The following is a 53917-nucleotide window of genomic DNA, read 5'->3' as shown; positions in this document are numbered from 1 at the left end:
CCTGCCGCCTGCCGCCTGCCGCCTGCCGCCTGCCGCCTGCCGCCTGCCGCCTGCCCCGTGCCCTCCGCCCCGCCCTTCCCGTTCCGATCGGAGTGTCCCCTCGACATGATCAAGGTCCTGCTGGCGGACGATCAGCGCCTGGTGCGCGCCGGGTTCCGCTCGATCCTGGAGGACGAGGAGGACTTCGACGTGGTGGGCGAGGCGGCCGACGGCGCCGAGGCGGTCGCCCGCTGCCGCGAACTCGCCCCGGACGTGGTGCTGATGGACATCCGGATGCCCGGCACCGACGGCCTGGAGGCCGCCCGGCAGATCGCCGCCGACCCCCGTCTGGACGCCGTCAAGGTCGTCATCCTCACCACCTTCGACCTGGACGACTATGTGTACGGCGCCCTGCGCGCCGGAGCCACCGGCTTCCTCGTCAAGGACACCGAACCCGAGGAACTGATCCAGGCCGTACGGGTGGCCGCCCGCGGGGACGCGCTGATCAGCCCGGGGATCACCCGGCGGCTGATCGCCGAGTTCGCCGGCCGGGTCAAGGTCCCCGACCCCAGCCCCCGGCTGAACGCGCTCACCGACCGGGAGCGCGAGGTGATGCGCCTGGTCGCCCAGGGCCTGACCAACGACGAGATCGCCACCCGGCTGGTACTCAGCCCCGCGACCGCCAAGACCCATGTCAGCCGCATCATGACCAAGCTCGATGTCCGCGACCGCTCCCAACTGGTCGTCCTCGCCTATGAGTCGGGGATGATCACGCCGGGCTGGCTCGGCGGCTGACCATGGGCCACGGGGGTGCCAGGTGAAGCCGAGGGGCCAGGTGGCGCCGGGGTGTCGGGTGACACCGGGTGGGGCGACAACCCCCGTGGTACGCCGCCCAGCCCGCCCGCAACCACAGCGTTAGCCCAGGTGTCCTCCGCAGGCCGACGCGCGCGGGACAGACGGTCGCCGACGCTGACCGCATGAACTCACCCGCACCTTCCGGGACCCCGCGGACCGGGGCCCCGCCCGTTCCGCCGCACGCATCATCGCCGGGCGCTCCGGGCGCCCCGGGCGGCGTACCGGCCCGGCTGGCCGGCTGGTCGCAGCGCCGGCGCTGGACGGCGGTCCTGCTCTGGGTCCTCGTCGTGGCCGCCATCACCGTCGGATCCCAGGCGGTGGGCAGCGCCTACCGGAACGACTTCTCGCTGCCCGGCACGGACTCACAGACCGCCACCGACCTGCTGCGCGAGCACGGCGCCGCCCAGGCCGGGGACAGTGTGCAGATCGTCCTCCAGGACGAGGCCGGGGTGGCCGACGACCGCGCCGCCGTCGAGGCCATGCTGGCGAAGGTGCGCGACCTGCCCGGCGTGGCCGACGTGCGCAGCCCCTACGGCGACGCCTCGGCGGTCTCCCGGGACGGCACCATCGCCTACGCCACCGTCACCCTGACCGGCAAGGCGGAGGAGGTGCCCAAGGAGGACGTCACCCGGATCATCGACACCGCCGCCGCCACCGCCGCTGTCACCGATACCACCGCCGCCACCGATACCACCGCCGCCACCGGCGATCTGCGGGTCGAACTCGGCGGCGACCCGGTGCGCGGCGCACAGGAGAGCGAGGGCGGGGCCGCCGAGGGCGCGGGCATGCTCGCCGCGCTCGTCATCCTCGTCCTGCTGTTCGGCTCACTGCTGGCGGCGGCCGTACCGCTGGTCACCGCGCTGTTCGCGGTCGGCGGCGCGGTCGGCCTGATCGCCCTGGCCTCGCACGTGTTCACCGTCGCCGACTTCACCCCGCCCATCATGATGCTGGTCGGGCTCGGCGTCGGAGTCGACTACGCGCTGCTGATCTTCTACCGCTACCGGCACGAGATCATCGCCGGTGCCGACCGCGCGAGCGCCACCCGCACCGCCCTGGACGCGGCGGGCCGTACGGTCGTCTTCGCGGGCTGCACCGTCATCATCGCCCTGCTCGGACTGGTCGCCCTCGGCCTCGGCTCGCTCCAGGGCGTCGCCCTCGCCGTGGCGCTCACCGTGCTGGTCACCATGGCCGCCTCGCTGACCCTGCTGCCCGCGCTGCTCGCCCTGTTCGGGCGCCGCGTCGAGCGGCACATCCGCACGAAGGACGCCAAGGCGCGGGCCAAGGGCCGCCGCCGCGAGGGCGCCCGGTGGCGGACCTGGGCCTCGGCGGTGCAACGCCGTCCGCTGACCGCGCTGGTCGCCGCCGTCGTGGCGCTGCTCGCCCTGTCCGCCCCCGCGCTCGGCCTGCGCCTGGGCTTCGCCGACGCGGGCAACGACCCGGCGACCAGCACCAGCCGCGCCGCCTACGACCTGCTCGCCGAGGGCTTCGGGCCCGGCTTCAACGGGCCGCTCGTGGTGGTGAGCGAGGGCGACGCCGGGGCCGCCGCCGAACTGCGGACGACGCTGGCGGACACCGAGGGCATCGCCGCGGTCGGCCCGCCGCTGCCCAGCCAGGACGGTGCCCTCTCCACCGTCATCGCCTATCCGGCCACCGCACCTCAGGACGAGGGCACGGCCGACCTGGTGCACCGGCTGCGCGACGACGTCCTGCCAGGACTGGAGGACCGTACCGGCGCCACCTATCTCGTCGGCGGTTCCACGGCGGCCACCCAGGACTTCTCCGACGCCGTGTCCGCCCGGATGCCGCTGTTCGTCGCGATCGTCGTCGGCCTGTCCGCGCTGCTGCTGATGGCCGTCTTCCGCTCGCTGCTCATCCCGCTGAAGGCGGCGCTGCTCAATCTGCTGTCCATCGCCGCCGCCCTGGGCGCGATCACCCTGGTCTTCCAGGAGGGCTGGTTCGGTGTGGAGCCGGGGCCGATCGAGGCGTTCATCCCGGTCATGATCTTCGCGATCGTGTTCGGGCTGTCCATGGACTACGAGGTGTTCCTCGTCTCCCGGATCCACGAGGAGTGGGAGCGCACGAAGGACCACGGCCACGCGGTGCGCGAGGGGCTCGCCGCGACCGGGCGGGTCATCACCGCCGCGGCGGCCATCATGATCGTGGTGTTCGCCGCGTTCGTGCTCAGTCCGAGCCGGATGCTCCAGCAGTTCGGCCTGGGGCTGGCGGTGGCGGTACTGCTGGACGCCGTGATCATCCGCTGTCTGATCGTGCCCGCCGTGATGCAACTGCTCGGCACCCGGGCCTGGTGGCTGCCGGGTCCGCTCGCGCGGCTGCTGCCGAGGGTGGCGCTGGAGCGGCCGGACGGGGACCGGACCCGCACATAGCGGGCACACAGTGGGGCCGCGTCATGCGGTGGAGGCTTCTGTTACGGAAGCATGGCGCGGCCACGAAGCTGTCATTGCAGGGCCCTCTCCCTCAACTCCCGCTCCTTGACCGGAATTTGGCGCCCGGTTAGCTTCGGGAGTATGCGCAAGTCCCGGGAGTTGCGAAAGCGGCGAGCGATCGATCTGATGCGCACCGCCACCGCGGTGTGTCGCTGACCGGCCACCCCCGACTCGCGCACCGGCTCTGATGCCCCCCACCCGCGTTTCCAGAGCGGTGTCTCTCCGTTCCCCGTGAAGGCCCTCATGACGTCTCGCACCCGCCTGCCCGGAGTCGGGCACCTGGCCGTACTGGCCCTGCTGACCGCCTTCCCGCTCACCGTCTCGTGCGTGGACAACGCGCGGTCCACGGCCGGCCCGCGGTCCACGGCCGGCCGCGAGGACGTCCGCGCGCAGCAGATCCCGAAGACCGTGTCCCCCACCTCCCCGAAGGAGTACGCGTGACTCTGCCCGGAGCCCGTCCCGCCCGCCGTGCCGCCCTCGCCCTGGGCGCCGGTGCCGTGTTGGGCGCCCTGACCGGCGCCCCGCGGGCGTTCGCCGCGACCGGTGCCCCCACCCCGGTCCCCGCCGCCCCCGCGTCGTACGACACCACCGTCCTCGCCTGGTACGACGCCACGGCCGTCACCCTCGCCGCGGCCGGAGCGCCGACGCAGGTCACCAACAGCCGTACCTGGGCGATCGGCTGGCTGGCGGCGGCGCGGGCCACGCGGGTGGTGCCGGGCGGCATCACCGACCCCGGCGCGTTCCGCGCGGCGGCGCTCGCCTCGGCCGTGCACCGGGCGCTGGTGACCCTGGTCCCGAGCCGCACCGAACCACTCGACGCCACCCTCGCGGACACACTCGCCGCGATCCCGGCCGGTCCGGCGAAGGACCTGGGGACGGCGGCCGGCCGGCGTGAGGCCGGGCTGGTGCTGGACTCCCGGCAGGGCGACGGCCTCGACCCCGCGTCCGTGAACGCCCCCTACCCGGTGCCCGCCCCCGAGCCCGGCCGCTGGCAGCCGACGCCCCCCGACCACCTGCCCGCCGTCCAGTACGGCAACCGGCTCGCCCGCCCCTTCCTCCTCACCTCGCCCAGCCACTTCCGGCTCGGCCCGCCGCCCGCCCTGGACACCCGGCGCTACGCGGCGGACCTGGCCGAGGTACGGGCGTACGGGGCCCTGCACAGCACGGTCCGCAGCGCCCACCAGACTCAGACCGCCACCTTCTGGTACGGCTCCTCCCTCACCCTCTACATCGAGCCCCTGCGCGTCGCGCTGTCCCGCTCCGGCCACGGCACCGCGGAGCAGGCACTGAGCGTCGCCCTGTTCCATGTGGCCCTGGTCGACACGCAGATCGCCACGTCCGACAGCAAGTACGCCCATGAGCGGTGGCGTCCCGTGACCGCGATCCGTACCGGGGCCATCGACCCGGACCCGGCCTGGACGCCCCTGCACACCACCCCCGCGCACCCCGACCACCCCAGCGGCCACAACACCTACGCGGGTGCCGCCGAGACCGTACTGACCGAGCGCTTCGGGGCGCGCACCGGGCCGTTCCCGCTGACCAGCCCCACCGCACCAGGGGTGACCAGGACGTACACCACGTGGAAGCAGCTCTCGGACGACAATGTCGAGGCGCGGATCCTGTCCGGCATCCACACCCGGTACGCGGACGAGGCGGGCATCCGGCTGGGCAGGCGGGTGGCGCGTCACGCCCTGGACCAGGCGGCGGAACTGCTCACCCGGTGATGTGACGCGGGTCACAATCAGTGCTGTCACAATGGGCCGAGCCGGTGCGTCAGAGCTGTGTATCCAACGGGAAGCACAGAGGGAGCACACCATGGACGCCCGACTGAATCTGATGGCCAACAAGGCTTCCGGCGACTTTCTGCGGCGCGTGAACGGGGCGGGCAAAGCGGTCAGGGACTCGGCTCTGCCGTCCGCGACGCAGGAGCTGGTCATGCTGCGCGCCAGTCAGATCAACGGCTGCGGATTCTGCGTCGACATGCACACCAAGGACTCGCTCGCCGCCGGGGAGACCCAGACCCGGCTCAACCTGGTCGCCGTCTGGCGCGAGGCGACGGTCTTCACCGAGGCCGAGCGGGCCGCCCTGGAGCTGACCGAACAGGGCACCCGGATCGCCGACGCCGCGGGCGGGGTCACGGACGACGCATGGACGGCCGCCGCCAAGCACTACGACGAGGACCAGCTCGCCACGCTGGTGTCACTGATCGCGATCATCAACGCCTACAACCGGCTGAACGTGATCGTCCGGCAGCCCGCCGGGGCGTATGTGCCGGGCATGTTCGACTGAGCGGGGCGCGGCGCGGGCCGGACGCCCGGCCCGCGCCAGGTCCCCGGCCCGCGCCGGAACGCCGGAAAATGCTTTGACGTGGCCCATGAGCGGCGCGCTAGCCTGAACCGTTCTCACGTCCAGTCGATCCGGCCCCATGGCCTTGGTAGGGGTGTTTTATGTTTCGGCCCGCGCCGAGCGCGCCTCGTCGTACCGCGTGATCCTCCGACCGCCCGTGCCCTCGCGCACGCGGCGCCTCTCGTCGAGGCTGCTCGGCCTGCTCTCGCTGTCATGACCCATCTCTCGACAGGGAGCACCCCGGGTGTCCAGCAACATGGGCAACACCTCTCACCACATCCTCAAGATCGACACCTTCACCTGCGCCTGGTGCGGACTGACCGTCTCCGCCGTCGCGGGCGACGGGAAACGACGTAACCACTGCCCGTCGTGCCTGCACTCCCGGCACGTCCTCGACCATGTCGAGGGCGGCGCCGGCGAATGCCACGGCCGGATGGCGCCCATCGCCATCGCCGTGCTGCGCACCGGTGACTGGATGGTCATCCACCGCTGCGTGCGCTGCGACGAGCTGACGTCCAACCCGGTCTGCGGGGACGACAACCAGCTCATCCTGATGCGGATGGCCGTCCGGCCGCTCGCCCAGCCGCCGTTCCCGCTCGAAGCGTTCGGCACCCTCTGACCGTCCCGGAAGGAGGGAACCGACCATGCCCAGACGGAGTAACAGACGCAGTAACAGCCGCAGCAACAGCCGCGGTGACGGTGGTGACCGCCGCCCGCAGCGCCGCAAGGACGTCCTGCACACCCAGGGCGGACACCGGGCGAACGACTTCCGGTGTGTGTCCTGCCGGCTCGACGTCTCCGCCGCCGCCCCCGGCACCGCACATCGCAACCACTGCCCGCACTGCCTGGCCAGTCTGCATGTGGACCGCCGGATCCCCGGTGACCGCGCCGCCGACTGCCGGGGCCGGATGGAGGCACTGGGGATGTCGGTACGGCCCGACGGCGAGTGGATGATCATCCATCAGTGCCGGTCCTGCGGCGAACTCAGCGCCAACCGCATCGCGGGGGACGACAACGCCCTGGCCCTGGTCCGGCTCGTCGTCAGACCACTGACGAACCCGGGCGTCGCCGGCCGGGCGCTGCTGACCCTGTGACCGGCCCTCGCGGGCGGCTCTCGTACCTCGGACCTCATCCGTCGTACGACAGCCGCCCGCGAGGGCGTGCTTCACTGCGGCGCCCGCTCCGGCAGCCGGTACACGGAGACATGGGAGGGGGATTCGGCGGTGAACTCCGCCCCGCTCCAGTCGGCGTGTCTGCTCTCCAGCTCGAACCCCGCCAACTGACCCATGAGATCGAGTTCGGCCGGCCAGATGTACCGGTGCGGACTGCGGTCCAGCCGGGCCCGGCCGGACTCGTCGAAGTGGAAGTGGTACGACTCGGCGCGCTGCCGCAGTACGTCATAGGTGTCCAGCAGGACGTAACCCGGCTCGCAGATCCCCACGGTCGCCTTCTGACCGGGCGGCAGCTTGCGCAGCTCCGGCACCCACAGCTCGATCACGAACCGCCCGCCGGGCCCCAGATGCCGGGCGGCGTTGCGGAAACACTCCACCTGTTCGGCCTGGGTCTGGAGATTGGAGATGGTGTTGAAGACGAGATAGACGAGGCCGTACGTCCCCGGCGCCCGGGTCGTCGCCATGTCGCCGATCACCACCGGCAGCGCCGATTCACCGACCTTGGTGCGCAGCACCTCGACCATCGGCCGCGACAGCTCGATCCCGGTGACCGACACGCCCTTCGCGGCCAGCGGGACCGCCAACCGCCCGGTTCCGACGGCGAATTCGAGAGCGGCCCCGTCACCCGCGAGGGCGGCGAGCCGGTCCACCGCCGGGTTGACCACCTCGGGGGCGAAGTAGCCCTCGCCGGGGGTGTCGTAGCGTCGGGCCACGTCCGCGTTCCAGAGCTGCTCTTGATCCATGCGCGTCACGGTTCCGGGCGGGGTGGGGTGGTGTCCACCGTATTTCGGATGCCGCCGTATTCGGATGCCGCTGTGTTTCGGATGTCGCCGTGTCTCAGATGCCGCAGGTGGGCGCGGACCAGTACGGGGCGGCGCGGTGGTCGAGGTGGGTGTGGTCGTTGTGGCCCGGGTAGCCGGGGCCGAGGATGCCGCGGAAGCCGTGGTTGCGGGCCTGCTGGGCGAGGGTGCACAGGGAGTGCGGGCCGGCGCCGAGGTCTGCGGCGTCACCGTACAGATGGCGGCTGTCGCTCGCGCCGCCGACGGCCGCGTTGCAGGTCTGGGAGCGGAAGCCGCTGGTGACGGTGATCGGCTGGTCACCGAGGGCGTGCCGCAGGGCCTCCAGCTTCCACATGGTGCGCAGGGCGTTGGACTTGGCGGTCGCGGCGGTCACCGCCCCGCCGGCCCAGGTGGTGTTGCAGTCGTTCAGCTCGCTGTAGGAGAAGTGGACGGGCGTGCAGTCGTCGTCCTGGAGGGCGTAGAGCTGGTTGTAGGTGCCGGTTCCGGCGACGCCGTCCGACGTCAGTCCGTACGCCGACTGGAAACGCTTGAGGGCGGCCGTGGTGGCGGGGCCGAACGAGCCGTCGACGGCCAGGACGGCACCGTAGCCGGGGTAGCCGCCCAGGCGGATCTGCAACTCGGTGACATCGGCGCCGGTGGCGCCCTCCGACAGGGTGCGGTTCCAGGTGTAGCAGCCGTCGGCGTGCGCGGTACCGGCGGTGGCGAGGGTGCCCACCGCGATCCCGGACAGGAGCATGACAAGTGTGGCCAGCAATCTCATGGTGCGTCGAAGCATGGGGGTCTCCCTGTCCGGGCGGGGTGGGCCGAGGGGCCGCTGTGTTGGCGGGGGGCTCTGTGCTGGTGAGTGGCGCTGTGTTCGTGTGTGGGGGGACTGTGTGACGCGCGTCAACCATGAAGGGTGCGGCGGCCGGAGACAAGAGGGCGTGGGGTGAACGGTCCCCGTCGCGCGTTCTTCTCCAGCCCGTCTCCACCCGTGGGTTGAGGGAGAGATCAACCCGGTGATCAACTCCTGGGCCGATGTCCCGGGAGACGGGACACGGCACGCTCGTAGCCATGACGACCATCGACTATCTGATCTCCGCGGCACTGATCCTCCTCGTCATCCCGCAGATCCGCGGCACCCGCCAGACACTGCGCAACGCGCTCCTGCCGATCGTGGCGGTCGCCGCCGCTGCCGCCTACTACCTGAAGTCCTTCCCCACGGAGGGACATGACGTCCAGTTGTACGGCGTGACGCTCCTGATCGGGGCGATCCTGGGCGTCGCCTGCGGCGCCACCACCCGGCTGAGCCGCGCCACGGACGGCGTCGCCTTCGCCCAGGCCGGCGCGGTCGCCGCCACCCTGTGGATCGCGGGCATGGCCTCGCGCGCCGGGTTCGAGTACTGGGCCAGCCACAGCGGCGCCACGGACGTAGCCCGCTTCAGCCAGGACCATCTGATCACCGGCGCCGCCGCCTGGACGGCCGCCCTGCTGCTGATGGCCCTGGCACAGGTGCTGTGCCGGCTCGCGGTGGTACGGATCAGGACCCGGCAGCTGACCTCGGGGACACGCGCCTCGGTCCCGGTGTGAGCCCGATGCGGCGCCCTTCGCTTCCCTCCCGGACCGGGACTCCCTCCCGCCCTTCACCGCCCTTCCGGCCGCCGTTTCTCTCCCGTCTCTCCCGGCCGTCCCGTCCCTTTGGCTCCCCTGTGCCGCCGGGGTCTGTGCCGGCGGGGTCGGTGCCGACCGGGTCTGCGTCCACCAGGTCGGTGCCGACCGGACCCGCGTCCACCGGACCCGCGCCCGCCGGACCCGTGCCCGTCCCGTACGCCGTGCCCCTCCCGCGCGCCGCCCCCGTCCTTCCTATCCTTCAGAGCATGAGCGACCTTGCCCACGACCCGTCGGATCCGGCATCCGTGCCGGTCAGCCCCCGGATAGCTGCCGCGCTCGCCGGGGCGAGGGCGCGGCGGGAGCGGCGGGCCCGGCGGTTGCGGCCGGTGCTGTGGTTCATCCTGGTGGCCCTCGCGGTGCAGTCGCTGTTCTCCGATCCGGCCCCCGGATGGCAGGGGACGCATCTCGCCGTCACGCTCCTGCTTCTCGGCACCCTGCTGCCGCTGGCCGCCGTCGCCTCGGGCCTGTGGCATGTGGCCGCACCCGGGGTCTGCCTGCTGTTCTGCCTGCTGATCAGCGGGTTCGGGATCGCATTGGGCGCGGTGCAGCCCGGCTCGGCGTCGGTGCTCCCGCCGTCGGTGGCCGTGCTGACCGCGTTCCTGGTGCTGCGCAGACGCCAGGCCCTCGCCATCGGCGGCATCGTCCTGGGCGGCCTGATCATCGCGGAGGCGGCCGGCGCCGGCGCCGGCGTGGAGAATGTGTTCTCCCAGCTGCTGTTCTGCGCGGTCCTCGCGCTGATGGCGCTGAGCATGCGGCAGGCCGGTGACAGCGAGGAGCGGGCGTCCTTGCTGCTCGCGCAGTTGGAGGACGCGAGGGAGGCGGAGGCCGAGGCGGTGGCCCTGGCCGAGCGCACCCGGATCGCCCAGGATCTGCACGACGTCCTTGCCCAGACCCTGTCGGGACTGGCGGTGCAGGTGCAGGCGGCACGCCGGATGGCCCGGCGCGACGACGCGGGCCAGGACCTCCAGGAACTGCTCGACCGGTCCGGGAAACTCGTGAAGGAAGGGCTGGGCGACGCCCGCCGCGCTGTCGGCGCGCTGCGCGGACAGCGCACCCCGTCGCTGGACCGGCTGCCGGAACTGGTGCAGCGGTACCGGGTGGATCTGGAGATCGACGTCACCCTGTCCGTGACCGGCGCGCGCCGCCCCCTGCCCCCCGACATCGACCTCGCGCTGTACCGCGGCGCCCAGGAGGCACTGACCAACGCCGCCCGGTACGCGCGCGGGGCGCACACCACCGTGACCCTGAGCTACGGCGACGGCGGCACGGTCCTGACGGTCGAGGACCGGCGGACCGCCGGGGACCCGCCCGAGCCGCCGCCGTTCGAGGGCTCGGGGCTGGGGCTGCGAGGTATGCGGGAGCGGCTGAGCGCGGTCGGCGGCAGCGCGAGCGCGGCACCGACGGAGAATGGGTGGAGAGTACGGATGGAGGTCCCGGAATGACGGAAGGGACGCGACCGGACGCGCCGATCAGGGTGCTGGTCGTCGACGACCAGCAGGTCGTACGGGGCGGGCTGGTGCTGCTGATCGGGATGCTGGACGGCATCGAGGTGGTCGGCGCGGCCCGTGACGGGGCCGAGGCGGTACGGCTGGCCGAGAGCCTGCGCCCCGATGTCGTGCTGATGGACCTCAACATGCCGGTGCTCGACGGCATCGGGGCCACCGCGGCGCTGCGGGACACGGTTCCGGAGACGGCGGTTCTCGTCCTGACCACCTACGCCGACGACGACTCGGTCTTCCCGGCGCTGCGGGCGGGCGCCCGCGGCTATCTGACCAAGGACGCGGACGACATCGAGGTGGAGACGGCGATCCGCAATGTCCACCAGGGCCGTACCTGGCTCGACCCGGTGGTGCAGGCACGTCTGGTCGACGGGGTCCGCTCGGAGCCGGGCCCGGCGGAGACCCGCGCGGGAGCCCCGGCGGACGGCTGGAGAGCGTCGGGGGACCGGAGGGCGTCCGAGGACTGGAGAGGGACCGGGGACCGGAGAGGGACCGGGGACCGGGGAGCCCCCGAGGACCGGCGACCGCCCGGGAATCGGAGATCACCCGGGGACCCGGGAGAGCCCGATGGCCGGAGACCGTTCGACCGTGCCCTGCCCGACGGGCTGACGCCCCGGGAGGCCGAGGTGCTCACCCTGATCGCCCAGGGCCTGTCCAACACGGAGATCTGCGAGCGGCTCACGGTGAGCCGGGCCACGGTGAAGACACACATCAACCGCGTCTTCGCCAAGATCGGCGCCAATGACCGGGCCCAGGCAGTGGGTTACGCCTATCGCAACAACTTGGCCGGCGGCGACTGAGCGCGGTCGCCGCCGGGCAGGCGACCGGCCAGGCGACCGGCCAGGCGAGCCGCCAGGTTGGGCGGCCAGGTGGGGAAGGCGAGCCGGGACGTCAGCCATGGCGGTGGACCCGCCGGGAATCCGTGCCGCTGTCCTGCCCGACGCGAAACGTCAGGCAATTGTTTTCCACCTGCCTGGTGGTTCCTGGGCTGTGAGGGCGGTGAGGGCGGTGATCGGCGCCCATCAGGGGAATCGGCCGGACTCCGGGGCCGGTCGGCGCAGGGCGCTGCCGCCGAGCCGTGGGGTGAAGGCCGCGTGGAAGATCGTGGAGGCCGCGCCGACGGCCGCCGCCTCCGGACCCAGGACCGACGCCTCGACATCGACGTGCCGCAGCCGCCGGGCCGTCGGAAAGGCGTTCACCATCTCCTCGATCTGGGCGAGATAGAGCGGTGCGGCCGCGTCGGTGAAGAAGGGACCGCCGAGCACGACCAGATCGATGTCCAGCAGATCGACCAGACCGACCGTGCCCTGACCGATCGCCCGCGCCAGATCGCGCACGGCCCCGCCCGCCGCCGGATCCCCCGCCTCGGCCGCCTCGGTGATGGCCCGGTAGGCGGCGGCGCTGCCCGGCCGTTCGCTGCCCGCGCCGCAGCCGTGCCGCGCGGCCAGCTGCGACAGCCCGACCGGCGGATTGCACTCGGGCAGGATCTCCGGCCGCCCGTCCGGTTCGGTACGGCCCAGCGCCACCGCGCACAGCTGCCCGAACTCGCCCGCGTTGGCGCTGATGCCCCGGTAGAGATCGCCGTTGAGATACAGCCCGGAACCCACGCCCGTACCGAGATAGAGGTAGACGAAGTCACGCGAGCGCCGGTCGCGCCCGATCCAGCGCTCGCCCGCCGCCGCGGCCGCCGCGTCCTTCTCCATGATGAGCGGGCACTGGAAATGGTCCTTGAGTAGATACAGCAACGGCAGATCGGTCCACACCGACATCAGCGGCGGATCGAGCACCGTGCCCGACGCGATGTCCACCGGACCCGGCACGGCCACCCCGATGCCGAGGAAGCCGTCCTCGCGCACCGACCCGCGCGCATCGGCCAGCACCTCGCCGCCGAGCTGCACCACCTGCTTGACCAGCACCTCCGGATCCGCCGTCGGCCGCACCGGCTGCGAACGCACGGCCACCGGGGCGCCGTCCAGGTCGATGACGACCGCGGTGAACACCTCCGGGTCGATATGGATGCCGACCGCGTGCGCGGCATCGCCGCGCAGCCGCACCGGCGTACGCGGTTTGCCGGAGGTCGCGCGCAGTTGGGCGTCCTCGACCAGGATCCCGCGGGCCAGCAGCGAGCGGGAGATCCGGGAGACGGACTGCTGGGTCAGGCCCGTGCGATGGGCGATCTCACCGCGCGTGATGGTGCCGGCCAGCCGGACCGCCTCGATCACCACGCACTCGTTGAAGGACCCCAGGTCGATGTGGTTGGCGCCGCCCGCCGTCTCACGCCGCAGCGCAGCCTCCGGCTCCTCGCCCGAGGGCGCGTGACTGGCGATGCTCTCGCGCAGCCACTGGAGCGGCTCACCCGGCGACTCCTGCGCGTACCGGCCGATCGCCCCCGCCAGATCCAGATACACCCGGCGCGACGACTCCGGATGCCGGGTGCTGTCCAGCGCGACCAGCGCCCGCAGATAGCTGCGCCAGTGCGTGGCGGCGGGAATCCGGTGGAAGGTCGCCTCCGCCGGGCCGGGCGGCGCGTCGGTGCCCGGTGCCGTCCACAGCGTGAGCGCGTGCAGCGCCACATGAGGATGCCGCCGGTGCGCCTTGGCCAGGAACGCGGCCAGCGCCCCGCCGTCCCCGGACGCCGGCTGCTGATCCCGTACGACGGTCAGCGCGTCGCACGCCCGGTCCAGTTCGGTCAGCACATCCGCGCCGACACTGCTCTCCGGCGGGGCGCCGCCCGCGTCGGGCCGGGTCCCGGTGAGCAGCACCGTGCGCTCGGCGTCGGCGTGCAGCCCCAGCACCCACACATCGGGGCCGGGCAACGGCGGTTCGGCGGGGGGCCCGGCCGCCCAGCGCCGCCGGATGCCCGCCACCGTGGCGTGCGACAGGCCCAGTTCCCGCGCGATGGCCCGGGACGCGGCCCGGCTCCCGGCGCCGAGCAGTGTCCGGGTGATCACCTCGGCGTCGTCGACCGTCGCCGGCCGCCCCGGCCGCGCCTGCCCCCGCAGCCCCTCCAGCCCCTGGTCAGCCCACCGGTGCCGCCAGGTCCCGACCGTCTGCCGCGACACCCCGAGCCGGCGCGCGATCACGGAGTCCCGCAGCCCCTCACCCGCGAGCAACGCGATCCGCGCCCGCAGCGCGAGCGGCCCGTCCTGCGCGGCCCATTGCCGAAGGGTGACCGTCACCTCCGACCCGGCGGACCCGCCCGACGGCCGGGCACGGTCGCCGGGGGCCCGACGGGGCCCCACCGGTGCGGCCCGGTCGAACGCGGGTCGCCGGGCGGCCGGCGCGGCCCCGTCGGAGGAGCGGTTACCGCTCGTGGCCGGTGCCGTGCGGTCGGAGGAAGCGGGCGCGGCGGATGCAGACGGGCCCGCGTCCGGGGCGACGGGCCTCCCCGCCGGAGCCGTCCAGCCCCCCGGCGCGGGACCACCGACGGCCGCCCCGTCACCGGCCGCCGTCCGCCCGGCTGCCGAACCCCCACCGCCGGCCACCGGACGCCCGGCCACCGGACGCCCGCCTGCCGAAGCCTCGCTGCCCAACGCCGACCGCCCGGCCGCCGAAGCCCTATCGTCGGCCACCGGCCACCCGGCCGCCAAGGCCCCGCCATCGGGCACAGGACGCCCGCCCGCCGAAGCTCCACTGCCGGCCACCGGCCATCCGGCCGCCAAGGCCCCGCCATCGGGCACCGGCCGTCCGGCCGCCGAAGCCCTATCGTCGGGCACCGACCGCCCGGCCGCCGTGGCCCCACCGCCGGGCACCGGCCGCCCGGCCGCCAAGGCCCCGCCATCGGGCACCGGCCGCCCGGCCGCCGAAGCCCCGCCATCGGGCACCGGCCACCCGGCCGCCAGCGCCCCCTCACCCCCAACCGCCGACCCCCCGCCGTCACCCGGCGCCGCACTCTCGCCCCTCGCCAAGCTCCCGCCCCTCGCCAAGGCCCCGCCTCCCGCGCCGGACCCACCCACCGGCACGGCCCCACCTCCCGCCAAGGCCCCGCCTCCAGCTACCGCCCCGCCTCCCGCCACGGTTCCACCTCCCGGCCCGTCTCCGCTCCCTTGCCGATCCTCGCTCATGGACGGCGGCCTGCCGTCGGGCGAGATGTGCTCAGTCATCGGCGTCCCGCTGCGCGGGGGAGAAGCGCAGGGTCAGGATCTGGAAGGGGCGGAGGGTCAGCAGTACCTCGCCGTCGGTGTGGTGGTGCTCCGTCAGGGGGTCCTCCAACAGGTCGGTCTCCTGTACCTGGGCGACCGGGAAGTGCGCGGTGAGCGAGGCGCGGGCCTGGCCGCCACGCGACTCGTAGAGCCGGACGACGACATCGCCGGAGCGGTCGTCGGCGAGCTTGACCGCCTCCACCACCACGTCCGGACTGCTCACGGAGACCAGCGGGCGCGCGGCCTCGCCCGTCGCGTGCCCGGCCGGGCGCAGCGGCAGACTGAGCGCGTACCCCTCGGCGATCGCCCCGCCCACATCGGCGCCGGGGCGCAGCGAGTAGCGGAAGCGGTGGGCGCCACGGTCGGCGTAGGGGTCGGGACTGTGCGGGGCACGCAGCAGCGACAGCCGTACGGTCGTCGTGGTGCCGCCGTCCGCGCGGGTGTGACGGCCGACGTCATGGCCGTAGGTCGAGTCGGTGGCGAGGGCGACGCCCCAGTTGTGCTCGCCGACATGGATCCAGCGGTGCGCCCAGATCTCGAAGCGGGCCGCGTCCCAGCTGGTGTTCTCGTGCGTGGGGCGCTCGACATGGCCGTACTGGATCTCGGCGCGGGCGTGCTCGGCGTGCACGTCCAGGGGCCAGGCGGCCTTGAGGATCATGTCCCGTTCACGCCAGTCGATATCGTTGTCAACGACCAGCGCACGGCTGCCGGCGGTGAGCGTCAGATCCTGGACGATCGTCGAACGGCCGGTGGAGCGGGTGACCCGCACGGTCGCCAGCAGCGGCCCGTGGTCGCGGAGTTCGACCGACACCGCCTCGGTGAGGTCGCGTCGCGTGGAGCGGTAGGACGGGTCGAGGTTCCAGGCGCTCCAGCGGACCGGGTCGTCGGGGTGCAGCTGGAGCAGATTGCCCGCCGCGCCCGGCGCGATGGCGTCCCGCCCGGTGGCCAGGTCCACGGCGGACCGGACCAGTCCGTCGGCATCGATCCGCACACGCAGCAGACCGTTGTCCAGGACGAGACCGTCCGCCTCGGCCTCCATGACCGTCACCTGCGCGGTGCCGGCGCCAGGGTCCGCCGTCCCCGCCGGGCCGCGTCCCAGCGCCGGGGCCTCGGCCCGTACCGCCCAGCGGCCGTCGGCGAGCCGCTGCGCGTCGGCGCCCGCGGGCACCCCGTCGATGGTCACGACCTCACGGCGCGCGAACGGCGCCGCGTTCAGCACGGACACCCGGTCGCCGCCGTCCCGACCGGAACCGGCCGCCCGTTCGATCACCCGCTCCAGGCGCCGGTGGATCCGGGCGTAGGTGTGCTCGGCCTCCTTGTGCACCCAGGCGATGGAGGAGCCGGGCAGGATGTCGTGGAACTGGTGGAGCAGCACCTGCTTCCACAGCTCGGTCAGCTCGTCGTACGGATACGCGGCGCCCTCCCGCACGGCGGCCGTCGCGGCCCACAGCTCGGCCTCCCGCAGCAGCGCCTCGCTGCGCCGGTTGCCGCGCTTGGTGCGGGCCTGGCTGGTGTACGTGCCGCGGTGGGTCTCCAGATACAGCTCGCCGCGCCACACCGGAGCGTCCGGGTACTCGGCGCGCGCCTGCTGGAAGAAGGCCGACGGATGCTGGATCTCGACCTTGGGCGAACCCTCCAGATCGGCGAGGCGCCGGGCCTTCTCCAGCATGGAGGCGGTGGGGCCGCCGCCTCCGTCGCCGTGTCCGAAGGGGACCAGGGAGCGGGAGCCGCCGCCCTTGTCGGCGTAGTTGGCGACGGCGTGGGCGAGTTCGGCGCCGGTCAGTTCGGCGTTGTAGGAGTCGACCGGCGGGAAGTGGGTGAAGATCCGGGTGCCGTCGATGCCCTCCCACCAGAAGGTGTGGTGCGGCAGCCGGTTGGTGTCGTTCCAGGACAGCTTCTGGGTCAGGAACCACTGGGCCCCGGCGAGCGCGGCCAGCTGCGGATAGGCGGCGGTGTAGCCGAAGGAGTCCGGCAGCCACACACCGTCGCTCTCCACGCCGAACTCGTCGCGGAAGAACCGGCGGCCGTGGACGAGCTGGCGGGCCAGCGCCTCACCGCCAGGGAGGTTGCCGTCGGCCTCCACCCACATGCCGCCCACCGGCGCCCAGTTGCCCGCCGCGACCGCCTTGCGGACCCGGTCGTAGACCTCGGGCTGCTGTTCCTTCAGCCAGGCGTACTGCTGGGCGGAGGAGCAGGCGAAGACCAGCTCCGGGTACTCCTCGGCGAGCGTGGCCATGGTGGAGAACGTCCGGGCGCACTTGCGGACCGTCTCGCGGATCGGCCACAGCCACGCGGAGTCGATGTGGGCGTGCCCGACGGCGACGGTGGTGTGCGCGGAGTCGTGCGCCCGGCGGGCCAGTTCCGGGGCGAGGACCTCGCGGGCGCGGTACGCGGTGCCCGCCACGTCGTACGGGTCGACCGCGTCGGCGGCCCGCTCCAGGGCCCTGCGGATCAGGTGCCGGCGGGGCAGCGCATCGGGCAGCGCCCGCATCAGCTCCTCCAGCACCTCCATGTCGTGGATCAGATGCCAGACGTCGTCCTCGCGGACCACGAGATCGGCGGTGCCCAGCCGGTAGAGCGGCGCGTCGCCCGCGGTCAGCGGATCGCCGTAGTGGGTGCCGATGCCCGCGCTCGCGATGATCGACGGATTCGCGGCGGCCTCCACCAGCAACCGCACCGGCTCGCTCCCACCGGCCGAACGGGTCAGCAGCAGCGAGCGGTTGTACGGGTGCAGGCCCTGGAGGGGCTTGCCGTTCTCGTCGTGGACGAATCCTTCCGCCTGGCCGCCGGGGCCGCGGCTGAGATCGAAGCCGAGGTCGAACAGGGCCTCCACCCGGCGCCCCGCCCAGCGCTCCGGGATCTCGGCGCTGAACCGGAACCAGGTGGTGGACCAGGGGGCTCCCCATTCACCGCCGACGGTGAACGGCTGGTATTCGGCCCGGAGTGCCACCTGGGCGGCGACCGGCTCGCCCGGGACGGTCCAGGCCGTGATGTCCATGGGTACCCGGTGGCGATACAACGCGGGCCGCAGCCGCTCATTGAGGAACGTGAGCGTTCTTTCCTCGCCGGCCTGCTGGTGAGCATGCATGGAGGGACCTTCCTGTCCAGCTCGTGCCGGTCATGTAAAACCACGTGTGTTACTAAGTCAAGGCCCTGCCTGCATACCGGGAAAGGCACTTGGGGAATTCCGCAGGTAGCAGGTCAGGAGAATTAATTTACATAGGCCGCTCTTTCTGGCAGAGAATTGCCTGACATTTCCGATGGCATACGACCGCCGCCGCCCGTTCAGGAAACGGACGGCGGCGGTCGTATCAAGGCGGGGGATATGGCGGGCTATGGGGCTATGGGGATTTACAGCACTCATAGAACTCATAGCACTCATAGCACTCATGGTGCTTGTTGCGCGCTATGGGGCTACGGCCGCTGGACGCTGCCGTCCTGGCCGCGCAGCAGGGCCCAGCGGTCGTGCTCCAGCGGCTCGGGTACGGGGTGGCGGCGGGCGGCGCTCTCGTCGAAGTCGACGCCGTGACCGGGCACCGCGGGCGGCTCCAGCGCGCCCCCGACGGGCACGATCGTGCCGGGGAAGACCTCGGCCACGGCCGGCGCGAACGTGGCCGCCTCCTGCACCCCGAACGCGTGACTGCTCACATCGAGCGCGAGGGTCGCGGCCTGCGCGACCGGGCTGACGTCCGCCGGACCGTGCGGGGCGAGCCGTACGCCGCGCAGCTCGCACAGCACGGCGAGTTTGCGGGCGGGGGTGAGGCCGCCCAGGGTCGGGATGCGCAGCCGGGCGAAGTCGATGTCCGGGCCGTCGAGCAGGGCGATGAACTGGGCCGGGTCGTGGAACAGCTCCCCGACCGCCAGCGGCACCGGGGACACGGCGTGCAGCCGGGCGAAGTGCCGGGCGTCCTCGGGGGCGAGCAGATCCTCCAGGAAGTACAGGCCGACGTCCTCGATCCGGCGCAGGAACTCCCGCGCCTGCCGGGGATCGAGCCGCTCGTGCACGTCGTGCAGCAACTCGACCTCGTCGCCGGCCAGTTCACGGATCCGCGCGAGGGCCTTCGGTACGGTCCGCAGATAGGCGGCCGAGTCCCAGGGCACCCGGCGCTCGCGCACCGCCGCCGCGAGCGAGGTGTCGCGGGCGGCGCCGTAGGTGTCCGAGCCGGGCACGGCGACCTGGACCCGGACATGCCGGAAGCCGCGCTCGCGTGCCGCCGTCACCTTGTCGGCGATCTCCGCCGGGTCCGATCCGTCGACATGGGTGTACGCCTCCGCGGCGCGGCGCACCCGGCCGCCGAACAGTGAGTACAGCGGGGCGCCCAGGCGTTTGGCCTTGAGGTCCCACAGGGCGACGTCGATGCCGCCGAGGGCGTTGCTCTCGACGGAACCGCCGCGCCAGTAGCCGCTGTTGAGCAGCAGGCGGTGGAGGTCCTCGATGTCGTCGGGGTCGCGTCCCTGGAGCAGCGGGCCGAGGTATTCGTCGAGTACGGTACGCACCGCGAGGGTGCGCTGGGGGTCGCTGGCGCAGCCGAGGCCGTAGAGTCCCGGCTCGTTGGTCTCCACCCGGACGATCAGGTGCGGGCAGCCGTGCGGGGCGGTGAGGAAGGTACGTACGGCGGTGATGCGGATCTTCGCGCCGCGTTCCTCGATCCAGGGGGCGGGGGCGAGGGGGGTGGCGGGGGCGTCGGCCATGGGGACTCCGGCGTTCGGGTGGGCGTATATGGTACGGCTATCCGAACGGACCCCGGGTGTGCTGTCAACGGGCTTGGGGTTGGTGGGTGGGGTGTGGGGGTGGGCGGCCGGGGTTGTCGGGCGGGTGCGGGCTGTTCGTGGCTGGTCGCGCAGTTCCCCGCGCCCCTGGCGGCGTTGGGGTTCGCCGGTCATGGGTGAGCCGTGGGTGCGGCTGGGGGCGTTCGCGGGTGCGGGTCGTATGTGGCTGGTCGCGCAGTTCCCCGCGCCCCTGGGGCGATGCGGCTCGCGGGCGTCTTTGTCGTGTCGTCGGCTTGAGGCGGCCCTGGCCTGCGCGGCGTGGCCCCTTGCCGTCGGCCCTGGCCCGCCCCTGGCCCGCGTGGCCTCGGTGTCCGGGTCAGGGTGCCGGTGTGGCGGGTCGGCGCCGACCGTCCCGGGGGCCTCAGTGCTGACCCAACCGCTTCAGCAAGGTGCGCAGTGAATGGGCCGCCTCCGTGACCGACAGGGCGATTTCCTCCGTGCGGCGGTCGTCCATGCGGGTGGCGGGGCCGGAGCAGCTGATGGCGTCGCCGCCCTGGTGGTCGGTGCCCAGGGCGACGGCCACGCAGCGCACGCCGGGGGAGCTTTCGCCGTTGTCCTGGGCCCAGCCGCGCAGCCGGGCCTCGGCGAGCTGGGCGGCGAGGGCGGCCGGGTCGGTCACCGTGTCCAGGGTGAGCTGGGGAAGCGGCCAGCTCAGCCGGCGGTCCACCTCGCCCGGCTCGAACCGGGCCAGCATCGCCTTGCCGGGGGCGCTCGCGTGGGCCGGCACCCGGTGGCCGACCGGCGCGTACATCCGCAGGGCGTGCCGCGACTCGCGCTTGGCCAGCTGCACCACGTCCGCGCCGGAGAGCCGGGTCAGGTGCACGGCCTCGCCGGTTTCCTCGGCGAGCGCGTCCAGCACCGGGCCCGCGAGCGAGACCACGTCGTCGCCCTCCAGATAGGCCGTGCCCGTCATCAGGGCCTTGAGGCCCAGGCCGTACCGGGTGCCCTGGGCGTCGACGTCGACCCAGCCGCGCGCCTGCATGGTGCGCAGCACCGCGTGCAGACTGCTCTTGGGCACCCGCATGGAGCCCGCCAGCTCGGCCAGCGAGAGCTTGGCGCCGTCCGCGCCCAGCAGCTCCAGGACCTCCAGCACCCGCGCCGCGGACTTGACCTCCTCGGGCCTGCGTTCACCCGCCGCTGCTGCCACTGACTCCACCCGAACCTCCGCTTCCCGTGCCGGTGTTCTGACGCTCGGTCAGGACGAATCTTGACCGTCTGCTTGACGCTATATCACGACGTCTCTATGTTCAGGTCACCCAACGATGTTCGGCTACCTGAATAAAGCATAGCGAGATAGCGAGGTAAGGGCGATGCCCATACGTCATTCCCGGACCGCCCGCCTGGCCGCGGCGAGCGTCGCGGCCGGCCTGATTCTCACCGCCTGCGGCGGCTCCTCGGGCTCCGGGGATTCCGACACGCTGGAGATGTGGACCTTCAAGCAGACCCACGTCGCCGCGCTCCGCGCCGCGGCCGAGGACTTCGAGAAGGAGACCGGCGTCAAGGTCGAGGTCGAGGCATACACTCCCGACGAGACGTTCGTCACCAAGATCCAGAGTTCGGCCAAGACCGGTGACCTCCCCGACGTGCTGGAACTGCACTCCGACGGCGAGGATCTGGCCCTCGGCGCCAGCGGTGTCGTCTCGGAACTCACCGACATCGTCAGCGACGACTGGCTCGCCCGCTACCCGGAGAGCGTGCGCGAGTCCGGCTACGTCAACGACGCCAAGCTCAAGGAGTCCGAGCCCGAGGACGCCAAGTTCCACGGCGTGGCGCTGGGCGACCGGCACAGCGTGCCGTTCACCATCGGCACCTTCGGCATCGTCTACGCCAACAAGCAGATGCTCGCCGACGCGGGCGTCACCGAGCCGCCCACCACCTGGGCCGGCCTCATCGACGCCCTGGAGGCCACCCACGCCAAGGACGCGGCCAACGGCGGTCTCGCCCTCGGTCTGAAGGTCCCCGACACCGGACTGACCTGGATCGCCCAGCCGCTCGCCTACTCCATGCTCGGCGAGCAGGACTACCAGGCCCTCTTCAGTGAGGACGGCTCGGTCAACTGGTCCTCACCCAACGGCACCAAGGTGCTGGAGGCGTACGACCAGCTCACCTCGTACTGGATGCCCGGCACCCAGTCCCTGGACATCGACGAGGCCGACCAGGCATTCGCCCAGGGCAAGTCCGCCTTCCTGGTCGGCGGCACCTTCACCCTGTCGTTCCTGGAACAGAGCGGCATGAACCCGGACGACGTCTACGCCTTCGGCCTGCCCGGCGCCGAGGACGGCCAGGTGCCGCAGCCGGCGCTCGGCCCGCTGGCCCTGACCGGGCTGAGCCTGTCCGCCACCTCCGACCAGCCCGAGAACGCCCAGAAGTGGATGGAGTACCTCTCCCAGCCCGAGGTCGCCGCCAAGTTCGCCGAGGGCGCCAGTGATCTGCCGGCCACCGAACTCGGCTCCGGCGACGCCGACCTGCTCGGCGACGCCCTCGCGTCGATGCTCGCCAGCTTCGACGGCACCCCGGAGACCACCTACGACCCGAGCAACCGCGCCTACTTCCCGCCCGCCTACGAGCAGGACAAGGCCGCCGCGATCCTCGTCGACATGAGCCCGCTGGACCGGCTGTCGCCCGAGCAGGCCGGGCAGAAGATCACCGAGCTGACCGACAACTACTGGGCGGAAGGCGAGTGACCACCGCACACCCCACCACCCCGGAGACCACCGGAGGCGACGGCGCCAAGCGCCGTACGCCTCCGGGCGGGGGCACCACCGTGGCGCGGCGCCGCCGCAGGATCCGCACCGAGGCCGTTTCCGGCTATCTGTTCGTCGCCCCCGCGGTGGTCCTCTTCGCCGTCATGGGCCTCTACACCACCGGCTACGGCTTCGCGCTCTCCTTCGCCTCCTGGAACGGCTTCACCCCGAACTGGAAATGGGTCGGCTTCGACAACTACGCCGACCTCCTGTGGCGCAGCCCCATCTACGCGCCCCCGGTCCAGGCCGCGGCCCTCAACACCCTCTGGGTGATGATCTTCGTACCGGTGCTCACCATCGTCGTGTCGTTCCCCCTGGCCATCCTGCTCAACCAGGCCAAGCGGCTCCAGGGCGTACTGCGCTCGATCTACTTCATCCCGTACGTCACCACCGGCGTCGCCGTCTACTTCGCCTGGCGCTACATCCTCCAGCCGGACGGAGCCGTCAACTATCTCCTCGGGCTGCTCGGACTCGGCTCCCTGGAACAGCCCCAGGGCTGGCTCGGCAACCCCGACACCGCCCTCGCCACCCTCATCGTGGTCATCGTCTGGGGCAATGTGCCGGTCGCCATGCTGCTGTACCTGACCGGACTCCAGTCCATCGACACCAGTGTGCTGGAGGCCGCCGAACTGGACGGCGCGGGCTGGTGGCGCACCAACCTCTCCATCGTCTGGCCCCTGCTGATGCCACTGACCGCGATCAACACCCTGCTCAACCTGCGCGAGTCACTGCACGGCTTCCAGACCTTCCTGGTCGCCACCAACGGCGGACCCGGCCAGCACACCAATGTCCTCGGACTGGAGACCTACCGGCTGGCCTTCCTCGAAGACCTCGCCCCCACCCTCGGCCTCGCCAGCGCCCTGGGCTGGATGCTGTTCGCGGCGGCGATGCTGCTGGCCGCGATCAACCTGCGCGCCATGAGGAGCCGAGTATGACCAGCCTTGCCACCCCGGAGGTGCGCCGGCCCACCGAACCCGGGCCGTCCAAGCGCCGTACCGACGGCCCACCGGCCGGCCGCATCGCCGCCCGCGTCGTGGTCTTCGCGCTGCTGGCCGGGTACGCCGTGGTGAGTCTCTATCCGTTCCTGTGGATGGTGTCGGCTTCCTTCAAGACCCAGTTCGAAGTGGTGCGCGGAGGGCACCTCATCCCCGAGAACCCCACCTTCGACACCCTGGTCAACACCTGGAACCAGCTCAATTTCTTCGACTACTTCCTCAACAGCGTCCTGGTCACCACCTACACCGTCGCCCTGACCCTCGCGGTCTACGCGGCGGCCGGATACGCCTTCGCCGTCCTGAGGTTCAAAGGACGTACGGCACTGTTCCGGATGTTCATGGCGCTGCTGTTCGTGCCCGGCGTGACCGTGATGCTGCCGATCGTGATCCTGGAGAACGAGCTGGGGCTGCTCGGCACCCACATGGGCCTGGTACTGCCCTTCGTCAACGGCACCGCCCCGCTGTCCGTGCTGCTGATGACCGGCGCGTTCACCGCCATCCCCCACGAACTGCGCGAGTCCGCCCGCGTCGACGGGGCCTCCGAACTGCGCATCTTCACCAGCATCTATCTGCCGCTGTCCCGGCCCGCCCTGATCACCGTCGCCCTGCTGACCGCGATCCCGACCTGGAACGAGTATCTGCTGACCCGGGTCTCGCTCAACGACCCCTCGACCTTCACCCTGCCGCTCGGGCTCCAGACGCTCGCCTCGGAGAGCGTCCCGCAGTACAACAACCTGATGGCGGGCGCGCTGATCATCGTCGTACCGGTGATCCTGCTCTTCCTCTTCCTCCAGCGCTACTTCGTCAGCGGTCTCGTCGGGGCGGTGAAGGGCTGATGCGCGTACTGATCACCGGAGCCGCCGGGCATCTCGGCGGCTATGTGATCGGTGAACTGGCCGCACGCGGCCACCACCTGGTCGCCGTCGACCAGCACCCGGTGCAGGACGCGCGCCTGGACCGGGCGCACGTCGGTGACCTCCAGGACCGGGACGTCGTCCGCGCCGCGCTGCGGGGCGTGGACGCGGTCGTCCATCTGGGCGCCATCCCGCACCCCAACTCCGACGACGACAGCAGGCTGTTCGCCACCAACTGCCTCACCGCCCACCGCGTCCTGGACGAGGCCGGGCGGGCCGGGGTGGAGCGGATCGTCGCCACCTCCAGCCTCGCTGCCGTCGGCCTGGCCTGGGCGCCGCGCCCGCTCTCGCCCCGCTATCTGCCGCTGGACGAACAGCACCCCACCCTGGTCGAGGACCCCTACGGGCTGTCCAAACTCGTGCTGGAGGAGATCGCCCACGCCACCCATCGCCGCTGGGGCACCGACATCATCAGTCTGCGCATGCCGTTCACCGGCGCCGGCACCCGGCTGAAGACCCACTTCGCCGAGGTCGCCGCCGACCCCGGCGAACACCGCGAGGGACTGTGGGGCTGGCTCGACACCCGTGACGCCGCCCTGGTGATCCGGCTCGCCCTGACGGCCAAGGTGCGGGGCAGCCATGTCATCAACGTCGCCGCCCCCGACACCTCGGCCCCCCGCCCCACCGCCGACCTGCTCGAACGCCACTTCCCCGACGTCCCCGTACTCGCCGAACTCCCCGGCCGGGCCTCCCTGTTCGACAGCACGGCCTGCGCCCGCCTGCTGGGCTTCAAGCCGAGCCGCACCCGCACGAGCTAGCACCGCGCGACCGGATGCCGACCCATCACATGCCGACCCACCGCATGCGGACCCGACCGCGTGTCGACCCGACCCTGCGCCGACCTGACCTGACCCGACCGACCGGCGTCAACCCGACTGACCGACTGACGTCGACCCGACCGACCGACGTCGACCCGACCGACTGACGTCGACCCGACCGAATTCCGACCCCGAGCACACCCACCCCCATCCCAGGAGGATGCCCGTGCTGCCCGACCTGTCCCCACGGCGAAGAGCGGTGAGCCGTCCCGCCATCGTGCTGACGGCCCTGCTGACCGCGCTGACCCTGTGGGCGCCCGTCCCCCTCGCGGGCGCGGCCAGCGACCCCGTGATGTATCCCAACGGCGTCGGCGCCGACCTCGGCCCGACCCCCGACTCCCTCGGGGTGCGCGCCGCCGCCGGGGCCGACCCGGCCGGGCTGCGCACCGGCGAGCTGGACGGCCGCGGCTACTGGCAGACCGACACCGCCGCCGGTACGTCCTACCTCACCTTCGACCTGGACGACGAGTACGTGGCGAGCCTGCCTGGCGACGACCTGGTGGTCAGCGTCACCTACCGGGACACCGGCACGGGCGCGCTGACCCTGCGCCAGGGCGCCGACGGCACCGACGCCACCCTGCCGCTGACCGGCGCCGGCACCTGGAAGACCGGCGCCTTCGACCTGACCGACGCCGACCTCACCGGCGGCAAGGACGTACTGCGGCTGGCCGGGCTCGACGGGGACAGCGCACGGGACATCACCATCGCCGCCGTGCGGATCGGCGCGGTCGGCGCGTCCGCCACCCTCGGCGCCGCTCCCGAGACCGCCCGGCTCACCCCGCGCGCCGGTGACTCCTCCGCCGGCCCGGTCATCGGCACGCACGACGGCCGCGGCTACTGGCAGACCAACCGCACCGCGCCCGCCCCCGGCGTGAACTTCCTCTACCTGAACGTCGACGACACCTACCTGTACAACAACAGCGACCGGGTGTTCGTCAGCGTCGACTACCTCGACTCCGGCAACGGGAAACTCGCCCTGCACTACGACTCCCCGGGCACCGCACTGGCCGACAAGTTCAAGCCGTCCGCGGTCTTCACCTACGGCGACACCGGCACCTGGAAGACCCACACCTTCGCCCTGGACGACGCGATCCTCACCAACCGCGCCAACGGGGCCGACTTCCGCATCCACAACGCCGGATCCTCCGTCGAAATGAAGGTCGCCGCCGTACGGGTCGCCGTCGCCCCCGGTGAACTCAAGCCCGCCCAGGGCCTCCAGGCCCTCATCGACGACGCCGCGCTCGCCCTGCACGCGGCCCGCGAGGGCGACCGCGACGGCCAGTACCCGGCCGGCGCCAAGGACGAGCTGAGCGCCGCGATCGAGGCCGCCGAGGCGGTCGCCGGGAACGAGGACGCCACCGAGGAGGAACTGCGCACCGCCCTGCACGGTCTCGACGCGGCGCTCGACGCGTTCACCGCCTCGGCCGTCAGCACCGACCTCACGGACGGCGCCGCGCTGACCGCGAGCAGCAGCGCCCCCGGCAACGGCACCGCGAACGCCGTTGACAACGATGCCAAGACCACCTGGACCAGCGGCTCCGACGGCACGGGGGAGTGGCTCCAGGCCGACCTCGGCAAGGCCAGGTCCGTCAATGAGATCCGGGTGTACTGGGGTTCGCGCTACGCCTCCCGCTTCGACGTCCAGGTCTCCCGCGACGGTCGCTCCTTCACCACCGTCGCCGAAGGGGGCGGCGGCGACAACAAGGAGTTCGGCACCCGCTTCGACACCACCACCGCCCGCTATGTCCGGCTGTCCCTGACCGGCTACGCCGAGGGCGGCAAGAACTTCACCGTCGGCGAGTTCGAGGTCCGCGGCCTGCCCGCCGTCGAAGGGAACGCGAAGCTGGTCAGCACCCGCTACCCGACCGAGACCCCGGTCGTCGCCGACTTCGACGTCCGCTCCTACGGCGCCGACCCGACCGGCCGCAAGGACGCCACCGAGGACATCCGCGAGGCGCTGTACGACTGCCAGGACGCGGGCGGCGGCACCGTCTGGCTGCCGTCGGGCACCTACCGGGTCACCGACACCCTGGAGATCTCTTCCTTCTGCACCCTGCGCGGCGACCACCGCGACCCCGACCAGGGCAGCGGCGGCTACGGCACGGTCCTGTCCGCCGACCTCCCCTCGGGTGAGGACGGCCCCGCGCTCCTGCGGATCGGCGGCAGCGCCGGCGTCATCGGACTCACCACGTACTACCCCCGGCAGAGCGCCACGGACCCGGTCCCCTACAACTACACGATCGAGATCCCGGGCCGCGGCTGGAGCGGCAACGAGAACTACATGATGAGCACCGTCTCCGATGTCACCCTGCTCAACTCCTACAAGGGCATCGGCATCAGCACCTACGCCAACGACCGTGGCGAGAGCGCCAGTTCGGGCCAGGTCCACGAGTCGGCCACCCTGCGCAACATCAAGGGCACCGTCCTGTCCGAGGGCGTGGCCGGCTACAACGGCGCCGATGTCGGCACCTGGGAGAACATCACCCTCTCCAATGCCTACTGGGCCAAGGCCCCCGCCGCCTACCAGCCGCCCGCCCGCGCCACGCTCGACGCCCACACCCGCGCCCACGCCACCGGCCTGATCCTCGGCGACCTCGAATGGGACCAGTTCTACCGGATCAGCCTGTCCGACTTTAAGACCGGCATCCACATCGTGCCCGGCCAGCGCGCCTCCTTCACCGGCAGCTTCATCGAGACGGACGTGCGCCGCACCGACGTGGCCGTACGGGCCGAGGAGTTCGACTCCCGCTGGGGATCGTCCTTCGCCTCCAGCACCCTGGAGGGCAGCGTCGCCGCCATCAGCAACGGCTCCCAGGCGTACATCAAGGTCACCGAGACCGAACTGATCGGCGCGACCGAGGGCATCGTCCACCGCCTCTCCGGCGAGGTCCCCGCCTACGAGCAGGAACCGCTGCCAGGGCCCGCCCGCGCGGTGCTCTACGACGTCACCGACGCCCCGTTCAAGGCGCCCCGCACCAATGGCGTCCTGCCCGAGCGCGACGCCACGGCCGCCATCCAGCGCGCCCTGGACCGGGCCGGCCGTGACGGCGGCGGCATCGTCTACCTCCCGGCGGGCTGGTACCGGATCGACGGCCACCTCACCGTCCCCAAGGGCGTCGAACTGCGCGGTTCCTCCGCCGTCGCCAACCGCGACCTGCTCGGCGCCAGCGGCGGCACCGTCCTGATGGCGTACGAGGGACGCGGCACCGACAGCCCCGACACCGCCACCGCGCTCATCACCCTGAGCGGCGACCGCGCGGGCGTGCGCGGACTGCGCGCCTTCTACCCCGAGAACAACCCCGCCTCCACCGAGGGCATCCAGCCCTACCCGTACACGATCCGCGGCAACGGGACCGGCACCTATGTCCTCGACATCGGCCTGACCAACTCCTGGAACGCCGTCGACATGGCCACCCACACCAACGACGGCTTCACCGTGCGCAAGCTCGCCGGTGCCTACTTCTCGCACGGCGTCACGGTCGGGGAGAGCGACGGCGGCCGCATCGAGGGTGTCCTCTCCAACGGCAACGCGGTCTCCCGCGTCGGCTACGCGCTGCCCGACTGGGTGCAGGAGAAGAACATCTTCCCGCAGGTCATCGATGTCCCCATGCGTAAGCAGGCGCAGATCGTCACCGTCGACGGGGCCACCGACCTCACCCTGCTGGACGTCTTCGGCTACGGCTTCCGCCACGGCCTGGTCGTGAACTCCGGCGAGGTCACCGCGTTCAACCTGGGCACCGACAACCTCGGCGGCGACGGCTACACCATCAAGGCCGGGGCCGACGCCGAGGTCACCGCCGTCAATGTGATGCGCTACAACGGCACCACCCTCAGCGGCCCCGCCCGGCTGATCAACGTCATGGCCATCAGCATGCTCCAGCAGACCGTACGGGCCACCGCCGAACCGGCCGACGCGGGCACCGTGACCCTCCACGGCAACGAGAGCGAACCCGGCAAGTACGAGAAGGGCAGCGTCATCACCGTCACCGCCGAACCCGCCGCCGGACAGCGCTTCACCGGCTGGACGGTGAACGGCGCCGACGCCGGAACGGAGCCGGAACTGACCCTCACCGTCGACCAGAACCTGACGGTGACCGCCCGCTTCGAGGCGGCCCCCGGGGAGGACCCGGGTGCCTGACCCCCTCAGGGTCGGCATGGTGGGCGCCGGAAAGATCTCCGGCGCCTACCTGGACACCCTGGCCCGCCTGGACCACGTACGGCTCACCGCCGTCGCCGATCTCGACGCGCACCGCGCCCGGGTGGCCGCCGAGCGGGCGCCCGGACCGGTGGCGGTCACCGGATCCGTCGCCGAACTGGTGATCCGCGACGACGTGGACGCCGTACTGAACCTGACCACCCCCGGCGAGCACGCGAAGGTGGCGCTGGCCGCCCTCGCCGCCGGGAAGCATGTGTACGGCGAGAAGCCGCTCGCCGCCGACCGGGAGGCGGCGTCGCACGTCCTCACCACGGCACGGGCCGCCGGACTGCGGGTCGCCTGCGCCCCGGACACCGTCCTGGGCACCGCCGTGCAGAGCGCGCGGGCGGCCGTCGACGACGGGCTGATCGGGACACCGGTCGCCGCCACCGCGTTCATGACCACCGCCGGGCACGAACGCTGGCACCCCGACCCCGAGTTCTACTACCGGCCGGGCGGCGGCCCGCTGCTCGACATGGGCCCCTACTACCTCTCCGCGCTGGTGCATCTGCTCGGACCGGTCGTGCGGGTCACCGGGGCAGCCTCCCGGCCCCGCGCGACGCGCGAGATCGGCAGCGGGCCCCGGGCCGGGCAGCGGTTCGCGGTCGAGGTCGCCACCCATGTCACCGGCGTCCTGGAACACGAGGGGGGCGCCCTGACCACGCTCGTCATGAGTTTCGACGTGCACGCGGCCCGGCTGCCGCGCATCGAGGTGCACGGCACCGCCGGCTCACTGTCGGTGCCCGACCCGAACGGCTTCAACGGACTGGTCGAACTCCACCGCGCCCGCGACGAGTGGCGGCCCCTGCCGGTGCGGGCCGGCTACCGCGACAGCGGACGCGGCACCGGGCTCGCCGACCTCGCGGACGCCCTCACGAACGGCCGCCCGCACCGGGCGTCCGGCGAACTCGCCGCCCATGTCCTGGACGTGATGCTGACGCTCCTGGACGCGGCCGGTCGGCGCACCTGCCTGCCGGTCGGCAGCACCTGTGAACGGCCCGAACCGGTGCCGCTCCGCTGAGACCCGGGACGGCCGGCTCCGGCGGGCCGACCGTCCCGTCCGGTCACCGGACCTGTGCCCCGCTCCCGTTCCCAGGGAGTCCGGGGCACAGGTCCGGTGGCCCTCACCGTCGTCTACCGGCGCGTCCCGGTCAGCGCAGGAGCAGCGACTGCGGGCGCACCGACAGCATGTGGTCCAGGACCAGACAGGCCGCGCCGACCGCGCCGACGTCGTCCCCCACGGCGGTGCCGGTCACCACCGTCGGGTGGGTGGGCTTCACGAACGGCGACCCGGCCACGATGCCGGGCACCACCCGCAGGAACCGGTCGGCCAGATGCGGCCAGATCGGGCCACCGAAGACGATCAGCTCCGAGTCCGCCAGGGTGGCGGCGGCGCTGACGCCCCGCCCGACCCGCTCGGCCCAGCGGTCGATGATCCCGGCGGCCACCGGATCGCCCTGCGCCCTGCGGCACAGCTCCCCCAGCCCGCTCTCGGCCTCCCGGGGACTGGCGGGCGCCGACCCGGGCGGCAGCACCCCGAGCGCCACCGCCTCGTCCACCATCGCGCGGGTGGTGCAGGCCGCGTCGAGGCCGCCGATCTCCCCGGCGTTCCCGGTCACCCCGCGCAGCACGGTGTCGTCCACGACCAGACCCATGCCGGAGCCGGTGCCCAGGTAGAAGAAGAGGAAGTCACCGGTGTGCGCCGCCGCGCCCGCCCAGCGCTCGGCGATGGCGGCGGCGATCACGTCCTTGTCCAGCAGCACCGGCAGCCCGGTCTGCGCGCCCAGGAAGTCCCGCAGCGGCACCCGCCCCCAGCCCTCCAGCTCCGGCGGGTCCACCAGCAGCCCCGCCACCGGGTCCAGCGGGCCGGGCGCGGCGATCCCGAGCCCCAGGATCCGCTCGCTGGGCACCCCCGAGGATGTGACGAGGGCGTGGATCGAGGCGCTGATCTCGGCCATCGTCCGGTCCGGGTCCACCACATGCGGGGTGGGTTCCCGGCGATGCGCGACCACCCGGCCCAGCAGATCCAGCACGACGTAAGTGATGACCGCCGGGTCCAGATGGGCCCCGATCGCGAAGCGTCCGCCCGCGTCGATCTGGAGCACGGTGCGGGGCTTGCCGCTGCCCGCCCGCCGTTTGCCGGTCTCGCGCGCGAGACCGCCGTCGATCAGCCGGCGGCAGATGTTGGAGACGGTCTGCGCGGACAGCCCGGTCGCCGCGGCCAGTTCCACCCGGCTCAGCCCACGGGACTCGCGGCGGATCGCGTCCAGGATGACGGCCTCGTTGAAGTCGCCCATCCGCGGCAGATTCGTCCCCCGCCGGATCGTCGGCGACCTGCTCTCGACGCCTCCCACAGCGGTACCTCCCCCGAGTATGCCTCCCATGGAGGGAGCGTATATCAAGTCGATTTACAAATTGAGAGCACGAGATTACGGAAAGAGACCACGGCGCGAGGGCGTGAGTACGGCGCGCGGGCCGACCCGGCGCGCGGCACGAGAAGGGGGCCCGGCGGGCAGCACGAGAAGGGGGCCCGGCAACGAACACCGGGCCCCCTCGGTCGCTCCGCCCCCTCCGGTCGGTCAGCCGCCGGACCGGGCGTGACGATCTCGTACGTCGTCAGTTCACCGGCGCGGCAGGGACTGCGACGCGCGCCGGGAGACATCGGCCGGCGTCACGGCGAAGGCGCCGCCTCGGTGACGCCCTGGCCGATGAAATCGACCCAGTTCACATTGAGTTCGCCGCTGATCTTGACGAAGTACAGCGGACCGCTGTCCGTCGCACTGGCACCGCTGACCGGGGCCTTGAAGTTCTGGTAGGTCTGCCAGCCGCCGGTCGGGGTGGTCTTGATGGTGGCGACGGTCGGACCCTCGGGGTCACCGGTGCGCACCTCGACGGTGGCGCCGTAGGTCGGCGAGGCGGCCCGGAGGCTGATCTCGTCGATGTTGGTCAGATTGACCGGGTCCCAGGACCAGTAGTCGCCGTTCTCGATCCAGCCGATGTTCTGGCCACCGCCCGCGGTGTCCCCGGTGGGCCCGACGCCCACGCCGATGTCGGTGCCGGTGGGCGCGGACGGAATCCGGCCGGTGGTGTCGAAGTGCTCGGCCTCGCGGTGCTTGGGCTGGAGCACCAGCACTTCCTGGGTGGTCAGCGCGGGCACGTCACCGTTGCCCTGGTCGGTGTAGGTGACCGTCACCGTGCCGAAGATGTTGGCGCCGGTGTGTCCCGCGTCGCCGGGCAGCGGGAAGCTGCCCGAGCAGCCGCGGTGCTGCTCGTAGCCGTGCCCGTGCTCGTCATGGCCGAGCCCCGGCTGCACGATCACCTGCTCGCAGTCGACCGGCCCGTCCTCCGGGTCGGTGACCGTCACCTCGTAGGCGATGGTGTCGCCGAAGGTGAACAGCCCGCCGTCCACCGGCGCCTGCACCGCGATCGTCGGCGCGGTGTTGCCCGCGGTGATGTCCACCCCGGCCACCGCCGTGCGCCCGTCCGGATCGGTCACGGTCAGCTGCGCGGTGACCCTGCCCGGCTCGGTGTAGGTGAACGACGGCGTCCGCCCGGTGCTGTCCTGCGTGCCGTCACCGTCGAAGTCCCAGGAGTACGTGATCGGTGTGCCGTCCGGGTCGTTGGACTCACCCGCGTCGAAGGCGACGGTGAGCGGTACCGGCCCCGACGTCCTGTCCTGCGTGAAGCGGGCGATGGGCGAGCGGTTGCCCTGCACGTAGTCGACCCGGTAGACCCCGGAGTCGGCGTTGTTGCCGCCGAAGCCGCTGCCCCAGTCGATGACGTACAGCGCCCCGTCCGGCCCGAACTCCATGGCGTGCGGCCGGGTGAAGTCCATGTCCTCCAGCAGGGCGTTCACATCCGCCACGCCGGTGCGCTCCTCGTCCGGCTGGACGCTGAAGAGCCGGCCGTTGTTCCAGTCGGCGTACACCGCCTTGCCGTCGAAGTACGCCGGCCACTTGGTCTCGGAGTCCAGCTTGGCGCTGTAGTCGTACGCCCCGCTGGTCAGCGGAGCGCCGCTGGGGCCGATCTCCGGGACGCCGGTGGTGGACTTGCCCATCCACAGTTCGGCGGGCTGGGCGGCGGGCAGCTGCTCGATGCCGGTGTTGTTGGGGGAGTCGTTGACCGGCGCGGAGCAGTCGAAGGCGGCGCCCGAGGTGCCGGTCGCGAAGTCGTGGTCGTTGTACGGGGTGTTGGCGCCGACGCAGTAGGGCCAGCCGTAGAAGCCGGGCTCGTCGACGATGTTCCACTCGACCCGTCCGTCGGGGCCGCGGGTCGGACTGACGCTGCCCGCGTCGGGACCGTAGTCGGCGACGAACAGGTTGTCGGTGGCCGGGTCGATGCCGATGCGGAAGGGGTTGCGGAAGCCCATCGCGTAGATCTCCGGACGGGTGTCCGGGGTCCCCGGGCGGAAGAGGTTGCCCTTGGGGATGCTGTAGGTGCCGTTCTTGCGCGGCTTGATGCGCAGCACCTTGCCGTTCAGGACGGCGCTGTTGGCGGAGGTCGCCTGGGCGTCCCACGCCGCGCGGCCCTCGCGCTCGTCGATCGGCGTGTAGCCGTCCGAGGAGAAGGGGTTGGAGTTGTCCCCGGTGGTGATGTACAGGTTGCCGTCGCCGTCGAACTCCATCGCGCCGCCCGCGTGGCAGCACTGCTGGCGCTGCACATCCACCTTCAGCAGCACCTTCTCACTGGCCAGGTCGAGGGTGTCGTCGGCCTTGACCTTGAAACGGGAGACCCGGTCGACGGATTCGGTCCCGGCGGGGGAGTAGTAGAGATAGATCCAGCCGTTCTTGTCGAAGTCCGGGTCGAGCGCGATGCCCAGCAGACCGAACTCCTGGCCGGTGTAGACCTCCAGCTTGCCCGCGGAGACCACCGTGCCGTCGGTGCGGACCACGCGGATCTCGCCGCCCCGGTCGATGTAGATGACCCGGCCGTCCTCGGCGATCACCAGCTCCATCGGGTTGCTGGTGTTCTCGTCCAGCGGCACCTTCTGGAAGCCGCTGGTCAGCGACGCCGTGCAGTCGGCGGCCAGGACGCCCGCGGCGGTCCGGATGCCGCCGAGCAGATGGTCGAGGAACTGCGGCTCGGTGTAGGAGGCGGTCTCGTGGCCCATGCCGGTGTACCAGGACCGGCCGCCGTCGTAGTTCTGGCACCAGGCGATCGGGTGCTCGGCACCCATCGTGCCGCCGGTGTACGAGGTCTCGTCCAGCGAGGCCAGGACGTGCACATCGCCACGCGGGTTCGCCCGGAAGTCGTACCACTCGTCCTTGCGCTCCCAGCTCACCGGAAGCTCCGCCGTGGACGGGTGCGCGGGGTCCTCCACCTTGATGCTCGCGGTCTGCGGCACCGGGTGGCTCTTGAAGTAGGCGCCGACGAGCTCGCCGTACCAGCCCCACGAGTACTCGGTGTCGGAGGCCGCGTGGACGCCCGCGTAGCCGCCACCGGCCTGGATGTAGCGCTCGAACGCGGCCTGCTGGTCGGCGTCGAGGACATCACCCGTGGTCGACAGGAAGATGACCACCTCGTACGAGGCGAGCGTCTCGTCGGCGAAGACGCTCGCGTCCTCGGTGGCGGTGACGGAGAAGCCGTTCTGCTCGCCGAGCGTCTGGATCGCGGCGATCCCGGCCGGGATGGCGCCGTGCCGGTACCCGGCGGTCTTGCTGAACACCAGCGCGTCGAACGGCTTGGTCTTCTTGGCGGCGGGCTGCGCGGCGCTCTGGGCCGCGGGCTGCGCGGCGGCCGCTCCGGCGGTCACCAGCAGCAGCGCCACGACCGCTGCGACGACGCGCGCGGCGCTTCTTCGCAAACGGTGGAAGCGGTGGAGCCGGTGGAACCGGTGGGGGTCGGAAAGGGACAGATGTGGCATGGGCACCTCAAATCGGCGGGCAGGGATACGCGTCTGCGTGCTGTGTTCGGGGGTGGCGCCGTGCTGTTCCGTGATGGCTCCGCGAGACCGTCGTCCAGGGTCCCGCGGAGCCGCACGCCCGGTGGCCGTAGGTGTCCGAACCCCCGGCCGGGGCAATTTGTCGAGTCGATGGACAAATTAAGAGCACGGGCCGGGCGGGTCAAGGTTCTTGACAAGAGTGGCAGTTGGGAGGGGTGGTGAGGGGGCGCCGGATCGGCGGGCCGCCGCTCGTTCTCTTGACGAATTTGTCAACTCGGTTTACTTTCAGCGTGATCGGCGGCAGTGCTCTGCCCGGCGGCGGCGACCTGGCCGGCGGCGGCGACCTGGCCGGCGGCGGCGAACCGTGACCGGTCCACCGCCGTGTGGGCCCCGTCCGTGGAGGGCGCCCGGTCAGCTCACTTCTTGCGTCGCGTCGTTCGCTGCGTCTCGGACACCGAGCGGATGAACGCGATCGTGCGCGAACGCAGGCCCTCACGGCGCGTGGCGATGAGTTCGCCGACGGAAGGGTCGAAGGGCTGGCGCACCGGCCTGGAGTGCATCTTCACCGCGCAGTCGAGATCGGTGCACAGGAGCAGGCCGACTGTGTTGAGGCGCTCGCGCTTGTCGCGTGAGGGGAGCCGGGCGGTGAACAGTGACACCTCGTGGAACCGCCGGGTGGACCGGCACAGGTCGCACATCATCGCGCGCGAGGCGTGTGCCGCGTCGTTCGGGGCCTGCCGCAGCAGCACTCCCAGCGCCTGGCCGTCGGCCTCGGTGACGAGGTAGGCCCGCTTCGGGGCGCGCATGTCCCGCCAGCCGAGATAGTCGATCCGGGGCCAGGGGGCGTCGTCGAACCAGGCCGGCAGCCGGACCATTTTCTCGGACGGGTCCAGGTTCACGATCGAGGCGCGCACTTCTTGTCTGGTCATCGGGCGCATGGCTGCTCCTTGCGAGGCGCACAGGGGTGCGCCGGGTATCGGGTCGGGTTCTGAAGAAGTCCGGCGGGTCGGGGCGCCGGCACACCGCTCACCGCGTGGCGCGGGTGAGGGTGAGGGCTTCCGTCCGGCCGCGGCGGTCCGCGGTCCGGTCGCCGGGGATCCGTCGGCGGGTGTGCGGGCCGGGCGGGCGGCTCGGGCAACGGGTGCGGGGTGTGCGGGGGGTGCGGTGTGTGGCGAGCGCCGATATCCGGCCCTTGCGGTCACCGGGGCAGCCCTCGACCTGGTCGAGGACGCGCGGGGAGGGAGGGCAGTGCGGGCAGTGCGGGCACGACGGGCGGTGAGGTCGCCGCGTGCCGTCGCCACCGGCGGCGGACATGGCCGGGCCGCACCGGGCGCGGGCGAGCACGCCGGTCAGGCGGGCGTGAGGAGTGCTGGAGAGAGACGTGCTGGAAAGAGCTGTGCTGGACACCCGGGGTGCTCCTTGCTGAGAAGTCTGGAACGACAGCAAGAGCAGGCCGAGCGGCCTCGACGAAGACGCCCACCCCGTACGCCGCGACAGGCGTGCGGACACAGGGGTGTGGGCTGGATCAGAGCACCGCGGACATCACGTCCGGTGGCCGTCCGCGAAGGACGGCGATCGCCGCCCCCGAGGGACGGCAGAAGACGGACGGTCAGACGGTGCCGCGAGGCGCGCGCGGCGCGGGCCGAAACACAAAATCTCTTTTCCAGGGCACGGAAGGCCCCAAGCAGACCGAAGGAACCCCGCGAGGATAACAACGCCCCCAGGCGGGTGCCAACGGATTTTCGGGCCCGCCCCGCCCTGGGCGGCTCCGGGCGCACACGCACCGCAGCCGCTGCGCGCAGGCCGATTACATCTCGCATGGCGACATCGCGTCTCACATGTCGCTATCATGCGTGCGAGCCTGGGGACCGTCCCACAGGCCGGTCACAGCGCGCCCCGCATTCGTTTCACGACCCCTCATCGCAGGTCGTGCGGCATTCGCCGGGCACTGCGCCGACCGATGGACACCGCTGAGCCGTCTGCAAAAGTGGCCTTGCTCACATGGCGTGACCGGGAACGCACGGACACCATGGTCCTCGTCACCCGCGGGCCGCGCGAAGGGATCCACGATGTTCCGCAAGGTACTGGTCGCCAATAGAGGCGAGATCGCGATCCGTGCGTTCCGCGCCGGCTATGAGCTGGGCGCGCGCACCGTCGCCGTCTTCCCCCACGAGGACCGCAACTCCCTGCACCGCCTCAAGGCGGACGAGGCGTACGAGATCGGCGAACCCGGCCATCCGGTGCGCGCGTATCTCTCCGTGGACGAGATCGTCCGGGCCGCCCAGCGGGCGGGCGCCGACGCCGTCTACCCGGGCTACGGCTTTCTCTCCGAGAACCCCGAGCTGGCCCGCGCCTGCGCCGAGGCGGGCATCACCTTCGTCGGACCGGACGCCGGCATCCTGGAGCTGACCGGCAACAAGGCCCGCGCGGTCGCCGCCGCCCGCGCCGCCGGGGTCCCCGTCCTCGGCTCCTCGCAGCCCTCCACGGACATCGACGAACTCGTCCGCGCCGCCGACGAGATCGGCTTCCCGGTGTTCGTGAAGGCCGTCGCGGGCGGCGGCGGACGCGGCATGCGCCGGGTGCAGGAACCCGCCCAGCTGCGCGAGTCCATCGAGGCGGCCTCCCGCGAGGCGGCGTCCGCGTTCGGCGACCCGACCGTCTTCCTGGAGAAGGCCGTCGTGGAACCCCGCCACATCGAGGTGCAGATCCTCGCCGACGGCGAGGGCAATGTCATCCACCTCTTCGAGCGGGACTGCTCGGTGCAGCGCCGCCACCAGAAGGTCATCGAACTCGCGCCCGCGCCCAACCTGGACCCGGAACTGCGCGAACGGATCTGCGCCGACGCCGTGCGCTTCGCCCGCGAGATCGGCTACCGCAACGCGGGCACCGTGGAGTTCCTGCTCGACCGCGACGGCAACCACGTCTTCATCGAGATGAACCCCCGCATCCAGGTCGAGCACACGGTCACCGAGGAGGTCACCGACGTCGACCTGGTCCAGGCCCAGCTGCGGATCGCCTCCGGCGAGACCCTCGCCGACCTCGGCCTCTCCCAGGACACCATCGTCCTGCGCGGCGCCGCCCTCCAGTGCCGGATCACCACCGAGGACCCCGCCAACGGCTTCCGCCCCGACACCGGCCGCATCAGCGCCTACCGCTCACCCGGCGGCTCCGGCATCCGCCTCGACGGCGGCACCACCCACGCCGGTACGGAGATCAGCGCCCACTTCGACTCCATGCTGGTGAAGCTCACCTGCCGGGGCCGTGACCTGAACGCCGCGATCGGACGGGCCCGGCGCGCGGTCGCCGAGTTCCGTATCCGGGGCGTCGCCACCAACATCCCGTTCCTCCAGGCGGTGCTGGACGACCCCGACTTCCAGGCCGGGCGCGTCACCACCTCCTTCATCGAGCAGCGCCCGCACCTGCTGACCTCCCGGCACTCCGCCGACCGCGGCACCAAGCTGCTCACCTACCTCGCCGACGTCACCGTCAACAAGCCGCACGGCGAGCGCCCCGACCTGATCGACCCCACCACCAAGCTGCCGCCCCTGCCCACCGGCACGCCCCCCGCCGGTTCCCGCCGGCGCCTGGCCGAACTCGGCCCCGAGGGGTTTGCCCGCGCCCTGCGCGAATCACCCCTGCTCGGCGTCACCGACACCACCTTCCGCGACGCCCACCAGTCCCTGCTCGCCACCCGGGTCCGCACCAAGGACCTGCTGGCCGTTGCCCCGGTCGTCGCCCACACCCTGCCCGGACTGCTCTCCGTGGAGTGCTGGGGCGGCGCCACCTACGACGTCGCCCTGCGCTTTCTCGCCGAGGACCCCTGGGAGCGGCTCGCCGCACTGCGCGAGGCGGTGCCCAACCTCTGTCTCCAGATGCTGCTGCGCGGACGCAACACCGTCGGCTACACCCCGTACCCCACCGAGGTCACCGACGCCTTCGTCCAGGAGGCCGCCGCCACCGGAATCGACATCTTCCGTATCTTCGACGCCCTCAACGACGTCGGCCAGATGCGCCCCGCCATCGACGCCGTACGCGAGACCGGCACCGCGATCGCCGAGGTGGCCCTGTGCTACACCGCCGACCTGTCCGACCCCGCCGAGCGCCTCTACACCCTGGACTACTACCTGCGGCTCGCCGAGCAGATCGTCGAGGCCGGCGCCCATGTCCTGGCGGTGAAGGACATGGCGGGCCTGCTGCGCGCCCCCGCCGCGGCGACCCTGGTGTCCGCGCTGCGCCGCGAGTTCGACCTGCCGGTCCATCTGCACACCCATGACACGGCCGGCGGCCAGCTGGCCACCTATCTCGCCGCCGCGCAGGCCGGGGTGGACGCGGTGGACGGCGCGGTGGCCTCCATGGCGGGCACCACCTCCCAGCCGTCCCTGTCGGCGATCGTCGCCGCGACCGACCACTCGGAGCGGCCGACCGGCCTGGACCTCCAGGCCGTGGGTGACCTGGAGCCGTACTGGGAGAGCGTCCGCCGCGTGTACGCGCCCTTCGAGGCGGGCCTCGCCTCCCCGACCGGCCGCGTCTACCACCACGAGATCCCCGGCGGCCAGCTCTCCAACCTGCGCACCCAGGCCGTCGCCCTCGGCCTCGGCGACCGCTTCGAGGAGATCGAGGCGATGTACGCCGCCGCCGACCGGATCCTGGGCCGGCTGGTCAAGGTCACCCCGTCCTCCAAGGTGGTCGGCGATCTGGCCCTGCACCTGGTCGGCGCGGGAGTGACCCCCGCGGACTTCGAGGCCACCCCCGACCGCTTCGACATCCCCGACTCGGTCATCGGCTTCCTCCGCGGCGAACTGGGCACCCCGCCCGGCGGCTGGCCCGAGCCGTTCCGCACCAAGGCGCTCCAGGGCCGCGCGGGCGCGAGGCCCGTACCGGACCTGACGACGCAGGACCGCGACGGCCTGGAGAAGTCCCGCCGCACCACCCTCAACCGGCTCCTCTTCCCCGGCCCCACCCGCGACTTCGAGACCCACCGCCACTCCTACGGCGACACCAGCGTCCTCGACAGCAAGGACTTCTTCTACGGGCTGCGCCCCGCCAAGGAGTACGCCGTCGACCTGGAGCCCGGCGTCCGGCTGCTGATCGAACTCCAGGCCATCGGCGAGCCCGACGAGCGCGGCATGCGCACGGTCATGGCCGGCCTCAACGGCCAGCTCCGCCCGATCCAGATCCGTGACGCGCTGGCCGCCTCCGACCTCCCGGTGACGGAGAAGGCCGACCGCACCAACCCCGCCCATGTCGCGGCCCCGTTCGCCGGTGTGGTGACCCTCGCGGTCGCCGAGGGCGACCAGGTGGAGGCCGGCGGGACCGTCGCCACCATCGAGGCGATGAAGATGGAGGCCGCGATCACGGCCCCCGCCGGAGGCCGGGTCACCCGCCTCGCCATCAACCGCATCCAGCAGGTGGAGGGCGGTGACCTGCTGGTCGAGGTGGTGTGAGGGGGCGTGAGGTGAGGTGAGGTCATGTGAGGGGGGCGAGCGCGGGGCGGCGATATTCCTTTGCGGGTGCCGCCCCGCCCGTGCCACCGTCGCCCGGTGAACTCTCCCCGCCTGGATCTGCTGCGCTGGCAGTCCGCATTCACCTGGTCCTTCGCCGAGTACCACCTGGAGCGGCTGGTGCCCGAGGACGTCCTGTGGGAGCCGTCCGGCCTGTGCTGGACGCTCCGGCCGGACGGCACGGGCGGCTGGGTGCCCGACTGGGCGGACAGCGAGCCCGATCCCGTCCCGGTGCCCACGATCGCCTGGCTGAGCTGGCACATCGGATGGTGGCTCGGGGTGGCCACGGACCACCTCCACGACCGGACGCCCCGCGACCGCGCCGACGTGGCATGGCCCGGCCCCGAGGCCACCGTGAGCTGGCTGGGTGCCCACTGGGAGGAGTGGAGGCAGGGCCTGGACCGGCTCGCCGAACCCGAGCTGGACCGCCCGTGCGCCTTCCCCTGGGGCGACGGCACCGACCGCACCCTCGCGCACACCGTCGCCTGGGCGAACGCGGAACTCATGAAGAACGTCGCCGAGATCGGCCAACTCCGCCTCCAGCACGTGGTGTCGGGGCCATTCCAGGTCCCCGCTGTGTGACAGATGGGGAACGGCTGTGCCACATGATCGTCAATCGGGTGTGAGGGCCTGCCCGTTGCTCTCTAGCATCGGTGCGAACACCTGATGAGCTGATGATCCGAGGGGGACCCGTGGTCCTGAGGGGCAGAGCGGCACGCCTCGGCGGTGCCGTCGTGGCGAGCGGATTACTGCTGGCGGGCTGTACGTCCGGCGGCGACGAACCCGACCCGGCGGCGGACAAGCAGGGCGGCACCCAGGCGTCCCCGTCCCCCTTGCCGGCTGCGTCCCCGTCTCCGGGCGGGGTCGTCGACATCGACCCCGCCAAAGTCCCCCGCACCGCCGCCCAGGCCACCGCCCTGATCCGGGACATCATCGCCGAGCCGGTCGCCTTCGGCCCCGGCACCGAACGCCAGAGCCCGTACGAGAGCGACCCCCGGAGCCGGCCCGTCCTCCGCGACGACTGCGTATGGGAACAGCGCCCGCTCCCGGACGACATCCTCGCCACCCTCACCCGCTCCTACGAGATCCCGGCGGCCGGCGGCGACGGACCGCTGCGGCTCAGCGCCGTCGTCACCGTGCACCGCACCGCCGAACAGGCCGACTGGGAGAACGCCGAGGTGCTGGAGGAGATGATGCGCTGCCCCGAGCAGCGGCTGCGCTCCGACGAGATGGTCGGCTCCCTCACCGATGTGCCCGCCGCCCTCGGCGACCTGGGCAACGGGTTCGCGGACGACTCCCTCACCGAGACCGGCGAGTACACCAACGCCCAGGAGGGCGGCGCGCACCCCTACGTCTGGCGGCAGACCCGCATCGGCCAGTTCACCCTCGCCGTGTCCGCCAAGGGCGCCGTGGGCTGGTCGCAGGCCGAGCTGCTCGACCGGGTGCGCGACCCGCACATCGACATGGGCGCCGGGCTCAGAGCCGCGGTCGAACGGCACCCGTCACCGGCCGGTCCGGCCACCCCGGAGCCGGGCACGGGCACCTCGCAGCCCAGTACCAGCACCGGCACCGGCACCAAGGGCGACTCCGAAGCGAGCGGCGACACCGCCGACACCGCCGACACCGGCGACACCGGCGACACCGCCGACACCGGCGACAGTGCCGACACCACACAGGACGGCACCCCGTGACCGAGCGGCTCACCCCCACCGACCCGGCCCGCATCGGCGGTCACCGGCTGCTCGCCCGCCTCGGCACCGGCGGTATGGGCGTCGTCTACCTCGGCCGCGCCGACTCCGGCGGACTCGCCGCCGTCAAGGTGATCCTGCCCGAGTACGCCGACCAGCCCGAGTTCCGTACCCGCTTCCGGCGTGAGGTGGCCGCCGCCCGCCGGGTCGACAGCCCCTGGGCCGTACCGGTCACCGGCGCCGACCCGGACGCGCCCGCGCCCTGGCTCGCCACCGCGTTCGTGCCCGGCCCCTCCCTCGCCGAGGCCGTCGCCGCCTGCGGCCCGCTGTCCACCCACGGCGTCCGGGCCCTGGGCGGGATGCTGGCCCGCGCGCTCACCGCCGTCCATGACGCCGGGCTCGTCCACCGCGACATCAAACCCGGCAATGTGCTGCTCGCCGTCGACGGACCCCGCCTCATCGACTTCGGGATCGCCCGCGCCGCCGAGGAGACCGCGCTCACCTCGGCCGACATGGTCGTCGGCACCCCCGGCTTCCTCGCCCCCGAACAGGCCCGCGCCGAGCCCGCCACCCCCGCCAGTGATGTCTTCGCCCTCGGCTGTCTCCTCTCCTACGCCCGCACCGGCCGACCGCCCTTCGGCACCGGGGCCGTCGACGCCCTGCTCTACCGCACGGTCCACGACGCCCCCGACCTCGACGGCGTGCCAGACGACCTGCGCCCGCTCCTCGAACGCTGCCTCGCCAAGGACCCGGCCACCCGGCCCACCGCCCGGGAACTGGAGGCCGCGCTCGCCGACGAGACACCCCGGGCCACCTTCGGCGACCCGCCCCAGGCCACCGCTGACGACCCGCCCCGGAACACCGCCGACTGGCTGCCCGACACCGTCGTACGCCTCATCGCGGACCGCTCCGCCGCGCTGCTCGACCTCCCCGACATCGAGGCGACGGCCCTCGATCCCTCAACGCGGCTGCGGACGCCGGAAGTTCCCCCCGCGCACCCGGACACACCGGACGCCGTCGCGCACGCCGACCTGCCCACCGAACCCGCGGGCGCGACACCACCCGCCGACCGGCCGAAGTCCTCCCGCCGCCGCTTCCTCCTCCTCGGCGGGGGCGCCGCCCTGCTCGCCGCCGGGGGCGGGGCCGCCGCCTGGGCCGCCCTGCGCGACGACGACCCCGCACCGGCCGCCTCCCCGGGCGCCCGCCGCTGGGTGCTCGGCGTCCAGGCCGACCTCACCGGCCCGCAGCGCGCCGTCGGACAGGCCCAGGAACGCGGCGTGCGGCTGGCCGTCGAGCAGTTCAACGCCCGCGCCGCCAGACCCTTCACCCTCGCCCTCGACACCGCCGACGACCAGGGCGACCCGGAGCGCGCCGCCGTCGTCGCCCGCTCTCTCGCCGCCGACCGCGATCTGCTCGCCGTCATCGGCTCGACCGGCGACGCCACCACCGGGGCCAGCCTGGACAGCTACGACGAACGGCTCGTCCCCCAGCTCACCGCCTCCTCCGCGCAGTCCGTCTACGGCACCTCCGAGCCCCGCCACTTCCTCCAGGCCGTCCCCGGCTACACCCAACTCCCCACCACGGCCGCCGTCTCGCTGCACACCCAGGGCGCCCGCGATGTCGGCGTCCTCATCGACCGGGGCGGCGGCATCCCGGCCTGGGAACTGGGCCACACCATGTTCCAGAGCCTCGGCCTCCTGGACGTCACCGTCACCCCGAAGGTCGTCCCCCAACTGGCCCAGGACCTGCGGCCGGTGGTCACCGAACTGCTCGCCGCACGCCCCGACACCGTCGTCTACACGGGCACCCCCGACCGGGCGGCGGCCGTCGCCCGCGCCCTGGCCGACGCGGACTACGACGGGCTGCGCGTCCTCGGCCACCCCGCCGCCCAGCCGGAGTTCCTCACCCTCGCGGGCCCCGCCGCCGACGGCTGGCAGACCTTCACCCCGTACATCGACCCGTCCGCCGAACCCGTACGCGCCTTCGCCACCGCCTACCGCGAACGCTACGGCGCCGCGCCCCCGTACTGGGCGGCGGAGGCGTACGACGTGGCCCGGATGGTCATCACCCGGATCACCGAGGCCGGCGGCCGGCCCTCCCGGGACACGCTCTACGACCTGCTGGTGGGCGGCACCTACCAGGGCCTCGTGCGGACCTACGCCTTCGACGCCGAGTACCGCTGGCTCACCGGCTACGAGGTCTTCCGCTACGAGGTGAAGGGCGGCCGGTACTCCTACGCGGGCAAGGTCGACCTCTGATGCGGCCCCTGGCCGCCGACGACGCCGAGGAGATCGGCGGGCACCGGCTGCTGGCCCGGCTCGGCGCGGGCGGCATGGGCGTGGTCCACCTCGCCCGCACGCCCGGCGGGAGCCTCGTCGCGCTCAAGACGATCCGCGCCGAGCACGCGGCCGACCCCGCGTTCCGGGTGCGGTTCCGGCGCGAGGTGACGGCGGTCCGGGCTCTGACGGAGGGTCATGGGCAGGGCGGACGGTGGCTGGTCCCGGTCCTCGCCGCCGACACCGAGGCCCGGGAACCCTGGCTGGCCACCGAGTTCGTGCCCGGCCCCTCACTGGTCGAGGCGGTCGACGCCTTCGGCGCGCTGCCCGCCCCGGCCGTACGCACCCTGGGCTCCCGGCTCGCCGACGCGCTGGCCGCCGTCCACGACGCGGGCCTCGTGCACCGGGACGTCAAACCCGGCAACGTCCTGCTCGCCCTCGACGGGCCCCGGCTCATCGACTTCGGTATCGCGTACGCCTCCGGCGCCACCGCGCTCACCGCCCCCGACGCCGTCGTCGGCACGCCCGGCTTCCTCGCCCCGGAACAGGCGCGGGCCCGCGCCGGGGAGGTCGGCCCGCCGAGCGACGTCTTCTCGCTGGGCGGCGTCCTCGCCTACGCGGCCTCCGCACGCCGCCCGTTCGGCACCGGACACGCGGCGGGCGTCCTCTTCCGTACCGTGCACGAGGCCCCGGACCTCACCGAGGTCCCCGCCGAACTGCGTACGGTGATCGCCGCCTGTCTCGCCAAGGACCCGGCCGACCGGCCCACCGCCCGCCGCCTCGCGACCGCCCTGCGCGACCCGCGCGTCCCGTCCGCGCGGGACGGCGAGGACTGGCTCCCGCCCGCCCTCCTGCGGGTCGTCGCCACCCGCTCGGCGCAGGCGCTGGACATCCCCACACCACGCCGGGCCCCACGGCGGCCGGACGCCCAGGGGACACCAGCGCCACCGGCATCAGGCCCCCCGCACACCCCCACGCCCTCCCGCCGCCGCGTCCTGCTCATGGGCGGCGCGGCGGCCTCGGCCGTGGCCGTCGGTGGCGGGATCACGGCGTATCTCGCGGCCGGAGGAGGCGACGGCGGCGCGGGCTCCGGTTCAGGTTCCGGTGACGGCCCGCCCGTGCACACCCTGGGCCTCCAAGCCGACCTGAGCGGCGCCGGAAAGGCGGACGGTGTGGCGCAGGAGCGCGGGGCCCGGCTCGCCGTGGAGGCGCACAACGCCCGCCCCGGCATCACCTTCCGGCTCGCCCTGGAGCCCGCCGACGACCAGGGCGACGCGACCCGCGCCGAACAGGAGGCGCAGCGGCTCATAGACGCCGGGGCGAGTGCGGTCCTCGGCCTCGCCACCCCCGCCGCGGCCGTCGCCGCCGCCCCGCTCTACCAGGACGCCCGTACGGCCATGCTGCTGATCTCGGCGGACGGCGCCGAACTCACCGCACAGGACGAGCAGCTGACCACCCTGTGCGTCACCCGGGCCCCGGAGTCGTACCTGTCGCTGCCCCTGACGTCGTATCTGACCTCGGTACGACCCGTCGACCGCACCGCCGTGATCGACGACCGCGCGGCGGGCGACACGGGCGCGGCCCTCGCCGCCCTGCTCACCCGGACGCCGCCCAACGGGGGCACGGCCGACGTCCGCCCCGTGGCCGCCGACAGCGACGACTTCGCGCCCGCCGTCCGGGCGGCCCTCGCCGCGGACGCGCAGGCCGTCGTCTTCACCGGCACCTCACCCGAGCGGGCGGCCCGCTGCGCCCGCGCCCTCGCCGACGCGGGCTTCACCGGACCACGCCTTGGCACCTGGCACCTCATGGACCCGGCCTTCGCCGAGCAGGCCGGAGCGGCGGCCGAGGGCTGGCTGTTCGGCACGCCCTTCACCGACCCCGCGAGCGTCGCCGCCGACTTCCGTACCGCCCACCGCGAGCGGTACGGCAGCGCGCCCGCCCGCTGGTCCCCGGAGGCGTACGACGCCGTGAACCTGGTCGCCCGCGCCCTGGAGGAACTGGACGCGGGCTCCGGCGTCGAGCCGGGGGCGGTGGCGCAGCGCCTGTTCACCCTCTCCTACGAGGGCCTCGCCAAGCCGCTCCGCTTCACCGCCGAAGGGCGCTCACTGGAGCTGGAGACCAGCGGCTATTTCCTCTTCGAGGCACGCGACGGGGCCTTCCGCTTCCTGGGCCGCTCCGACGAACTCGGCTGATCAGCCCCCTTCCGCGGTGATCCGGCGCAGCACGGAACGAGAAGTGTACGATCGTACGCTCCGGGCGGTACGCTCCCGACCATGACTCTCGATGTGCGGGTACGGCCTGCCCTGCGCGAACGGCGGGCCCGCGTGGCCGTGGCCGTTCTCTTCCTCACCAACGGCGCGCTGTTCGCGAATCTGCTGCCGCGCTACCCGCAGATCAAGGCCGACCTGGGGATCGGGAACGCGGCCTACGGGCTCGCGGTCGCCGCGTTCCCGGCCGGTGCCATCGTGGCGGGCCTCGGCGCCGGGGTGCTGGTCCGGCGCTTCGGCTCGGCCCGGGTCGCGGTGGCGGGCACCCTGCTGACCGGCATCGGGATCGTCGTCGCGGGCACGGCCCCGGCGGTGCTGGTGTTCGCGGGGGCGCTGTTCCTGGCCGGGGCGATGGACGCGATCACGGACGTGGCGCAGAACGCGCACGCCCTGCGGGTGCAGCGCCGCTACGGGCGGTCCCTCATCAACTCCTTCCACGCCATCTGGTCCATCGGCGCGGTCCTCGGCGGTTCCATGGCCGCCGCCGCCATCGCCGTCGATCTCCCGATCGGGCAGCATCTGACCCTCTCGGCGGTACTGTGCGTCCTCGCCGCGTGCGGCGCCCTGCGCCACTGCCTGCCCGGCCCCGACACCGAACCGGCGACGGACCCCGGCCCCGGCGCCGACGGCGGTACGGCACCCGGGCCCCGCCCGGTGCCGACGGGCTCCCGGCGGACGTACGTCCTGGCGGCGCTGGTGCTGATCGCCATGGCGGGCACGCTGGTGGAGGACGCGGGCAGTTCCTGGGCCGCCCTGTATCTCTCCGGGTCGCTGCACGCCGCCGCGGCGCTGGCCGCGTCCGGGTACATCGCCCTGGTGGGCGCGCAGTTCGTGGGGCGGCTGCTCGGGGACCGGCTGGTCGACCGGTTCGGACAGCGTGCGGTCGCCCGCGCGGGCGGGCTGATCGCCGCCGTCGGCATGGGGCTGGCGCTGGCCCTCCCCTCGGTGCCGGGCACGATCATCGGCTTCGCGGCGGCCGGATTCGGGGTGGCGACGCTGGTCCCGGCCGCGATGCACGAGGCGGACGAGCTGCCCGGCCTCAAACCCGGCACCGGCCTGACCATCGTCTCCTGGCTCATGCGGCTGGGCTTTCTGCTCTCCCCGCCCATCGTCGGCCTGATCGCCGACGCGTCCGGCCTGCGCCTGGGCCTGCTGGTGGTGCCGCTGGCCGGGTTGCTGGTGATCTGCCTGGCGGGGGTGCTGGGGACGCGCAGGAGGGAGTAGCCGGGGGGTCGCCGGTGGTCGGGGGAGGGCGGCTTCCTGGGCGGGCGTGATGTGGATGGGCATCGCGTGATGTGGATTGGTGTGGTGTGGCCGGAAGCGTACGATCGTACGCTCGGCGGCGGTACCATCGCCCGCATGCCGACCGACTACTTCGCCAACGACCCCCGCAGCAACCATGAACGCATGCTCGCCGGGGACCACTACATCGCCGACGACCCGGAGATCATCCGCCGTCAGCAGCGGGCCGTGCGGCTGGCGGCGCGCTATGCGGCCGCCTATGTCGAGGACCCCGCGACGGCCCAGCCGCTGCTGGCGGAACTGCTCGGCGAGGTGGGCGAGGAGGTCGTGCTCCGGCCGCCGCTCTACGTCGACTTCGGCAGCAACATCAGCATCGGCGCCCGTACCTTCGTCAACTACCATCTGACCGCGCTGGACGTGGCCGCGATCGTCATCGGCGAGGACTGCCAGATCGGCCCGAACGTCCAACTGCTCACCCCCACCCACCCGTTGGAGTCGCAGCCCCGCAGGGACAAGCTGGAGGCAGCCCAGCCGATCACCATCGGTGACAACGTGTGGCTCGGCGGCGGTGTCATCGTCCTGCCGGGGGTGACCATCGGGGAGAACTCCGTCATCGGCGCCGGGGCGGTCGTCACCAAGGACGTGCCCGCGAACACGGTGGCGGTGGGCAACCCGGCCCGCCCGCTCCGCACACTGTGAGCAGCCGCCCACGCGCTGAGAAACACCGGTCCCTCTGAGAAACTCCGGGCATGGCAACCGGACACACCGACCCGCAGCGCCGCGAGCGCATCATCGCCGCCACCCTCGATCTGATCGCCGACGAGGGCGTGGCGGGCGTCTCGCACCGGAAGATCGCCGCGCGGGCCGGTGTGCCGCTCGGCTCGATGACGTACCACTTCACCGGCATCGACGAGCTGCTGTTCGAGGCGTTCCAGCGCTTCACCGACCATTTCGTGGTCCTCTTCGGCGGCTGTCTCGCGGGCGCCGCCGACCGGGAGCAGGCCGTGGAGGCGGTGGCCGACCTGGTGCACGCGATGTCCGCCGAGGACTCGCAGCGCGACCTGGTCCTCACCCAGGAGCTGTACACCCTCGCGGCCCGCCGCCCCGCCTACCGGCAGCTCACCCATGACTGGATGCGCCGCAGCCGCGTCCACCTGGAGAAACACTTCGACGCGGACACCGCCCGCCAACTGGACGCGCTGATCGAGGGACTGACCCTGCACCGGGCACTGGCCCGCGAGCCGCACGACCGCGCGGTCACCGTCGAGGCCATCCGCCGGATCACGACGACACGGGAGAGCCGTTCCTGACCCTGACCCTGTTCCGTAGATGTACCCGGACGCTCACCCGGCGGCGCCGTCCCATCGCAGATGCAGGCTCATCGGCTTGCGGAACACCAGGCCGGACGGGGCAGCCGGGCGGTCGGGATCGAGCCGCAGACCGGGCAGCCGGACGAGGAGCCGGCGCAGCGCGATCCGGGTCTCCAGGCGGGCGAGATGGGCGCCGAGGCAGTAGTGCGGGCCGATCGCGAAGGCCAGCTGGAGCCGGGAGTTGTCCCGGCGCACATCGAACCGGTCGGGGTCGGGGAAGACATCCGGGTCACGATTGGCGCCGGTCAGGGACACACTGACCAGATCGCCCCGCCGGATCGCGGCCGCCCCGAGCACGGTGTCCCGGGTGGCGTACCGGTCCACCACCGCGGCGCCGGGTTCGAGCCGCAGCGATTCCTCGACGGCCCCGTCCAGCAGCGCGGGATCGTCCCGGACGAGGGCGAGCTGACCGGGGTTGCGCAGCAGATGCAGCAAGGCGTTGGTGATCATCGCCTCGGTGGTCTCTATGCCGCCGAACATCAGGACGGCGGCATTCGACGCCACTTCGGGGACGGAGAGCTTCCCGGCGGCGGACGCGAGGAGCGAGCCGGTGTCCCGGTCGGCGACGGTGGCCTCGACGGCGGCCCGCAGTTCGGCGTAGGCCGCGGCGCCGTCGGCGCCCGCCGCGTGTCCGGCGGTGAGGTCGGCCACCGACCGCACGATGGCGTCGTACCAGGAGAGCACGGTGCCGGTACCGGCACCGGCGAGTCCGAGCGCCTCGGTCATCACGGCGACGGCCAGCGGCGCGGCGAAGGCCCGGCCCAGCTCGGCGCTCCCCGCGCCCTCGAAGCCGCCGATCAGCCGGTCCGTCTCCCGCTCGATGAACCCCTCGAAGCCCTGGCGGACCTCCCTCGGCCGGAACGGCGCGGCGAAGGGCTCCCTGTGCCGGGCGTGCCGCTCACCGTCCAGCGACAGCATGCTCGCCCCGACGACCCGCGCGGTCGAGAAGCGTGGATCGTCGACCGTGAACGTCCCGGCGTCCCGCATCACATCCATCGCCAGATCCCGCCGGGTCACCAGCCATCCGCCCAACTCCGGCACCCAGGACACCGGCTCCCCCGCCCGCAGCAGGGCCAGCCGCGCATGCGGATCCCCCGCCAGCTCGGCCAGCGTGGTCGCCGCGCCGAGCGGAAACGAGTCGACGGCGTTCATCAGGGCCCTTCCTGGCGGTTCTCGATCAGGTGTCCGAGGCTAGTGGAGCCCCGTCGACCGGCTGCTGCCGGGGGAGTCGCGCAGGGGCGGCGAGGGCTTCGCGCAGTCCGGCGCAGACCCGCTCCACGTCCGCCGGGTCCGGGAAGCAGCCCGCCGCTCCCATGGCCACCTGGAGGGCGGGGCCGAAGGCGTCGAAGCGGGTCAGGGTCGCGCTGTCCACGGGCTGTACGACGAAGTGGAGATGGCCGGGGCGCCCGCCCGCGTGCGACCAGAGACAGGCGTACACCTGGTCCGGGGCCATGACGGAGGTGACGGCGGCGCTCACGCGGTGGAGCAGGGGGCCCAGTTCGGCGGATTCCGGGGGTGTCAGGGCGGCCAGGTGCAGGACGTGGCGGAGGGGCTTCACCACCAGGGTGCCCAGGCCCAGCGGCCCGACGCAGTGCTCGACGGTCCAGGACGTGGTGCGCAGGAGCGTGCCGCCGGGGAGAGGGGTCCGGCCGGTGATGAGGTCGCAGGCCAGGCAGTCGGCGGGGCGGTCGACGGCGTCGGGTGTCATGCGCGGGGCCTCCTGGGTGTTGTCCGTCGCTCCGATCATGCCCCGGAGCCGGACCACTCCGGACCGTCACCTTTGATGTGCATCCCGTCATGGTTGGCGGACGGGGGGCGGGCCGACCACGCTCGGCATGTCACTCTTTCCTCCCTGATGGGAACTGGTGTGCGAGGTCCGACGGGCGATTGTCAGTGGTGGGTGTCAGGCTGAGGGCACACAGGATCTGCGAAAGGGCACTGCCGTGATCACCACTGACTTCGTCCCCGGCTCACCCTGTTTCCTCGACCTGGGCGCCCCTGACGTCCGGGCCGCCGCGGCCTTCTACGGCGCGGTGCTCGGCTGGCAGTTCCGGCCGATGGGCGAGGGGGAAGGCGCGGAGGGCGGGATGTTCCAGAAGGACGGCAAGACCGTCGCCGGGCTCGGCACGCTCACCGAGGAGGGCGCGCGCTCCGCCTGGATGATCTACTACACGGTCGCCGACGCGGACGCCACGACCCAGGCCGTCCAGCGCGCGGGCGGCATAGTCCGGGTGCCGCCGACGGACCTCGGTGAATGGGGCCGCATGGCGCAGTACACCGACCCGCAGGGCGCCCAGTTCGCCGTCTGGCAGCCCGGCGCCAGCCCGGGGGTGGAACTGGTCGACCAGCCCGGCTCCCTGTCCTGGACCGAGCTGTACACGACCGACGCGGCGGCGGCGAAGGACTTCTACCGCGCGGTCTTCGGCTGGCGGTACGGCGACATGCCGCTGCCGGGCGGCGGGGGCACGTACTCCCTCATCACCCCGGCCGGGCTCCCCGACGAGCGGATGCACGGCGGCCTGATGGAGGTGGACAAGGAGGCCCTCGCCCTGGCGAACGGCCAGGCGTACTGGCACCCGGTCTTCGACGTCGCCGACTGCGACGCCACCGTCGCCAAGGTCACCGAGAGCGGCGGCAGCGTGCAGATGGGGCCGGACACGGCGGAGGACATCGGCCGGATGGCCGTCTGCCTCGACGACGCGGACGCCGACTTCGTGGTCCTCACCCCGGTCCGCCGCTGACGCCGGGCGGCCCTACGCCCCGTCGCCCGCCGGCCCGGGATGGCGTACGGCCGCCTTCACATCCGCCTCCGCCTCGGAGCGGGCGACGCCCTGCTCCTGCGCGTACTCCGTGACCGTGGCCTGGATGTCGCGGGCGAGGTCACGCCAGGCACGCAGGGCGGTCTCGTACGTCTCCGTCTGCTGCTCGGACCACGGATGCGCGGTGGGCGGACCGTACTGATCGCGCAACTGCCGGACCTGGGCGTACGCGCGGTCCGCGGCGCGCTGCATGCCCACCAGCTCTTCGAAGGTATGTGCCACGCGCGGGATGGTAGGCAATGTCCTGGTTCGTTCCGCCCGTGACTCGCTCGCGGAGGCCGGACCGGACCCCTCTGGCGTCCCGCCGGTCCTCCGTCTGGTCCCCGTGGCGGAGGCGGGGAGAGGTGGAGGGGGGGTGGGGGATCAGTACACGGACAGGCCGTACAGGCTGAGGGCTTCCTGGATCGGCTGGTAGTAGCTGGTGCCGCCGGTCGCGCAGGTGCCGGAGCCGCCGGACAGGATGCCGATGACCTTGTCGCCCGCGTAGAGCGGGGCGCCGCTGTCGCCGGGCTCCGCGCAGATGTTCGTCTGGATCAGGCCGTACACCAGCTCGCCGCCGCCGTAGTTGACGGTCGCGTTGAGAGCGGTGATCCGGCCGCAGCGCACGCCGGAGACGGCTCCCCGGTGGCAGACGCCGAGGCCGATGGTGGCGGTCGCGGTGCCGGTGACATCGACGGTGCCGATCGTGCCGGGGCGCGGCACGGCGGGGTTGGTGTGGCGGATGACCCCGAAGTCGTTGCCGGGGTAGCTGGTGGCGGTGGTGGGGCCGATCGGTGTGGTCAGGCCCGGGTCGGTGTACCAGGTGGTGGCGCCCCGGGTGCAGTGCCCGGCGGTGATGAGGTAGAACTCCGAGCCGCCCTGCACATTGACGCCCGCCGTGCAGCGAGCGGTGGAGGCGTAGATACCGTCACCGCCGGAGAGCAGCGGGCGCAACCGGCCCTCGACGCGTTCGAGACGGACGGAGCCGTCCAGTTGGCGGAGCCTGGTCAGATCCGCGGCGCTGACCGTGGCATCGGCGAGGACCCGGGTCCCGTCGCCGTCCGGCACCCAGGCGGTCCCGGCGATGCCCAGGGCCGCGACGGCCTCGGCCACCCGGTCCCGGGGTGCGGTCTGGGCGGCCGTGGCGGTGCCGGAGACGGCGAGTCCGGCCATGACGAACAGGCTGAGCAGACAGCGTGAAAGGGCGTTGCGGCGGGCTCTCATCACCCAAGTCCCCCTGGGAGAGGTCGGTCGGACAGGCACGAGCCAGCGCTCATTGTGCCGGGCGGCTCAGGGGCAGGACAGTCGGAGTTCGGCCGTGTCGCCGCACGTCACCCTGAGTCCCGTACGGCCCCTGAGTCCCGGACGGCCAGTCCTGCGACACGCGCAAGTCTCGCTACGGGGACTGGCCGAGGGCGGCGCGGGAGTGTGTGGCGGTGCTGCGGATGGCGGCCGGGAGGCACCCGGAGGACCGGGGGGTGAGCGCGCTGGTGGGTGAGTTGAGTGGTCCATTGGGCGGCAGGCGGCAGGCGGCAGGCGGCAGGCGCCGGGCCGGGGGCGACGCCGAGGCC

General features: G+C 72.7%; 39 protein-coding genes and 1 pseudogene. 26 read left to right on the top strand and 14 right to left on the bottom strand.

From position 1 onward, the window contains the following. Nucleotides 1-105: 105 nt before the first annotated feature. From ACFRFC_RS36625 to ACFRFC_RS36595, 7 genes are all read left to right on the top strand, one after another. Complete coding sequence (locus tag ACFRFC_RS36625) at nt 106-774, top strand: response regulator (protein WP_382692316.1); 669 nt, start codon at nt 106-108, stop codon at nt 772-774. A gap of 182 nt (nt 775-956) precedes the next feature. Beyond that, the gene (locus ACFRFC_RS36620; protein WP_382692315.1) at nt 957-3218 is read left to right on the top strand and encodes an MMPL family transporter; all 2262 of its coding nucleotides are present in this window, start codon (nt 957-959) and stop codon (nt 3216-3218) included. A gap of 303 nt (nt 3219-3521) precedes the next feature. Next, nucleotides 3522-3719 carry a hypothetical protein gene (locus tag ACFRFC_RS36615; protein WP_382692314.1) on the top strand — a complete coding sequence of 66 codons (198 nt, stop codon included), beginning with the start codon at nt 3522-3524 and terminating at the stop codon, nt 3717-3719. Then, nucleotides 3716-5002 carry a vanadium-dependent haloperoxidase gene (locus ACFRFC_RS36610; protein WP_382692313.1) on the top strand — a complete coding sequence of 429 codons (1287 nt, stop codon included), beginning with the start codon at nt 3716-3718 and terminating at the stop codon, nt 5000-5002. The genes ACFRFC_RS36615 and ACFRFC_RS36610 overlap by 4 nt, the downstream gene beginning before the upstream one ends. 91 nt (nt 5003-5093) lie before the next feature. Further along, a complete protein-coding gene (locus ACFRFC_RS36605; protein WP_382692312.1) occupies nt 5094-5567 on the top strand; it encodes a carboxymuconolactone decarboxylase family protein in 474 nt (157 codons plus the stop codon). A gap of 313 nt (nt 5568-5880) precedes the next feature. After that, on the top strand, nt 5881-6243 hold the full coding sequence (locus ACFRFC_RS36600; RefSeq protein ID WP_382692332.1) for an RNHCP domain-containing protein: 363 nt from the start codon (nt 5881-5883) through the stop codon (nt 6241-6243). Nucleotides 6244-6268: 25 nt separating this feature from the next. Next, nucleotides 6269-6718 carry an RNHCP domain-containing protein gene (locus tag ACFRFC_RS36595; RefSeq protein WP_382692311.1) on the top strand — a complete coding sequence of 150 codons (450 nt, stop codon included), beginning with the start codon at nt 6269-6271 and terminating at the stop codon, nt 6716-6718. A 71-nt stretch (nt 6719-6789) separates the two neighbouring features. Here ACFRFC_RS36595 and ACFRFC_RS36590 read toward each other — a convergent pair whose 3' ends face one another. Further along, the gene (locus ACFRFC_RS36590; protein ID WP_382692310.1) at nt 6790-7539 is read right to left on the bottom strand and encodes a class I SAM-dependent DNA methyltransferase; all 750 of its coding nucleotides are present in this window, start codon (nt 7537-7539) and stop codon (nt 6790-6792) included. Nucleotides 7540-7633: 94 nt separating this feature from the next. Further along, the gene (locus ACFRFC_RS36585) at nt 7634-8371 is read right to left on the bottom strand and encodes a D-Ala-D-Ala carboxypeptidase family metallohydrolase (protein WP_382692309.1); all 738 of its coding nucleotides are present in this window, start codon (nt 8369-8371) and stop codon (nt 7634-7636) included. A 278-nt stretch (nt 8372-8649) separates the two neighbouring features. Here ACFRFC_RS36585 and ACFRFC_RS36580 point away from each other — a divergent pair, with 278 nt between their 5' ends. The 3 genes from ACFRFC_RS36580 to ACFRFC_RS36570 all read left to right on the top strand — a co-directional run bounded on the left by ACFRFC_RS36580 (nt 8650) and on the right by ACFRFC_RS36570 (nt 11545). Next, entirely contained in the window at nt 8650-9165 is a 516-nt protein-coding gene (locus tag ACFRFC_RS36580) for a hypothetical protein (RefSeq protein ID WP_382692308.1), read from the top strand. 287 nt (nt 9166-9452) lie between these two features. After that, nucleotides 9453-10688, top strand: coding sequence for a sensor histidine kinase (locus ACFRFC_RS36575; protein ID WP_382692307.1), 1236 nt, complete (start codon nt 9453-9455; stop codon nt 10686-10688). Next, on the top strand, nt 10685-11545 hold the full coding sequence (locus tag ACFRFC_RS36570) for a response regulator (RefSeq protein WP_382692306.1): 861 nt from the start codon (nt 10685-10687) through the stop codon (nt 11543-11545). The genes ACFRFC_RS36575 and ACFRFC_RS36570 overlap by 4 nt, the downstream gene beginning before the upstream one ends. Before the next feature lie 222 nt (nt 11546-11767). Here the strand turns inward: ACFRFC_RS36570 and ACFRFC_RS36565 are convergent, their stop codons facing one another. The 4 genes from ACFRFC_RS36565 to ACFRFC_RS36550 all read right to left on the bottom strand — a co-directional run bounded on the left by ACFRFC_RS36565 (nt 11768) and on the right by ACFRFC_RS36550 (nt 20804). Then, entirely contained in the window at nt 11768-13924 is a 2157-nt protein-coding gene (locus tag ACFRFC_RS36565) for an ROK family protein (RefSeq protein ID WP_382692305.1), read from the bottom strand. A gap of 916 nt (nt 13925-14840) precedes the next feature. After that, a complete protein-coding gene (locus ACFRFC_RS36560) occupies nt 14841-17975 on the bottom strand; it encodes an alpha-mannosidase (protein WP_382692304.1) in 3135 nt (1044 codons plus the stop codon). A 326-nt stretch (nt 17976-18301) separates the two neighbouring features. Continuing rightward, complete coding sequence (locus ACFRFC_RS36555) at nt 18302-19579, bottom strand: enolase C-terminal domain-like protein (RefSeq protein ID WP_382692303.1); 1278 nt, start codon at nt 19577-19579, stop codon at nt 18302-18304. A gap of 439 nt (nt 19580-20018) precedes the next feature. Further along, a complete protein-coding gene (locus ACFRFC_RS36550; RefSeq protein ID WP_382692302.1) occupies nt 20019-20804 on the bottom strand; it encodes an IclR family transcriptional regulator in 786 nt (261 codons plus the stop codon). Between the two features lie 163 nt (nt 20805-20967). Between ACFRFC_RS36550 and ACFRFC_RS36545 the strand changes: the two genes are divergently transcribed. From ACFRFC_RS36545 to ACFRFC_RS36520, 6 genes are all read left to right on the top strand, one after another. Further along, nucleotides 20968-22341 (top strand): ABC transporter substrate-binding protein, encoded by a 1374-nt coding sequence (locus ACFRFC_RS36545; RefSeq protein WP_382692301.1) that lies wholly within the window; start codon nt 20968-20970, stop codon nt 22339-22341. Further along, a complete protein-coding gene (locus ACFRFC_RS36540) occupies nt 22338-23336 on the top strand; it encodes a carbohydrate ABC transporter permease (RefSeq protein WP_382692300.1) in 999 nt (332 codons plus the stop codon). Before ACFRFC_RS36545 ends, ACFRFC_RS36540 begins: the two co-directional genes overlap by 4 nt. Beyond that, nucleotides 23333-24232 carry a carbohydrate ABC transporter permease gene (locus ACFRFC_RS36535; RefSeq protein WP_382692299.1) on the top strand — a complete coding sequence of 300 codons (900 nt, stop codon included), beginning with the start codon at nt 23333-23335 and terminating at the stop codon, nt 24230-24232. The genes ACFRFC_RS36540 and ACFRFC_RS36535 overlap by 4 nt, the downstream gene beginning before the upstream one ends. After that, on the top strand, nt 24232-25068 hold the full coding sequence (locus ACFRFC_RS36530; RefSeq protein WP_382692298.1) for an NAD-dependent epimerase/dehydratase family protein: 837 nt from the start codon (nt 24232-24234) through the stop codon (nt 25066-25068). Before ACFRFC_RS36535 ends, ACFRFC_RS36530 begins: the two co-directional genes overlap by 1 nt. Before the next feature lie 259 nt (nt 25069-25327). Next, a complete protein-coding gene (locus tag ACFRFC_RS36525) occupies nt 25328-29266 on the top strand; it encodes a discoidin domain-containing protein (RefSeq protein WP_382692297.1) in 3939 nt (1312 codons plus the stop codon). Next, complete coding sequence (locus ACFRFC_RS36520) at nt 29259-30344, top strand: Gfo/Idh/MocA family protein (protein ID WP_382692296.1); 1086 nt, start codon at nt 29259-29261, stop codon at nt 30342-30344. The genes ACFRFC_RS36525 and ACFRFC_RS36520 overlap by 8 nt, the downstream gene beginning before the upstream one ends. A 130-nt stretch (nt 30345-30474) precedes the next feature. On the opposite strand, the gene ACFRFC_RS36515 is transcribed toward ACFRFC_RS36520, so the two are convergent. From ACFRFC_RS36515 to ACFRFC_RS36500, 4 genes are all read right to left on the bottom strand, one after another. Beyond that, on the bottom strand, nt 30475-31707 hold the full coding sequence (locus ACFRFC_RS36515) for an ROK family transcriptional regulator (protein WP_382692295.1): 1233 nt from the start codon (nt 31705-31707) through the stop codon (nt 30475-30477). Between the two features lie 287 nt (nt 31708-31994). Further along, nucleotides 31995-35186 carry a ThuA domain-containing protein gene (locus ACFRFC_RS36510; protein ID WP_382692294.1) on the bottom strand — a complete coding sequence of 1064 codons (3192 nt, stop codon included), beginning with the start codon at nt 35184-35186 and terminating at the stop codon, nt 31995-31997. Between the two features lie 434 nt (nt 35187-35620). After that, nucleotides 35621-36133, bottom strand: coding sequence for an FBP domain-containing protein (locus ACFRFC_RS36505; RefSeq protein ID WP_382692293.1), 513 nt, complete (start codon nt 36131-36133; stop codon nt 35621-35623). A gap of 97 nt (nt 36134-36230) precedes the next feature. After that, nucleotides 36231-36611, bottom strand: coding sequence for a hypothetical protein (locus ACFRFC_RS36500; protein WP_382692292.1), 381 nt, complete (start codon nt 36609-36611; stop codon nt 36231-36233). Nucleotides 36612-37273: 662 nt separating this feature from the next. Between ACFRFC_RS36500 and ACFRFC_RS36495 the strand changes: the two genes are divergently transcribed. The 8 genes from ACFRFC_RS36495 to ACFRFC_RS36460 all read left to right on the top strand — a co-directional run bounded on the left by ACFRFC_RS36495 (nt 37274) and on the right by ACFRFC_RS36460 (nt 49488). Continuing rightward, on the top strand, nt 37274-40648 hold the full coding sequence (locus tag ACFRFC_RS36495) for a pyruvate carboxylase (protein WP_382692291.1): 3375 nt from the start codon (nt 37274-37276) through the stop codon (nt 40646-40648). A 96-nt stretch (nt 40649-40744) separates the two neighbouring features. Further along, nucleotides 40745-41287 (top strand): DinB family protein, encoded by a 543-nt coding sequence (locus ACFRFC_RS36490; RefSeq protein ID WP_382692290.1) that lies wholly within the window; start codon nt 40745-40747, stop codon nt 41285-41287. A 152-nt stretch (nt 41288-41439) separates the two neighbouring features. Further along, nucleotides 41440-42396, top strand: a complete 957-nt coding sequence (locus ACFRFC_RS36485; RefSeq protein WP_382692289.1) for a hypothetical protein — start codon at nt 41440-41442, stop codon at nt 42394-42396. Continuing rightward, a complete protein-coding gene (locus tag ACFRFC_RS36480; protein ID WP_382692288.1) occupies nt 42393-44651 on the top strand; it encodes a bifunctional serine/threonine-protein kinase/ABC transporter substrate-binding protein in 2259 nt (752 codons plus the stop codon). Before ACFRFC_RS36485 ends, ACFRFC_RS36480 begins: the two co-directional genes overlap by 4 nt. Continuing rightward, nucleotides 44651-46861 carry a bifunctional serine/threonine-protein kinase/ABC transporter substrate-binding protein gene (locus ACFRFC_RS36475; protein WP_382692287.1) on the top strand — a complete coding sequence of 737 codons (2211 nt, stop codon included), beginning with the start codon at nt 44651-44653 and terminating at the stop codon, nt 46859-46861. The genes ACFRFC_RS36480 and ACFRFC_RS36475 overlap by 1 nt, the downstream gene beginning before the upstream one ends. Nucleotides 46862-46942: 81 nt before the next feature. Further along, nucleotides 46943-48160, top strand: coding sequence for an MFS transporter (locus ACFRFC_RS36470; protein WP_382692286.1), 1218 nt, complete (start codon nt 46943-46945; stop codon nt 48158-48160). A 135-nt stretch (nt 48161-48295) separates the two neighbouring features. Next, nucleotides 48296-48877 carry a sugar O-acetyltransferase gene (locus tag ACFRFC_RS36465; RefSeq protein ID WP_382692285.1) on the top strand — a complete coding sequence of 194 codons (582 nt, stop codon included), beginning with the start codon at nt 48296-48298 and terminating at the stop codon, nt 48875-48877. Nucleotides 48878-48927: 50 nt separating this feature from the next. Continuing rightward, a complete protein-coding gene (locus ACFRFC_RS36460) occupies nt 48928-49488 on the top strand; it encodes a TetR/AcrR family transcriptional regulator (RefSeq protein WP_382692284.1) in 561 nt (186 codons plus the stop codon). 33 nt (nt 49489-49521) lie between these two features. Here ACFRFC_RS36460 and ACFRFC_RS36455 read toward each other — a convergent pair whose 3' ends face one another. Both ACFRFC_RS36455 and ACFRFC_RS36450 read right to left on the bottom strand, forming a co-directional pair. Further along, a complete protein-coding gene (locus ACFRFC_RS36455; RefSeq protein ID WP_382692283.1) occupies nt 49522-50700 on the bottom strand; it encodes a cytochrome P450 in 1179 nt (392 codons plus the stop codon). A gap of 25 nt (nt 50701-50725) precedes the next feature. Further along, on the bottom strand, nt 50726-51295 hold the full coding sequence (locus tag ACFRFC_RS36450) for an HIT family protein (RefSeq protein WP_382692282.1): 570 nt from the start codon (nt 51293-51295) through the stop codon (nt 50726-50728). A 196-nt stretch (nt 51296-51491) separates the two neighbouring features. Between ACFRFC_RS36450 and ACFRFC_RS36445 the strand changes: the two genes are divergently transcribed. Beyond that, entirely contained in the window at nt 51492-52289 is a 798-nt protein-coding gene (locus ACFRFC_RS36445) for a VOC family protein (protein ID WP_382692281.1), read from the top strand. A 12-nt stretch (nt 52290-52301) separates the two neighbouring features. Here ACFRFC_RS36445 and ACFRFC_RS36440 read toward each other — a convergent pair whose 3' ends face one another. Together ACFRFC_RS36440 and ACFRFC_RS36435 are read right to left on the bottom strand one after the other, a co-directional pair. Further along, on the bottom strand, nt 52302-52589 hold the full coding sequence (locus ACFRFC_RS36440; protein WP_382692280.1) for a hypothetical protein: 288 nt from the start codon (nt 52587-52589) through the stop codon (nt 52302-52304). A 141-nt stretch (nt 52590-52730) separates the two neighbouring features. Continuing rightward, a complete protein-coding gene (locus ACFRFC_RS36435; protein WP_382692279.1) occupies nt 52731-53570 on the bottom strand; it encodes a trypsin-like serine protease in 840 nt (279 codons plus the stop codon). Between the two features lie 176 nt (nt 53571-53746). Here ACFRFC_RS36435 and ACFRFC_RS36430 point away from each other — a divergent pair. After that, nucleotides 53747-53917 (top strand): annotated as a pseudogene (locus ACFRFC_RS36430) (hypothetical protein); the annotation flags it as partial.

Origin of the sequence: Streptomyces sp. NPDC056734 (genome assembly GCF_042790455.1) — a bacterium.
Classification (GTDB): domain Bacteria; phylum Actinomycetota; class Actinomycetes; order Streptomycetales; family Streptomycetaceae; genus Streptomyces.
The sequence above is the reverse complement of the archived record's forward strand: the minus strand, read 5'-3'. Positions and strand labels throughout refer to the sequence as shown.

Excerpts from the sequence above, each read along its gene's own strand:
- ACFRFC_RS36625 (WP_382692316.1), top strand. The coding sequence starts at position 106 with ATGATCAAGGTCCTGCTGGCGGACGATCAGCGCCTGGTGCGCGCCGGG.
- ACFRFC_RS36620 (WP_382692315.1), top strand. The coding sequence starts at position 957 with ATGAACTCACCCGCACCTTCCGGGACCCCGCGGACCGGGGCCCCGCCC.
- ACFRFC_RS36615 (WP_382692314.1), top strand. The coding sequence starts at position 3,522 with ATGACGTCTCGCACCCGCCTGCCCGGAGTCGGGCACCTGGCCGTACTG.
- ACFRFC_RS36605 (WP_382692312.1), top strand. The coding sequence starts at position 5,094 with ATGGACGCCCGACTGAATCTGATGGCCAACAAGGCTTCCGGCGACTTT.
- ACFRFC_RS36600 (WP_382692332.1), top strand. The coding sequence starts at position 5,881 with ATGGGCAACACCTCTCACCACATCCTCAAGATCGACACCTTCACCTGC.
- ACFRFC_RS36595 (WP_382692311.1), top strand. The coding sequence starts at position 6,269 with ATGCCCAGACGGAGTAACAGACGCAGTAACAGCCGCAGCAACAGCCGC.
- ACFRFC_RS36590 (WP_382692310.1), bottom strand. The coding sequence starts at position 7,539 with ATGGATCAAGAGCAGCTCTGGAACGCGGACGTGGCCCGACGCTACGAC.
- ACFRFC_RS36585 (WP_382692309.1), bottom strand. The coding sequence starts at position 8,371 with ATGCTTCGACGCACCATGAGATTGCTGGCCACACTTGTCATGCTCCTG.
- ACFRFC_RS36580 (WP_382692308.1), top strand. The coding sequence starts at position 8,650 with ATGACGACCATCGACTATCTGATCTCCGCGGCACTGATCCTCCTCGTC.
- ACFRFC_RS36575 (WP_382692307.1), top strand. The coding sequence starts at position 9,453 with ATGAGCGACCTTGCCCACGACCCGTCGGATCCGGCATCCGTGCCGGTC.
- ACFRFC_RS36570 (WP_382692306.1), top strand. The coding sequence starts at position 10,685 with ATGACGGAAGGGACGCGACCGGACGCGCCGATCAGGGTGCTGGTCGTC.
- ACFRFC_RS36560 (WP_382692304.1), bottom strand. The coding sequence starts at position 17,975 with ATGCATGCTCACCAGCAGGCCGGCGAGGAAAGAACGCTCACGTTCCTC.
- ACFRFC_RS36555 (WP_382692303.1), bottom strand. The coding sequence starts at position 19,579 with ATGGCCGACGCCCCCGCCACCCCCCTCGCCCCCGCCCCCTGGATCGAG.
- ACFRFC_RS36545 (WP_382692301.1), top strand. The coding sequence starts at position 20,968 with ATGCCCATACGTCATTCCCGGACCGCCCGCCTGGCCGCGGCGAGCGTC.
- ACFRFC_RS36535 (WP_382692299.1), top strand. The coding sequence starts at position 23,333 with ATGACCAGCCTTGCCACCCCGGAGGTGCGCCGGCCCACCGAACCCGGG.
- ACFRFC_RS36530 (WP_382692298.1), top strand. The coding sequence starts at position 24,232 with ATGCGCGTACTGATCACCGGAGCCGCCGGGCATCTCGGCGGCTATGTG.
- ACFRFC_RS36515 (WP_382692295.1), bottom strand. The coding sequence starts at position 31,707 with ATGGGAGGCATACTCGGGGGAGGTACCGCTGTGGGAGGCGTCGAGAGC.
- ACFRFC_RS36510 (WP_382692294.1), bottom strand. The coding sequence starts at position 35,186 with ATGCCACATCTGTCCCTTTCCGACCCCCACCGGTTCCACCGGCTCCAC.
- ACFRFC_RS36505 (WP_382692293.1), bottom strand. The coding sequence starts at position 36,133 with ATGACCAGACAAGAAGTGCGCGCCTCGATCGTGAACCTGGACCCGTCC.
- ACFRFC_RS36495 (WP_382692291.1), top strand. The coding sequence starts at position 37,274 with ATGTTCCGCAAGGTACTGGTCGCCAATAGAGGCGAGATCGCGATCCGT.
- ACFRFC_RS36475 (WP_382692287.1), top strand. The coding sequence starts at position 44,651 with ATGCGGCCCCTGGCCGCCGACGACGCCGAGGAGATCGGCGGGCACCGG.
- ACFRFC_RS36470 (WP_382692286.1), top strand. The coding sequence starts at position 46,943 with ATGACTCTCGATGTGCGGGTACGGCCTGCCCTGCGCGAACGGCGGGCC.
- ACFRFC_RS36465 (WP_382692285.1), top strand. The coding sequence starts at position 48,296 with ATGCCGACCGACTACTTCGCCAACGACCCCCGCAGCAACCATGAACGC.
- ACFRFC_RS36460 (WP_382692284.1), top strand. The coding sequence starts at position 48,928 with ATGGCAACCGGACACACCGACCCGCAGCGCCGCGAGCGCATCATCGCC.
- ACFRFC_RS36455 (WP_382692283.1), bottom strand. The coding sequence starts at position 50,700 with ATGAACGCCGTCGACTCGTTTCCGCTCGGCGCGGCGACCACGCTGGCC.
- ACFRFC_RS36450 (WP_382692282.1), bottom strand. The coding sequence starts at position 51,295 with ATGATCGGAGCGACGGACAACACCCAGGAGGCCCCGCGCATGACACCC.
- ACFRFC_RS36435 (WP_382692279.1), bottom strand. The coding sequence starts at position 53,570 with ATGAGAGCCCGCCGCAACGCCCTTTCACGCTGTCTGCTCAGCCTGTTC.